The organism is Photorhabdus australis DSM 17609 (assembly GCF_000711895.1).
In the GTDB taxonomy this organism is placed as follows: domain Bacteria; phylum Pseudomonadota; class Gammaproteobacteria; order Enterobacterales; family Enterobacteriaceae; genus Photorhabdus; species Photorhabdus australis.
The window spans coordinates 1-46,956 of record NZ_JONO01000040.1; the positions used below are offsets into that span (position 1 = coordinate 1).

At 40.8% G+C, this 46,956-nt stretch carries 21 protein-coding genes; 14 read left to right on the forward strand and 7 right to left on the reverse strand.

The features are described 5' to 3' along the window. The first annotated feature begins 91 nt into the window (after positions 1 to 91). A complete protein-coding gene (locus BO26_RS12535) occupies positions 92 to 7,804 on the forward strand; it encodes a glycosyltransferase (RefSeq protein ID WP_236637448.1) in 7,713 nt (2,570 codons plus the stop codon). A 407-nt stretch (positions 7,805 to 8,211) separates the two neighbouring features. Here the strand turns inward: BO26_RS12535 and BO26_RS12540 are convergent, their stop codons facing one another. The 6 genes from BO26_RS12540 to BO26_RS12565 all read right to left on the reverse strand — a co-directional run bounded on the left by BO26_RS12540 (position 8,212) and on the right by BO26_RS12565 (position 15,188). Then, a complete protein-coding gene (locus BO26_RS12540) occupies positions 8,212 to 9,603 on the reverse strand; it encodes an MmgE/PrpD family protein (protein WP_036771823.1) in 1,392 nt (463 codons plus the stop codon). Between the two features lie 58 nt (positions 9,604 to 9,661). Continuing rightward, positions 9,662 to 10,264, reverse strand: coding sequence for an acyl-CoA carboxylase biotin carboxyl carrier protein subunit (locus BO26_RS21595; RefSeq protein ID WP_051690966.1), 603 nt, complete (start codon positions 10,262 to 10,264; stop codon positions 9,662 to 9,664). Next, entirely contained in the window at positions 10,261 to 11,739 is a 1,479-nt protein-coding gene (locus BO26_RS12550; RefSeq protein ID WP_036771825.1) for an acetyl-CoA carboxylase biotin carboxylase subunit, read from the reverse strand. The genes BO26_RS21595 and BO26_RS12550 overlap by 4 nt, the downstream gene beginning before the upstream one ends. Next, positions 11,736 to 12,971: a hydroxymethylglutaryl-CoA reductase gene (locus tag BO26_RS12555; protein ID WP_036771827.1), complete on the reverse strand. Its 1,236-nt coding sequence runs from the start codon at positions 12,969 to 12,971 to the stop codon at positions 11,736 to 11,738. The genes BO26_RS12550 and BO26_RS12555 overlap by 4 nt, the downstream gene beginning before the upstream one ends. A gap of 13 nt (positions 12,972 to 12,984) precedes the next feature. After that, positions 12,985 to 14,490: an acyl-CoA carboxylase subunit beta gene (locus BO26_RS12560; RefSeq protein ID WP_036771829.1), complete on the reverse strand. Its 1,506-nt coding sequence runs from the start codon at positions 14,488 to 14,490 to the stop codon at positions 12,985 to 12,987. A gap of 236 nt (positions 14,491 to 14,726) precedes the next feature. Further along, positions 14,727 to 15,188, reverse strand: a complete 462-nt coding sequence (locus tag BO26_RS12565) for a MarR family winged helix-turn-helix transcriptional regulator (protein ID WP_081861906.1) — start codon at positions 15,186 to 15,188, stop codon at positions 14,727 to 14,729. A gap of 499 nt (positions 15,189 to 15,687) precedes the next feature. On the opposite strand from BO26_RS12565, the gene BO26_RS22170 reads away from it, so the two are divergent. The 12 genes from BO26_RS22170 (at position 15,688) to ccrA (ending at position 43,156) form a co-directional block, all read left to right on the forward strand. Beyond that, the gene (locus BO26_RS22170) at positions 15,688 to 15,858 is read left to right on the forward strand and encodes a hypothetical protein (RefSeq protein WP_201771269.1); all 171 of its coding nucleotides are present in this window, start codon (positions 15,688 to 15,690) and stop codon (positions 15,856 to 15,858) included. Between the two features lie 347 nt (positions 15,859 to 16,205). Further along, positions 16,206 to 17,084, forward strand: coding sequence for a PhzF family phenazine biosynthesis protein (locus tag BO26_RS12570; protein ID WP_036771831.1), 879 nt, complete (start codon positions 16,206 to 16,208; stop codon positions 17,082 to 17,084). Positions 17,085 to 17,106: 22 nt separating this feature from the next. Next, positions 17,107 to 22,914, forward strand: a complete 5,808-nt coding sequence (locus BO26_RS12575) for a non-ribosomal peptide synthetase (protein WP_051690967.1) — start codon at positions 17,107 to 17,109, stop codon at positions 22,912 to 22,914. Between the two features lie 467 nt (positions 22,915 to 23,381). After that, positions 23,382 to 23,849: a type III toxin-antitoxin system TenpIN family toxin gene (tenpIN, locus tag BO26_RS12580; RefSeq protein ID WP_036771846.1), complete on the forward strand. Its 468-nt coding sequence runs from the start codon at positions 23,382 to 23,384 to the stop codon at positions 23,847 to 23,849. A 501-nt stretch (positions 23,850 to 24,350) separates the two neighbouring features. Next, positions 24,351 to 24,782, forward strand: coding sequence for a PaaI family thioesterase (locus BO26_RS12585; RefSeq protein ID WP_236637449.1), 432 nt, complete (start codon positions 24,351 to 24,353; stop codon positions 24,780 to 24,782). Positions 24,783 to 24,800: 18 nt separating this feature from the next. Continuing rightward, positions 24,801 to 25,340, forward strand: coding sequence for a GNAT family N-acetyltransferase (locus BO26_RS12590; RefSeq protein WP_081861907.1), 540 nt, complete (start codon positions 24,801 to 24,803; stop codon positions 25,338 to 25,340). A gap of 66 nt (positions 25,341 to 25,406) precedes the next feature. After that, positions 25,407 to 31,496, forward strand: coding sequence for an AMP-binding protein (locus tag BO26_RS12595; RefSeq protein ID WP_072023255.1), 6,090 nt, complete (start codon positions 25,407 to 25,409; stop codon positions 31,494 to 31,496). Beyond that, positions 31,486 to 35,748 (forward strand): beta-ketoacyl synthase N-terminal-like domain-containing protein, encoded by a 4,263-nt coding sequence (locus BO26_RS12600; RefSeq protein WP_036771835.1) that lies wholly within the window; start codon positions 31,486 to 31,488, stop codon positions 35,746 to 35,748. Before BO26_RS12595 ends, BO26_RS12600 begins: the two co-directional genes overlap by 11 nt. 43 nt (positions 35,749 to 35,791) lie before the next feature. After that, complete coding sequence (locus BO26_RS12605) at positions 35,792 to 39,643, forward strand: AMP-binding protein (protein WP_036771836.1); 3,852 nt, start codon at positions 35,792 to 35,794, stop codon at positions 39,641 to 39,643. A 1-nt stretch (position 39,644) separates the two neighbouring features. After that, positions 39,645 to 40,622: a class I SAM-dependent methyltransferase gene (locus BO26_RS12610; protein ID WP_236637450.1), complete on the forward strand. Its 978-nt coding sequence runs from the start codon at positions 39,645 to 39,647 to the stop codon at positions 40,620 to 40,622. Next, entirely contained in the window at positions 40,619 to 41,848 is a 1,230-nt protein-coding gene (locus BO26_RS12615; protein ID WP_036771837.1) for an MFS transporter, read from the forward strand. Before BO26_RS12610 ends, BO26_RS12615 begins: the two co-directional genes overlap by 4 nt. A gap of 96 nt (positions 41,849 to 41,944) precedes the next feature. Continuing rightward, a complete protein-coding gene (gene ccrA, locus BO26_RS12620) occupies positions 41,945 to 43,156 on the forward strand; it encodes a crotonyl-CoA carboxylase/reductase (protein ID WP_036771838.1) in 1,212 nt (403 codons plus the stop codon). 194 nt (positions 43,157 to 43,350) lie between these two features. On the opposite strand, the gene BO26_RS12625 is transcribed toward ccrA, so the two are convergent. After that, on the reverse strand, positions 43,351 to 44,901 hold the full coding sequence (locus tag BO26_RS12625; protein WP_051690968.1) for a pyridoxal-dependent decarboxylase: 1,551 nt from the start codon (positions 44,899 to 44,901) through the stop codon (positions 43,351 to 43,353). 389 nt (positions 44,902 to 45,290) lie between these two features. Between BO26_RS12625 and BO26_RS12630 the strand changes: the two genes are divergently transcribed. Continuing rightward, the coding region (locus BO26_RS12630; RefSeq protein WP_036771840.1) for a hypothetical protein at positions 45,291 to 46,956 on the forward strand (1,666 nt) is incomplete at its 3' end.

Here is a 46,956-nt window from a genome sequence, read left to right on the forward strand (position 1 = left end):
CCTACCCGACGAGGACGGGGGGGATGGATTATGGAAAGGCATCAAAAAAACCGGCCAGAAGATAAAAGAGACATCCGCTCACGTGACCTGGATGACGGGAAACAAAGCCAGTAAAACAGCCTCAAGGGCGAGACACAAACTTAAGGGGACATCCGATACTGAAAGTGTCAACGGAGCAGTCAAAGGTACGGCGCTGCTGTTTCTGGATGAAATTCAGCAGGCTGAGCGACGGATAAAACTATTACCGTCCTCTGCCTGGATGCTACAGGAGGCGGTGGAGCAGCACAGCCGTGTGACCCAACGTACAGCCTATCGTGATGAGTTGCCAGAGCTCAGTGAGCTACTTAATCAACAGCTAGAACAGGAAGCGGCGCGGTGGCAGGCAGTCGGGCAGCAATCCAGGGACAAGTTACAGGAATTGATAGCACCGATAACCCGGTTGGCACAGGAGAAATGGGCGCAGGATTTATATTTCCAGCTGGGTGAGGAATTAAGAAAGGAGCCGCAGGATAGATCGAAGGATATACCGCGTTTTGATGAAATAATGGCGGAGGCCGTCAGGCAGTTTGCAAACATTGCACGTGAACTCGATGGCGCAGCCGTGCGGCTGGCTGAGCATGGGCATAGCGGCGGCAAGGAGCTGCAAGAAAAAGTGACAAAATGGCTGCGGGACTTAAGCGAGCTTAAGGGCAAGGTCAAAGCCGGCGTTGTGGAAATTACGGGAACGTCGTTAGATAATTTCTCCCGTGATGGTATGCTGGCGCGCGGAATGAGCGAATGGGCGGAGGATTTAAAACAGAGTTATCTGCAAGAAAAACGCCCGGAGGACAGAGCAGTCGCAGCAGAATTATTTGAACATACTCTGATGGAGATTGTGGAGGAAAACAGAACCCATTTCGCCAAAGAATCAGATCCTGAAGCAAAAAGATTCCTGAAAAGGTTAGCACTGGCATTAAAACACGCGGCTGAGAATACCACCGTCTATCCGCCTACGCCGGAAGAGATTCTGGCGGGATCGCGCAGCCTGCCGGAGGATATTCGACACTGGGCAGAGAAAAAAGTAGTGAGCGGAGCCATCTCTGCGGTATTTAGAGGCGGCTTTAAACTGGTCTCGGGGACCTTTTCTTTACCTGTACGCGTTGTTATTCGAGGTGTGAAAACCGGCGGAACCCTGTACAGGGGAGTCCGGGCAATAAATCGGAGCGTGAGACTGGGGCAAGGCCCTGCCACACAGGTAAAAAGCAAATTTATCAATCAGGAGCTTTCCAAAACAGCCTTCAGACTGACCCTATCCCTTTCACCATTAGTAGCGTGGGGTATGGCCGCGTCGATAACCGCTGGGCGTTTATGTAATGAAAAGGATTACCATAAAAAGATTATAAAAAACATCGTCATCGACTTGCCGGAAGAACTACTTTGGATAGGCGGGTATGCAGGGATAAACGCGGCTATCAGGGCACATGCTGAGAAGGCGATTCAACAGGCTATCCAAGATGCACTAGACGAGCAGGCCGACAAACTGGCATTGCATATAAATAAAGAGATAGCAGGTAAAATCGCGGATGTTAATGTTGAGATTATTCCTCAAGAAACGAGTGTATCGCCAGCTGAAACAGCACAATCTACACCAGAACCTATCTCCGATTTTGCTAGTACTTCACAACTCACTATGCCTGAACTCACTGATATACAAGACAATAATTCAGCGCAGAAGCCTAAAATCAGGCGTAAGCGGGATGTATCAGTAGAAAGTGAAATAAGTATAGATAACCTAAATATAATTAATGCTAATACTAAAGAGGATAAAGTTAATAGTGAAATAAAAAGTGAATTAAGAAGTGAATTAAAACGATTCGAAAATAGTGATGCCAATAGCCCGATGAACGATGTCGAACGTGCTATATTTATCGATTTATTTTTATATAAAAATAAAGATGAGGTACGTGAAAGTCAACAGGATTATAAAAATACATGGCTAAAATTCAGACGAGAATTAGAGAGCCAGGAAAATAAAGAAATAAAAGAATATTTGCAATTTAGATCAATAATTGAAGCATATGAGATATATGATAAAAAGAGGCCATATGATGACACTATTCCTGAGGCTGGAACTATAAAAAAAGAGGTCATTGATTTTTTTCAGAAACTAAAAAAAGAAAATCCAATAATCTTCATGAAGTTAGCTGAAACTATGGTCAAGTTTCAATCTTATTATGATGAAGAAGATGAAAATGAAGATAGATACTTCAAAATGGCAGAGATATATTATTTCCTCAACAAAACAGAAAAGGAAGATAAATCAAAAACATTCCATTTAGATATTATCGATAAATATCCAAATGAAAATAATAGACTATTGGATGAGTTTTTCCCAAACGAAAATAATAACAATCCAGACCTGGATGAAATTATCTATAAACTGCAAAGTATGCAAAAAAAATATCGTGAATCATATGAGATGCTTAGCAAAGTTGAGAACATCCATCAAGTTCTTTCAGATGATAGTAAAAATGAAGAAAATATATTTTTAGATAATCGTATTATTGCTGCACAAATATTTGACGCTAGTATAAATGGTAGTATAAATGGTAGTATAAATATATCGCTACAAGATAGTAAAAAATGGCTTAATAGATATGATCAAATAAGAAATGAAGAAGGCAGTGATGGCTGGAAATTAATGCATATAGAATCAATCCTAATTGATCTTCGCCGAATAAATACAGAGAGTTATTTGACGGAGATGAAATCTAAATCTCGCCGAATAGATGCAGCGATTTCTTTGAAGGCGATGAAATATGAATCGGCTCTTTTATTGATCGATAAATTGTTGAATTTTCAGAAAAAAGCACGAGAACATATATTGCATATAAGCGAAACACCCCATGAAGATTTTACGTCTTATTCTCAGTTCAAGACCAGAAAAGAGTTGGGTAATGACGATAGTAAATATTATGCTCAATTTGATAATTATAAAGATAATCACGATGCAGAGAAGGAAGCCAGGGAAATTTTTTCACAAATTGTTGCACGAGCTAACCTTTCTTTCTCTGAGCTGTTCGATAAAGCCGAAAGTATTAAGTTATTTTCGTTTGTATATAAAAATAGAAATGGTGGAGCTCGTTTAGCTGCACCTGGCCGAACAGTTGTTATTAAATTTCCTGGAAAAGACACAGGTGGTTTGGTTATCTCTAATCTGTTCCTTAGAAATCATGTTAAAAGAATTAGCACAAAGGAAATGGAAGATTTAAAGCCTCTGACTGAGGGTATGCACATTCCAGCTACACAGTATAGAGGTCTTGGGTCGTATTATCACAGAGGCTCACAGAGTGAACATACAAATGCATTGGAAATTTTAAGTGGTATGAATAAAAAAGAGTTAGAGACTCATCTTAAAAAACAAAATATCTGGCTTGGAGATCCCTCGCTTTTTTCACATGAGTATTATGAAGAAAAAAATCCTGGTCATTTGGAAAATACAGATCATTTGGAAAATACGACTCTTAAAAACGCAATTATCGGGGTTTCGACCATTCAAAACAATGCCGCAGCAAACTATCTTCGCTCTGCAATGTATGAATCTACTGACTGGGAAAAATTGGGGGATAGATTTATTCCATTCCATGAAATAGGTCGCAGGAAACATTACGACCGGGAATATGAAATAAATTCTGAGCAATTGACTCTAGACATTATTACAAGTATTGCTATTGCCTATCCAGCGGCGAGAGGAATCGTGGGTACGATCCGCAGCTCAGCAATACCAAGCATTCTTAAATCAGGACTTAGAGGTTCCGCCCTATTTAAGTCATTGAGTCTCGAACTAGGAAAAATGGGATTCAAAGCTAGCAAAGTGCTCAGCGGTGCGGTGTATGAATTAATCGAACCTTATCCAATAAATAGTCATTTAAATAGGCGTAATGTTTTTAATAAGGTCAAAGATACTGGATTCAATTCTGACTGGAAGGTGGAAAAACCGGAACTTAACGAGATTAAGCCTAATGAGCAGGGTATATATAAAACTCGCCCTGAAAATCAGCAATCCATGCAAGATTATAATTACTATATCAAACATAACGATAATTTCTATCAAGTTAGATATGATGAAAGTAATAATACATTACGTTTGGTAAACCCTGCTGCATCGGATCGTTCGGGATATTTCCCGCCAATCAGATTAAATAAAAATAATGCATGGGAATTTCATACTGATGTTGGGTTAAAAGGCGGTGGATTAAAAGATCTCATCGATAGATTCACCAAAGAGCCAAAAGAAATAACCATCAGCGGCTATAAGTTCAAACGCATTAAATACAATCAAGAAAACTTCAATACTATGCAACGTATGGCGCCTAGCTATGCTTACAATCCGGACAGTAAAGGACCGGTAGCAAGAGCTCAACAAGCGTATAAGACAGGAAAAGACAATTATAATAATTCACAATACGATAACTTTAATAGTCTATCGCTTGATGAAAAAATAGAACGTTATATTTCGCCTGATACCGATGCGACAACAAAAGGTGTATTGGCGGGAAAAATGAATGAATCCATTAAAGACATTAATGCATTTCAAACAGCAAAAGATGCTCAGTCATGGAAAAAATCGGCAAATAAAGCCAATAAAGTTGTCCTCACTCCCCAGGGTCTTTATTTAAAAGGAAAACCCGGTGAATGCTTACCTGAATCAGTCTTAATGGGTTGGGCATTACAAAGTGGTCAGGATGCAAAACTGTCTAAAATGCTTATGGGGATTTATTCTTCTAATGATATTATGAGCAATTCTTTGTATAAGTCATTGAATGAATTACATTCAAATGGGAATGCATCAAAATTTAATGCATCTGCTGCATCTATTTCGGATGTAACTGTTTCTAATCTTACGACATCTGAAATAAAACTCTTTCCATCTGAAATAAGTTCAGTCCGGGTAGACGCTCCGGCACATACTATGTTGATATCAAAAATAAAAGATGGGGAAAATAAAACTAAATATGTTTTTTATGACCCAAATTATGGTATGGCTTATTTTGATAAACACAGCGATATGGCCACATTTTTTCAGAAAAAAATGCAAGAGTATGACTTCCCAGATAACTCAGTGAGTTTCCATCAATTAGATTATTCTAATGTCTCGGATATCAAAATAAGTGGTCGAAACTTAAATGAAATTATTGATGGTGAGATCCCATTACTTTATAAGCAAGAGGGTATTCAATTGGATGGCATTACACCTCGTGACGGGGTTTATCATGTAACGTCGGAAAATACACAAGGTGTACAAGAGACTAAACACTATATAAAAGTCAATAATGACATTTATATAGTCGAATGGGATCAAGCAAATAATACATGGCGAGTGTTTGACCCATCAAACACGAATCGTTCAAGACCAACAGTCCCGGTAAAACAGGATGCAAATGGTGAGTGGTTTAAGCACTCAGAAACAGGCCTGAAAGGAGGTGGACCTATTGACGAAATAAGAAAGTATATTGCAAGAAATAGAGCTATAAAGATAATCAATCAGTCAATTAATTATGAAGCCATAAAATGGCCGCCAGAACCGATTGATAAAAATATCCATATGATTTGGATTGGTACAAAAAATATATCCGAGAAAAATATTAAGCTATCAATCGATACGGCAAAAAAAAATCCGGATTATAATACCAGCATTATTTACGATAGTGGCATTAGTGGACATGAAAGTGCTAAGAATTTTATGTCAAAAAATTTTGAAGCCAGCAACGTTAATATCATCGATTTTCGTAAAAAAAGTTATTTCCCTCAATTAAAACAAGAGCCTTCATTCGTCTATTATGAACAAGCGATTGCAGAAAAGAAATATGCACAAGCGAGTGATATTTTAAGATTATTAGTCTTAAAATTTGAAGGAGGCATCTATAAAGATATTGATGATATACAGGTAAAAGGTTTTGGCTCATTAGCATTTCCAAAGGGAATTGGGGTGATGAGAGAATATGCTCCTGAAGCAGGTAAAGCGACAGCATTTCCAAATACGCCCATCGCCGTAACACAAAATAATCCCATTATTAACAAAACATTAGATCTTGCCGTGAGTAATTATCAACGCGGTGAAAAAAATGTATTAAAATTGGCAGGTCCAGATGTATTTACACAAGCCTTATATCAAGAAATTCCCGGGCTTAATTCTAAGGTTTTAAATGCACAATTAGATCAATTTGAATTAGCAAAACGGCAAGCGTTAGGGCTTCCATTAGAGAAGCCGAAAAGTTTTGCGGATGAAAAACTCACTCCTGCGGAAAAAGAAAAAATTAATCGGCCTTATCAATCAATGCGTGGGCTTTCAGGCTATGTTGAGAATGGCGCTGATCACTCTTGGGCTGTGGATACTAATATCCCCAGTACAAGTACTCAGACATCAACAGTAGTAGCGCCTCCTGCACCACCAATGCTATCACATAGTCAGGCACCCAAAATAGGAACACCACCGCCGCCACCAACGATGCAGCCACCGCTATCACTGAGCCAACCATTAATATTACCGACTAATAAAACGAAACCTATTAGATTTAATCCGAGAAAGAGTAGTGAGGATTTATTCTCTACTTTGGAAAAAAAAGCCAAAGATTTATATCAAGGTGAATACAAAGATTCAGCTGATACAATGAGTCACTTTGATAACAGATATTTATTCCGCACGATGGAAGACTCTGCCCCTGCTAATGTCTCACATCTCGTACAAGACAAGATGTATCATATTAAGATTGAAGCAAAGGGAGCTGAAAAACCGGCTTATGATATATATATATCTAAAGATGGTGAAAGTCTCATCACATCCTCCTCGTATAAAGTGGATGATATAACTACAGATCCTAAATTAGGAGCCCCATTATCTTATTCAGAGATCATGTTTAATTCACTTAAAAAGTCAGGTGTAGACCCGAAAAATTTAAAAAGATCTGTTCAGGCCAGTATTGAAAATAAAGTCACTCAAGACGTTATAAGCGCTATAGGAACCCCGATTCAACGAGGACAGGTTATACGCGTTTCTCCTACCGAGAATCCAAAGGCTTTTTATACGCTGCTGGGAACTGATAATTGCAAGGCTACCTTATTTATGTTGAAACAGCATGCTGAAGCATTTGGTCATAAGGTAGTAACGAGTATAGAGTTTAAAGGTAGTGGTCATCTGGTAATGAACATATCTGCGGAAAAAGAAAAAATTAATCGGCCTTATAAATCAATTAGTGGGCCTTCAGGCTATGTTGAGAATAGCGCAGATCACTCTCGGGCTGTGGATACTAATATCCCCAGTACAAGTACTCAGACATCAACAATAGTAGCGCCTCCGGCACCACCAATGCCATCGCATAGTCAAGCGCCAAAAACAGTAACACCACCGCCTCCGCCAATGCCTGGGACGTCACAACCAGCACAACAGCTGCAGAGGCGAGCGGAAGGACAATCAACTCCAATGCGACCAGTATTATCGAAGGATTCAGGAGCCGCTGGCAGGTTACCTAATGATATCAATGCAATACGCAGCCAGATTGAACGGGAGTTGGATGTTGCGAATGATATGTACTTACAGAAAGAAAAAGAGCTAAGTGATATGAGGGATAAATATGACGAACTTTTTCTAAAAAGAGCGAAACTACTCCGCGATGGAAACGGCTCGCGGCCTGCGCAGCTTGAACAGATTAATCAAAACCTTGTTGCATTAGAAAATAAAATATCTGATGTAATCTACCATATGAATTACTGGCGTGGTCAAATCGATGAGGCTAATCAGAGGCTGGCAGAGGCTGGCAGAGGCTGAATTTCATAAGTGAAATTCAAAGAAACAGTAACCCATTATAGTGTATTTTGATGGTGTAAATTGTATTAGTTGTGAGATTTCTGACTGCGACTAAGAGTTCATTTTTAAGCTCTCATTTTCTCAAACAAAGTCTCATAAGGCGTACTTCCTGTTCTTATTTCTTGTTCATCTATACCCGTCATCTTTCAAGTTGCTTCTTTGTTGGCTGCACTCACTCACCCCAGTCACATAGTTATCTATGCTCCTGGGGATTCGCTCCCTTGCCGTCGCGATGCATCTTGAAATCTATTGGGTATAGACCTCAACTAATATCTGTTAAAGATACATAAAACTGTCAGTTGAGGTCTAGAAATCCACACATTAATAATAAATTTATACGTCCATACCAGAATAGCGGTTAAATCCCTTTATCTTGGGAATAATACGTTAGCAAGCATTTGATAATCTGGATTATGATTTTTGCGATCTAAAATCCAATCTAATATTGCTGAAATATTTTTGTGAATATATGCATTTTGGGAATAAACCACGCATTTTTTAAACTTGTCTATCAACTCTTCAAGTGTCATTGGGTTTTTGGCATTACCTTTTGCATAAGAAACTTCGCCTTTAAGTTGGGTAGCATCCTTAAACTGAATAATAATTTTGATTTTTCCATGTGTGCCTAATTCAGGTATTTCACATTCAGCCACACTTCTGGGATAAATTTTTCTACTTAAGTCGATGATATCCTTGCGACGAATTGCGTTTTCCGTGAAGTCATCAATAAATAAGTCTCCTGTTGTGAGTACAGTCGCAATATTATAAGCGAGGCTGAAACGGGCTTCGACTACGGTTTGAGGAACTTGTTTTCGTTCTACTGGCGAGCCAACGAGATCAAATATTTGTTGGTTGGTAAGAACATCTATACGCTCTATTTCATTAATATCAATCTGTTGACCATTCAACATCTCTTTTATTAACGCCACGGCTGAGGTATTTGGGCGGCAAGTAGGATAGGGTTTAAATGCGATTAATTGATCGAGTACAAAGGTTGTACCTAATTCGTCAATAATTGAATCAAGATTTGAGCCAGGTTCAAAGGCACTATAATAGCCCCAGCGTCCACTGAGAAATTGTTTTGCCCCGGTAAAACCTTGTTCAGCGAATATTACCGCCTTCACTGCATGGGATGCGACCAAACCTTGTTGGTAAAAAACGGTTGAGGCGCCGTCTATCATACATTGTGTTTCACCCAATGCGGATGTATATGCGATCCCAAGTGCGTTATGCAGTCGATTTCCTGTCAGACCATATAACATTCCTGAGGCCGCTGTTGCTGCAATAATTTTACACAGGTCATACCGGCCACTCTCAAGTAATGTTTCCTTACGTGCTCTTGAAAGTCTAAGAGAAAGTTCGATACCTGCAATATAGGCAGTCATGAATTGTTCACGCGATATTGGTCGATCAATGGAATCGGCAATAGCAAGCAACGCGGGTAATATCGCGACACTGGGATGTGTTCCGAGTGAATCGCCAACATCATCGAAATCTAGTACTCTGGCAGCCGCACCGTTTAACATTGCTGTGGCTGGAGCAGGTAAAGCTAATATTCGCCCAAGTACTCGACTTTCTGGTTTTCCTCCCCATTTTTCGGTTATTTTAGTCAATAGTTCAACGCCGGGATCACGGGTGCCAGCTAATAAAACGCCAATAATATCAAGTAAGCAGTGGCTGCCGATTTCTCGGGTATTGTGATCAATTGAGGAATATTTAAGGCTATCACAATAACTAACGATTTTAGATTCTAAGTTCATGATAATTCCTGTTTATAAAAGTCTTATTCACGCTATAAGTCTTAAAACAATTAAATATTTATCTAACTGGATTGAAAGTGATTAGCACCTGATCGGTACTGACATTCTCTCCCACTGCTACATCTATTTTTTGAATTAAATATTTTCCTGGAGAGTAAAGCGTTATAACCATTTTCATGGCTTCTATACGTAATAACGGTTGTTTATCTTCTACAATACTGTTTTCAGAAACAAGAATCTCTAATACATTTGCTGGCATAGGGGATGACAATATATTGCCATCTTGATGCGGCTTAATGGATTTGTTTTTCCATGAATTTCCCGTATCTAAAACTATTGCTCGATGGCTTCCCGCATAATCGATAAGAAAGTCATTTGATGAGTTGCGTTTTAATAAAATAGTTTCTCGAATACCGTCAATCTTTATTCTTAATCGTATTGTATCGCTTGATATATGTTGCACATCTTCTAACTTGAGTTCACATGAAATGCCTTGAGTATCATTCCATTGCGCTTGGTAGAGATTAGAACCAAGGTTATTAATTGTTGTACTGACTTGGTTTAATTCACTTTCTACGACACCGTTTAGTAATGTTGATATTGTTGATGATACAGAGCTTGGATCTGTATTACGCATATGCAGCCCTCTTTGTTGACTCATTTCCAACTGCTATTTCGTTGAATCCATGGCGATGTTGGTCTATGTGTATCCGAATGTGTTTGCACATCAGGAATAAGATTTAAATACAGAGCCAAGGCGGTAATTGCATGTATTGCCAGAGCTTTTCGCTGGGGTAGGGAATGGGTATTTTCAATTGTCTTACCGATAGAAAGATCGTAATTGCCTTGGTTGAATGATTGATTGCCTATCAACCAACGATGTACTGCGAGATTAGTACTAAAACCCGCAATAACCAGTTCACCCAGCACCTGCCGCGACCGCTTTAAAGTTTGCTCACGAGTGGCACCGGAAACAATGAGCTTGAGGCATAAGCTATCAAATAGAGGTGACATCTTAGCGCCCAGATGTATCCCTGAATCGATACGTATACCCGGTCCTTCAGGGACACGATAATCCAAAACTTCTCCACCATTTGGTAGAAAATCCCCATGGGCATCTTCTGCACAAATACGAAATTCAATTGCATGACCTGAGAAATGAATGTCCTGCTGAGTCAGTGTCAAAGGCTGATTTGATGCTGAATAAATCATGTGTTCAACGATATCTATACCTGTTATCACTTCAGTGACAGGATGCTCAACCTGGATGCGGGCATTCATCTCAATGAAATAAAAATTGCCTTCTTTATCAAGCAAGAATTCGACCGTACCTGCACTGTCATATCCTACCTGATGAGCAACCGCCAACGCGGCAGTATGAAGTTTTTCATATTGAATCTCTGTCAGGCCGGGGGCGGGCGCTTCTTCAACAATTTTTTGCCGTCGGCGTTGCACGCTACACTCACGAGTTCCAAGATGTAAAATTTTTCCGTATCGGTCAGCTAATATCTGAACTTCTATATGACGGACATCTTCTCCCAGGAATTTCTCAAGATAGACTCGATTGTTGCCAAATGCCCAGAGAGACTCTTGCCTGACTTCCTCATAAGAGGTGATAAAGTCTTCCGGTTGATCTACCACTCGAATCCCACGTCCGCCGCCGCCATGGGCGGCCTTAATCAACAGTGGATAACCCAGATTATTTGCCAAAATCATCGCCGCATTGGCGTCGACATCAATTTGCATACCGGGAATAATGGGGATCTTAGCCTGTTCTGCCGCTGAGCGAGCAGCAATTTTGTCACCTGTCTGGCGGATAACTGAGCTATTAGGGCCGATAAAAATTAAGTTCGCCTTAACACAGGCGTCAGCGAAATCAGCGTTTTCTGCAAGAGGGCCATATCCCGGTGCTACGGCATCTACCTTGCAAGCTAGTGCGACGTTAATCACCGTCGTGATAAGCGTTTCAGGGATCCATGCGTCAACTCTTACCGCCTGATCAGCAACATGGACAAATTCTGCATTATCATCGTCTGCACTGTAAATCACGGTGGTACTAATATCCATTAGCTGACATGTACGTATGAAACGCAGGGCGATTTCTCCTCTGCAACAGATAAGTACATGGCGGATCATAACGATGTATCCTCTGATGATGATTCAGTTGGCTTTACCGGGTTTATGCCTCGCCCCAATACGGTATGGGCACGGGTGAATTCTCCCGCACTGACCGCTCCTGCAACGGAGATTTCACCAGCCAATGCGACTGCTGCTGTTATTTCAGCTAATTTACGAGCATCATGAGTGCACCCAATCATGCTGAGGCACTCTTGCTGGATGGGGAGTTTAGTACCACCGCCAACTACACCAACAATAAGGTTGGGGATGGTCAAACTGGCGTTGAGATCTCCGTTATCAAGCACTTCAAAATGTGTGCAGGCATTTTTAAAAGAGACGGTAACAAAGGCAGGATCTTGCCCGCAGGCGATAAACATTGCGGTTAACGCATTAGCAACATGGATGTTTGGTGCTGTGGCGCCGCGTTGTGCAAGTAATGTGTTACATGCTAATAGAAATTGTTGCATGCGTAATGGCGTTGTACGTAATCGTTCTTTTACCAAACTATGAGGTATTCGGACACTTGCGGTAACATATCGGCCTTTAGCCTGATCACTGACAAAACGTTTATCTCCCCCTAATGTATTGAAATAGTGTGAAATAAGTTCGGGACATTCTTCCTGAATATAACGACAAACGGCCTCATTCGCCTTAGTCGCCATATTTAATCCCATCGCGTCACCTGTCTGGTAGGTAAATGCCAATCCGATTAAATTACCCTGAAATAGAGGGGAAACTTCCAGTAGTCGAGCGTAACGACTGGTGTTGTTGGCAACTATTAAGATTTGCGACGTATGCTCTTGCAACCAGTTGGCAAATTTCAGCGCATCCTCCGCTCGGTGTAATACAACGGCAGATACTTTTGTCAAAGCGTTACCCAAAAAGCGATATGCTGGATTTGGTGTGTTTTGAACGGAATTCTCCTGACTCAGTATTTGGCAACCTCCGCTATCACTGATTAAATTCATTCCTCTGGAAAAAGAAGCAATCAAAGCGCCTTCTGTCGTCGCCAAAGGAATAGTAAACGTTCCTTTGGCTGATATGCCATTAATCAGAAACGGGCCAGCAATGCCCAAAGGAATTCCGACGTAACCAATCATATTTTCGCAGGTTCCTTTGGCTAACTCGGGTTCAATAGTTTTACCGGCAATATAGGGATAAGATTGCCCGGTTGTTTCGGAAAGCCAGGATAACCGTCGGCTTATCGATGCCTGACTATGGTCATCGTGTCGATCACGTGGAATGGCCATAATTTTCATTCCTTCATAGTTGTATATTTGAATGCCGTCTGGCCGGATGGCCACTTATTTTGTCTCTTAGTATTTTGAAACTTGAAATAAGACGGTTACGCAGATGAGAAGCAGGGATTAGCCCTTCGATGTAGGTTTTTTTTGCAGAATATGCAGCGCTAGCGTGGGCTTGACGATATTCTGTAATCAGAAATTCTCGCTGTTTTTCTGGCTCCTGGGCGGCTGCCACAATTTTACGAAATATGATATTCACTGCGCCTTCTGGCCCCATGACAGAAATTTCGGCATCAGGCAGGGCATAAATGAAATCCGTGGCTCCCCGATTAGCCAATGTTGGATATGCTCCTCCATATGCTTTGCGCAATATAACAGCAACCTTCGGGATCGACGCTTCACAATAGGCGTGCATCAGCTTAGAACCAGCACCTATTATGTTACCTTGTTCCTGCTGTTTTCCCGGTAAGTAGCCCGGTACATCGACTAATGTCAGTAAGGGGATACCAAACGCATCACATAAACGGACAAAACGAGCAGCCTTTTCTGAAGCATCAATATCTAAACAGCCCGCTAACCAATTAGGTTGATTGGCGACAATGCCGATGACATGTCCACCCAGACGAGCCAGACCAGTAATAATATTACGAGCATACAATTGCTGTATTTCAAGGAAAGTTTCTTTATCGACTATTTCTGCAATAACTTCCTTGACGTCGAAAGGAAGAGAGTTGTCATGAGGTACAATTTCCTCGATTCTGGGTGTTTCTCGTTGCCTTGCAGTAGAATCTGAAATAACGATAGGCGTTTCGGTATTATTCTGGGGAAGATAGGATAATAAATGTCGTGTTAAAGATATTGCCTCCAACGCTGAATCGACCAGAAAGTGAGCCAGCCCGGTCTGACTTGCATGCATTAATCCGCCGCCTATATCTTCTTTACTGACATTTTCTCCGGTCGCTTGTTTAATCACAGCCGGGCCGGTTAAAAATAAAGTAGATTGTTTGTCAATCATTATTATGAAATCAGTGAGTGCAGGTGTGTAAGCCGCTCCGCCTATACAGTCGCCGAGTATTAATGATATTTGGGGAACAACGCCGGAAGCTTGCACTGTTTTGTAAAATACGTAACTGAATTGGGAATTGGCATCAACCCCTTCATGTATGCGTAATCCAGATGATTGATTCAGTGCTATGATCGGCACGCCAGTGCGTAAAGCTAAATCTATGACTTTACATATTTTTACGGCATGAATTCGGCTGGAACTGCCTCCCATAAACTGATTGTCATGACCATAAACAACCACTGGACGGCCATTGATGAATCCATATCCGGTAGATATCCCGTCTCCGGGTATTTTCTTTTGATCTGCGTTAAAGAGAATACAATCATGTTCTGCAAGCGCATCCAATTCTGAAAAGCTACCTGGATCAAGTAGATTTTCAATCAGAGTATAATTTGGGTTTGCGGGAGAGACTTCTTTTTGTTGATTAATAATACCGGTAGTGTCAGATAATTCAGGCATGTAGTGACTCCGCTCGCATAACGAAACAAGATAACAAAATGAACCTTATCTGATTATGATAATAGATCTCATGCGAACTAATCGCAAGCTGTGTTATTAAGGATTTCGTTGATACAAATTTGTGCGCTGAATTTAGGTGTACGATGGACGCTCTCGCGGGTTAAATGAATTTTTTTCTCCATTTTGCTACATAAGGTATTTATTCGAGGCGTCCATTTCGTCAGATCCGTACTCGTTTATTCACTGTCCTCACTAGTCGCACTAGCTGCATTGATAATCTTGTCAAAAACGCGATCAACAATAGCCAGATTTTCGTTAGGTTCGCCATCAAGTAATCGTGCTCTGATATTTCTTACGACAATTTCGGCTTGCTCGGCTAAATTACGCCCTTCATCAGTGAGGTAAAGCGCCTTAGCCCGTCGATCGGTAGGATCGTCTTTCCTAATCAGCAATCCCGCACCTTCTAGCTGATCGAGTAGCCTGACTAATGATTGTCCTTCAAGTCCCATATGATCGGCTAAGGTGCGTTGACGCAGACCCTCTCCAAGTTTATTAATCAGCCAGAGCGGAGTTGTTGTCGCTTCGGATAAATTTAGTTTGCTCAGTTCCTCATCAGATACTTTACGCCACATCCTTGCGGCGCGTTGCAAACGTAGACAGAATGTATCGTCAGCCAGGGTTAGTAAACTTGTGTACATCTTATTGCCTTTTTGTTTGGTGCTTATGTCCTGATGAGATCAGCTAGCCTGAGATAAATTTGCTAGCTATATATCGGAGTAAGCAGGAGCTCGTGAATCTATGGCAAGTCATGCTCAGAAAATAGATATACCCGTCATCTTTCAAGTTGCTTCTTTGTTGGCTGCGTTCACTTGCCGCCGCACTGCATCTTGAAATCTATTGGGTATACTAACGAGCAATAAGCATGCTTCTAACTTCAAAGTTATATCAAATATACCAAAGCGAGGGAAGAATAACACCACTTGTCCGAAAAATTAGTTACTTAATAATTCTCTTTTTTATGTAATTTACTCTTCAATATTAATAACAGAATATAGGTTTATATATCAGATAAAAATCAACCTAAAACCATGTTGTTATTTTTAAATAATGTAATAGTCGGGAAATATCATTCAAACTGTAATTTACTTTGTTGAAAATAGAAACTCTATAAAATGATAACTAAGAAAAGGACTAATCATGAGAAAATTATTTATAACGCCTGATATTATGAGTGTCAGTATGTCTTTTATTACACAACAGGAGATTGCTAAACATGAAAAATCGTTTTACCGCCCGATCTCCTTGGTAGGTGGGATCTTGGCAAATGAGACAGATAAATTGTTTTCTGAACGCAAAAAGAAAAACTGAAGCATAGTATCCCGTATCGTAGCGAAATAAAAAAACGTTATTTCGCTATCTATGTTGTTGAATATCTGTTGTTGAATAAACCTGACATCATAAATACCTATCGATTGTAGATACACAGATTATTTCTTTTCTTTTGGCTTTTTAAGATCAGAAAATTGTATGTCACGTGATTTGTAAATGGGTACACTTATTATACAAACGGTGTATTTCAAAACTGTTTTGGTATTTTTGGCTCTGTATTTATATGTGGACTCAGAGTAGCATGAAACCATGTAAATATGAGACTGACTATTTGTCATTCTTTTTGGGAACAGAATTTAAATTAATTCAGAAAAACAGGAAATTCTATGCCTAGTGTACCTTTCAAACAAGTTGACGTTTTTACTTCAAAACGATTCAAAGGAAATCCCGTTGCGGTTGTTATGGATGCTTCGGATCTTTCGACGGAACAAATGCAAAGTATCGCCAGTTGGACCAATCTTTCTGAGACCACTTTTGTTCTTCCAACAGTAGATACGGCGGCTGATTATCGGGTTCGCATATTTACACCGGGAAGTGAGTTACCTTTTGCGGGTCATCCTACCATTGGTACCGCACATGCATTGCTTGAAGCTGGTGTTATCTCAGTAACAGATGGGCGTTTAATTCAGGAGTGCAGCGCAGGCTTGATCACGCTAAATGTCAGTGAAATGGAAAATGGTGAACGGTCAATCTCATTCGAGTTACCAGAGCCGAAAATCACGTTACTTAGCAGAGAACAAGTAAATCGCCTTGAAAATATTCTTGGTTGTTCGATCAATGATGAATTAACGCCAGCATTAGTCGATGTTGGCGCCAGATGGATAGTTGCCTGTACTTCTGATGCGGAAACAGTGCTCGCTACACAACCCGATTTCAGCCGCTTAAAAGATCACGACATTGAAATGAATTGCACTGGAATTTGTATCTATGGTTCATACCCGGAAGGCATGGAGGCGCACATTGAAGTTCGTTCTTTTGCGCCTGCTTGTGGTGTAAATGAAGATCCGGTTTGTGGTGGTGGAAATGGCAGCGTTGCGGCGTTTATGCGTCACCATCATGTTATGGCACCAGAAGGGGTGGATGTGATCTCTTCACAGGGCGTAAAACTGGGTCGTGATGGGTTGTTGTCGCTCGTTCAGCGTGGAGGCAAGATTTTCGTAGGCGGAAGTGCTGTTACCTGTATTGACGGCACAATTGCATTCTAAGTTATTGTCTAAGGATGAAATAATGGCAGTTAACAAATCGGCTCGTGAAGGCAGTGACCAGGATATCCTATCAAGCAAATGTAATGTGAATGATTTAAGATTTTGGTCTACGTTACTTTCCGGTCGAGATAATTTTTCTATCCCTGTTGACAGGTTAGTTCGTGATCCTGGTAAAAATCGGGTTTTAAGATCATCTTTTGATATTGATGAAAAACTTTCTTTGCAATTACGTAACCTGGCTACATGTGAAAGCAAGTCACTCAATACTGTACTCTTGAGTGCATTTTATGTCGCACTTTCAGCATTATCAGGGCAGCATGATATTGTTATAGGCAACTCTTTGAATGATGAGAATAACGGTAACAACAGCGCGTTGGACCTTGTTCCGTTAAGAGTGCAGGTTCAATCAGATATTTCCGTTGTTTCACTTATTCACCATATCGATAAACTCATAACAAACGTACAACAATATCGCTCATGTTCATTTGACCAATTAAATACATTTCTGGCATCAGTTGAAGGGCCATCACTCAATCCAATTTTTCAAATAAAATTTGCCGTAAAAAGCGTTGATTCATTAAAAAATGAGCAAGAAAAGCTTGATTTATCCCTCATCATTGATGACAGCCATAAACAACTAACCGGTCAATTTTATTGGGCAGAAGCGGTATTTGATGTTGCTACTCTGGATCAGCTGGTGGCGGTGTACCAGCAAGTGTTAGTAGCCATTGTCGATAATCAATATCAACCCATTGGAAAACTCCCGCTATTACCGGAAAAGGACAGGCAACGCCTGAACCACTGGAACGAGACTACAGCTTCTTTCCCTGACGAAAAAACGTTATCCCAGTTGTTTGAAGAGCAAGTGGCAAAAACCCCGACGAATACCGCGGTGATTTTTGCAGACGAAAAACTCAGCTACGCTGAACTGAACGCCAAAGCGAATGCACTTGCCCGGACAATACGCGCACGTTATCGCGCACTCACGCATAAAGAATTAGAACCGGATACATTAATCCCACTGTATCTGGAACGCAGTGCAGAAATGATTGTTTCTATTCTGGCTATATTAAAGGCAGGAGGCGCTTATGTGCCGGTATCGCCGGAATATCCGTCAGAACGAGTCAGGTTTATGCTGCGTGATACAAAGGCTCGTGTTGTTCTAACGCAATCTGGATTGCTTGAAAAGCTGAAAAAGGCAGAAATAGAAGAGGATGGGAATGAAATCACTTATCTGTCAGTCGATGATCCAACATTGACGCAGGGAGAAGAACAGACCAATTTGCCTCAGATAAGTGGCCCGAAAGATCTCGCCTATGTGATATATACCTCCGGGACAACCGGACAGCCTAAAGGTGCAATGCTAGAACACAGAGGTGTCGTAAACCGTATTTTTTGGATGCAACAAACTTACCCGCTCTGTGAATCGGATCGCGTGCTGCAAAAAACACCTTATGTTTTTGACGTATCGGTATGGGAACTATTATGGGCTAACTGGACTGGAGCATGCATTGTTGTTGCTTCGCCTGAAGTTCATAAAGACCCCCAGGCTTTGCGTGCACTTATTGCCAGAGAGAATATCACCCACCTCCATTTTGTTCCTTCCATGCTTGGCGCTTTCAATCAGCATTTGATCGAGACAAATCAGCGTATTCCTTCATGTGTAAAATGTGTCTTTGCCAGTGGAGAAGCACTGACGGAAGCTACCGTTATTCAGTTTAAAGACGTTTGCGCACAACAGACTGAATTACATAACCTGTATGGACCGACAGAAGCGTCTGTTGATGTCACGGCTTATGACTGTCGTTCCGCCTCGCTAAAAGTGATACCGATTGGTAAGCCAATCAACAACATAAAGTTATATGTCCTTAACGAGAGTATGAATCTGGTGCCGTTGGGCGCGCCGGGCGAGCTTTATCTTGGTGGTATTGGATTGGCTCGTGGATATCTCAATCGCGAGGAATTAAGTACTCAACGATTTGTAGCAAACCCCTTTGCTGATGAGCAAGACAGGGAAAAAGGGTATACACGGCTTTATAAAACAGGCGATCTGGTTCGCTGGAGAAATGACGGCGAATTGGAATATCTGGGACGGAATGATTTTCAGGTAAAAATTCGCGGTTTTCGGATCGAACCGGGAGAGATAGAAAATGCGCTGATGGGTATAGACGACGTACAGCAGGTGGCAGTCATTGCCCATGGCAAGGAAGCGAATAGCTATTTAGTCGCATATGTTGTACCAACACAGGGAAAAACGCTATCAGAGTCAGACCTGCGTGATGCGTTGTTGAAGGTTTTACCGGAGTATATGGTGCCGAGTGTGTTTATTACGCTGCAAAAGTTACCGTTGACGATAAACGGTAAACTGGACCGTAAAGGGCTGCCGACACCAGAAGAGGTAAGAAATCGTATTTACGAGGCACCAGGAACAGAAATAGAGCGGGAGCTGTGCCAGCTTTGGGAAGAAATACTGGGAGTCAGTCAGATAGGCATGACAGATAACTTTTTCCGCTTAGGGGGGAATTCTATTACCACGGTTAAATTATCTGCTGTCATTCAGAATCGGTATAAGAAAAACATACCGTTGTCACAACTTTTCAATATTCAGGATATTAAAACCTTATCGTCAATTTTGCATGATGCGCCGATTGAAACTCTGAATATTCCACCGTCTCCGCAACCCCAAATTTTATCATTTGCTCAAGAAAGGATGCTGTTCATTGAACGATCGTCAGGAGGAACATGCGCCTACCATATTCCCTTGTTAGTAAAGCTAAAGGGTGATGTGAAACTGGATGTTTTGACCGACTCGCTGTCTTATCTGCAAGAAAGGCATCAGATACTCAAAACAGTCTATCGAACAAACGATCAAGGCCATGATTATCAAACCCTTATAGATATACCGTTATCCATAAATTCTGTGGTGATTCATGATGATAATGAATGGTTGAAGAGAGTGAAAAAAGATGCCTCGCAACTGTTTGACCTGTCCAATGAACATCCAGTCAGATACCGCCATTATATTGTTGGTGATGAGCAATATTTGCTGATGGTGTGGCACCATATTGCCTTTGATGGATGGTCGACAGATATTTTTCTATCCGAACTTGCTCAGGTATACACCTCTTACTTGCATGCATCAGAGCCTGACTTGCCTGAACTCCCTATTCAGTATGTCGATTTTGCCTACTGGCAACGCGAATCTTTGGTCGATGAGGATGTACAACTTCATCTCTCTTATTGGCAAGAGGTGTTGTCAGGTTATGAAAATCTTGCTTTCCCGGCGGATAAACCGCGTCCGGCTCAGTTCGATGACAGCGGGAAGGAACACCATTTCTTGCTGAGCGGGATGTTATCAAACTCACTGCGAGAACTGGCAAAAAATGAAGCAACTACCTTGAATACGGTTATGTTGGGAGCGCTTTATGTCTCACTGGCGGTCATGTCAGGACACCATGATATTGTTATCGGCATTCCATCAGATGGCAGGCATTATATTCAGACGCAGCCATTGATTGGTTTCTTCGTTAATTCCTTACCGATAAGGATCAATGAAAATTTCTCGGTTTCTGTCCGTGAGCTGATTGCTTCCCTTCATACTCGTATTATTGCCGCCAAATCTCATCAGGATTTGCCGTTTGACCGATTGGTCAGCGAATTAAGCATTGAAAATGACCTGTCAAGGCACCCGGTATTTCAGGTAATGTTTGCGGTGCAAAGCTTTGGGCAATATCGTGCAGAAAATCTGCCTTTCATTCCGGTGACACTGTCACAGAATCAATCCTTAGCGCCGGCAGCAAAATTTGATATCAGTTTGATTATTGACGATAGCCATGAACAACTCCGTGGTCAATTTTGTTGGGCCGAGGCGGTATTTGATGATGTCACCATGACTCAACTGATCGCCGTGTATCAGCAAGTGCTGGTGGCTTTTGTCGGTAACAAACATCAACCCGTTGGAGAGCTTCCATTGTTACCGGAAGAGGACAAACAACGCTTGGACCGCTGGAATGATACGACAGCTTCTTTCCCGGCTGACAAGACGTTATCCCAGTTGTTTGAAGAGCAAGTGGTAAAAACCCCAGAAAACACTGCGGTGATTTTTGCAGACGAAAAACTCAGCTACGCTGAACTGAACGCCAAAGCGAATGCACTTGCCCGGACAATCCGTACACGTTATCGCGCGCTCACGAATAAGGAGTTGGAACCCGATACGTTGATTCCGCTGTATCTGGAACGCAGTGCAGAGATGATTATCTCTATCCTTGCCGTATTAAAAGCAGGGGCCGCTTATGTGCCGGTATCGCCGGAATATCCATCAGAACGGGTCAGGTTTATGCTGAGTGATACAAAGGCCCGCGTCGTTCTGACCCAATCTGGTCTGCTGGAAAAGATAAAGGCAGGAGAGAGTGGGAATGGAATCGTTTACCTGTCAGTCGATGATCCAACATTAACGCAGGATATAGAGCAGACCAATTTGCCTGCGATAAGTGGCCCGAAAAATCTCGCCTATGTGATATATACCTCCGGGACAACCGGGCAACCTAAAGGCGTCATGATAGAACAAAATGGGGTTGTTAATTTATTGCATTCCCAACGTCAAACAATGTGTTTTAGTGATGATGAAAAAGTTCTTGGATTGGCGCCTTATGTCTTTGATGCATCCATTGAACAGATATTCTTACCGGTATTATCAGGTGGATGCTTTATCATGGCCTCTGATGCGGATCTGAAAGATGTTGAAAAAATAAAGCATTTCGCTTTCAAATATCAGGTAACGCATATTCACGCAACGCCTGATTATCTGTTATCCCTTGGTAGCTTAAATGAACTGATGACTCTCCGGCGTGTCATCAGTGGGGGTGATCGGTGCCATGCTCAATTGAAATCACTCTTTGGTGAAAAATTGAATAATGAATATGGTCCGACTGAAACAACAGTCACTTCCCTCAATTTTATCAATTATCCTAACTGCCGCTATAACGGTGGCATAGGTAAACCCATTGCCAATACGAAATTATATGTTCTTTCTCCGCAGATGAAACGCCTACCGGTAGGTGCCTTAGGAGAGCTTTACATCTCAGGCGCTGGCGTTGCCCGTGGATATCTGAATCGTGATGAACTGAGCGCGCAACGATTTGTAGAAAACCCTTTTGCCGATGAACATGACAAGGAGAAAGGGTATACACGGCTTTATAAAACGGGCGACCTGGTTCGCTGGCGAGGTGATGGTGAACTGGAATATCTGGGAAGAAATGACTGTCAGCTAAAAATCCGCGGATTCCGCATCGAACCGGGAGAGATAGAGAATACGCTGATGGACATAGACGACGTACAACAAGTCGCAGTTATCGCCCATGGCAAGGAAACGAATAGCTATTTAGTCGCATATGTTGTACCGACACAGGGAAAAGCGCTATCAGAATCGAACCTGCGTGATGCGTTGGTGAAGGTTTTGCCGGAGTATATGGTTCCGAGTCTATTTATTACGCTGGAAAAGTTACCGTTGACGATAAACGGCAAATTGGACCGTAAAGGTTTGCCGGCACCCGGAGAAGTCAGAAATGGTGACTACGAGGCACCCGAGAGAGAAATAGAGCGTAAGCTGTGTCAAATCTGGCAAGAAGTACTGGGTGTCGGGCAGGTAGGTATCAATGATAATTTCTTTCACATCGGAGGTAACTCTTTATCCGCTGTCCGGTTGGTTGCAAAGATGAATACTCAGATGCCGGGGCAAATGAAAGTAAGAATTAGGGATATTTTCAGACATAAAACCATTGCCATATTGCTTAAATCGCTGGAAAAGACAACTGAAGTAACAATGGTGTAAGTCATCAATAACATATGAGGGAAAGCAAGGTACGAGAACACCGCTTTCCCTAAATTGTCTAATAAGCCTCTGTTTATTCTGATAGAACTGGCGGGGGCTTATTGAAGGCACTTAAGAATCGTTTTATTCAATAAGCTTATTATGTTCAAATTATCAGTAACAGTGATGAAATAAATAAACAGGAATTTAGGTTTTAAAGTTATTCGTTATTCTAATAAGTCAATAATATGCTTCTACATAAATACCACCTGGTTTAATAAATTGACAACTGCGTATATCAACAGTAGTATATAAAGGCAGTTTGTGGTGGTAGGAGGGTCCCCACGTAAAAAACAGAAATCTCCGAGCAGAAGTATGCTGGTGGCAGGAGGGTCCCCACGTAAAAAACAGAAACCTCCGAACAGAATTAACTGCCAGAAAAAACCCCTGACTTGGGGTTTTTTTTGATCTACGCAAAAGTGATCAGGATGAAATTAAAAAAATTGACTCAAGCCTTTTATGATGAGAATTCTCATCTCATACAAGCAGTTGATAATGAAGATGGAAAGTGGATACCAGGTAAAACCCGCGGACATGGTATTGTTGTAATAAACATCAACAAATTAACTTTCGCGATCCCACTTAGAACTTCAATTAAACATAATGCAGCATATATTACTCAAAGATCCGTTCAAAAAGGTATTAAAGGGAAAGGATTAGATTACTCGAAAGCATTATTAATCGTCAATTCGAGATATATTTCTGATGAAATATTTTTGATTCCGCACGAACAATATAAAAAGATTGAGGGAAAAGAGCATTTCATTACAATAAAATTTGAGAAGTATGTAGAGAAATATATCAAAGCGGTTAAACATAGTGATAAGTATATTATTAACAGCTTAGAATATCGTTTCACAACACTTCAGAATTATCATTACCAGTTAGGTCTATGAATAATACGATAATGTTTTCTCATTGATTGGTGCTCTATTTTAACGGAAATACTAACAGAGTATTTAACTCAAATAATTTATTTAAACTTATACCCGTTCGATTGATGAAATACCTACTTGAATCTCCATCATCAAATTAAGGTGCGTTTAATGCTGATAAAATATGTACAGAAAATGACAACTGTCTAAATAAAGATCATTCATTTATTCCCATGTGATATATAAAATATTTTTAAGATCGAAAAAATTATATTGGCTATGCACAGTAATGAACGGCATATTTTATCCATATGTTAATTTATGGGAAATTTATTATTAACATTAATTCTTAGTGTGACTAATATCACAAAAGAAGAAGAAAACAGGGGAAAAAGATCAAGCAAGATTTTATCTTGCATCACAATTTCAGTATGAAGCTAATTATTGCTAACTACTTAGTTTCATAAAGTAATTACATTATGAAATTGTTATTTATAGAAACTTTCAGGTGTTAATGGCGGAGTGAATTTGAACGAGTTAGAACATGTGACAGATGGAAGTATTGAAGCATTTAATCACTCTCCATTATTTAAAACACTTGGATTCACGATTGTCGAATGGGGTGTGGATTTTGTTGATCTGCGGATACAACATGGCAATCCATGCCATGCGGGTTCTTTCGGGAAAAATACAGCTGTAGGGATTAATGGTGCAATAGTAACAGCAGCGTTGGAATCAGCTCTTGGCATCTCTGGATTTATTGGATTCGGTTGCACACCATCTGGTGTCGTTGCTCTTGATATCAAAATGATGCAGATCATCCGTGGTCAGTTTAGTCATGTGAAAGCACGTATAGACAGAAAAACCCGGACAATGATTTTCGCGTCAGCACATCTCTATAGCGAGAGGGGCGGTTTATGTGCGACTGCAAGCGGTATTGTTGCCAAAGGATAATGAACGGGAGAGCTGACTATGCTGAAAAATGAAAGAATTATGCTGGTTGAACCTACAATCGACCTTGCTAACACAATGTATTCTGCAATTAAAGAAAATAGAGAGCACCTTTCTCGTTATATGCCTTGGGTAAAAGCCATCACGGATGAAGAAAGTTTTATTGAGAATATGAAGGAAGCGGTGGAAAATTTTAATAAATGTGAAGGTGAATTGCGATTTTCCATCATTCGGTTAGATGATAATCGGTTTCTTGGCGCGCTGGGGCTTATTGTCCGTGATAAATCAATCCCATTCTTCGAAATGGGATATTGGCTATGTCGTGATGCTGTAGGTTTTGGCTATGTCAGTGACGGTGTAAAACTCTTAGAAAAATATGCATTCGAAAATCTTAAAGCCAAACGAATCGAAATTCGTATGGCTGCCAGTAATATGGCAAGTAGGAAGGTCGCAGAAAGAAATAATTATCAATTAGAAGGCATTCTAAAATGCGAACGAAGGCTGCCATCTGGAGAGATAGATGATACTGCGATATATGGTAAATGTATGTATCAACGTTAATTAGCATAAAAAATAAAACCCTCTTTATTGAGGGTGGCACAACCCATTCTTAAACAAACTATGTGAATGCTTATGTACGATGCAACGCGTTATCCAGTTAATAGCTACCAACAAAATTTTCATTTGGCCTCTCAATTAGATGAGACCCACACGAAGTACTTAATTCCGGTCAGGGTATCGATACAATGTGTGTGTGATATAAGCAAGGTATTAAGTGCACTAAATCAGTGGATAGTACAGCATCCGAATATTTTTTCTAAATTGTCGTTTGATCAAGACGTGACGTTTTTTACTGCTGAAAATGCGACGATAGAACAATATGAATTTAATCAGGAAGAGGAGAGAAATCGTGCATTACTGGAATATCTCCAACAGCCTATCAAGGTAAATAACGATCCTTTATTTAGGATTGGGCTATTTTATCTGGAAAACGCTAGCATTGAACTTGCACTGCTTTTTCATCATATTCTCATTGACCAGCAAGGGCTTGAAGAATTGATGAAAGATCTCGACCTTATTTTTCAAGGGCGCGACAAATCACCTGCTGTCAGGTTAAACTCATCACCTAACAAAGAAATTGAACATTCACTTTTTGACTTTTGGTATCAGTCAATACATTCATATGAAGCCATCAGATTCAAAGCACCTGAATCTAAATATTCACCTTCATCAGACTGGCGCTACGATTTAACATTCACTCAGGAACTGTCAGATAAAATAACCCAATTCTGCAAGCAAGAAGGGGCTACCCCGGCAATTTTTCTCAACAGTTGCCTTGCGATTGTTATTTCATCACTACAACATTCAGATAAAATTCTCTTGGGAACGGTGACCAACGCCCGTCAGGAAGAAGATGAAGGTATCGGATGTTTTGCTAATACAACATTCCTGCCGCTTGATCTGTCGAAAGCGACAAGATTCGCTGATGTTATGGAAATGGTATTAGAGAAGACCATCGATATTCTTGAATATGGACATTATCCGTTTCAAGCATTGCGCAAAGGCATGCTGGAAAAAGGCTGGGGAGGAGAAAATCCATTTCACATTTTTACCAGCTTTGCCGAGAAATCGAAAAATAAATTAGCCACATTTGCATGGGAAGTAATGTCTGCTGGTGGATCTAAATTTCCGCTGAATGTACTGTTTTCAAAAGAGCATGAATGTTTTTCTGTATGTATAACATACGACACCACTATTTTTAACCGCGACTATGTGGCTGCTGTATGCCAAATGATTATTGCAGTGGCGCAGAAAGCTGTTGATACGAACGGCCATTTGGATATCACAAATCGAGAGCTTTATAGAAAGTTTGCACCGTTAACAACAGGAACATTTCAGCCAGACGGTACATTGCTGGGGCGATTTAGACAACATGTGACAGCCTGTGGAGATAGGCCGTTTTACGTAGATCATGAGCAAGTATTAACCTGGCGTGAGGTTGATACCATTTCAAACCGTGTCGCCTCATCACTACTACGTTTAGGTGTTAAACCTGGAGACAGGGTCGTTTTTGAGGCGCCAAGGGATTACCGGTTCATCTGCCTGATATTAGGTATCTGGAAAATCAGAGGGAGCTTTGTTTGCTTAGACGAGCAGGCAATTTTAAGCAGAAAGATCAGTGTCTTTGCTGAGGCGAAAGCGGCCCTTTTGCTGACTCTAACTGACAGCCATAAATTGCATGAGAAAAGCTATCCGATAGAAAAGATATTGCAACATAACGGTGAAGAACAACTTCTTACCAGTAATGAAATCGCTTTAGCCGGTGATGAAGCCTATATGGTATTTACTTCCGGTACCACGGGAACGCCAAAAGGTATCTCTATATCGCATAGTAATGTTATTCATTATGGCGAGAGCATTGCGATTGAATTGGAGCGACTGGCATTGACAAAGGATGAAGCACCTCTCGCTTTTGCAGTCGCATCTACACTGTCAGCCGATTTGGGTTATACCTCTGTCTTTGCTTCTCTTTACATGGGGGGAAGCCTGAGTATTGCGCCTTATCACATCAGCCTCGATCCTTTGTTATTCTCGCAATTCATCCGAGATAACCAGATTGATGTTCTAAAAATCACGCCATCCCATGTATGGGGCCTTTCACAGGGAGAGGGAATCGCCTCAACATTCCCCTTAAAATGTCTCATTCTGGGTGGAGAGAAACTCTCGGGCCAGCAACTCGATGTTGTTCAGCAAAGCGGTATCAAAGTACTTAACCATTATGGACCATCAGAAACAACGGTAGGTGCAGTACTCCACCATCCCAAATCAGCCGATGTCAGATTACCCAGCGTCCCTATTGGCAAACCTTTGGGCCTTAATCAGGTTCTGATAGTCGATCATAATAAAAGATTGCTGCCGGATGGGGTCATGGGTGAATTGGCTATTTCTGGCCCCGGCGTTTCCAGAGGATATCAGGGGTCTCACGAAAACACGGCAGGTTTTGAGCAAAGTCCATTGACGGGGCAGACGTACTACACGGGGGATTTTGCTTACTACAACAGCGATGGCGATCTGGTTTTTGAATGCCGAAAAGATAAGCAAATAAAAATCTTAGGACATCGAGTTGAATTACATGAGATTGAACACGCTGTAGCTATGCACATCAATCCCGCAGAATTCCGGGTGAGATTTATCGCTGGACGTATCACGCTTTTTTGTACCAGTTTGACGTTTGACCGTTGGCAGCAACTGTCGGTGCTCCTAAGAGATACCTTGACGGACTATATGATCCCAACTGAGTTCGTGAAACTTGAGCGCCTGCCGACAACCCTGAACGGAAAAATTGATGAAGAGGCATTAAAGCAGTTTGCACGCAATGTTTTTACACATAATGCTTTTACACAAATAAAACAACACCCGCTTTCTCTATCACAGATCGATCAACGGATTCTGAATATATGGGAGAAACATATTGGGCTTGCTAAATCGCTGGAAGATTCTATTTATGCATCAGGGGCGAGTTCCATATCTGCGGTAAGGTTGATTGCTGAAATTAATGAGCAATTTAGTTTGAGCCTGAAAGTATCAGATTTCCTTAAGCAGCCAAGAATTGTTTTTTTCCAGAATATTCAATTAGGGCAACCTATTCAGTCAAAAGAGGCAGAAAGAAATCAACAGGGTGAGAGAAGTTATTCATTAAGTTCACTGCAACAGACAATGTGGAATATCAACCAGCTTGATGAAACAGACACCTCTTATCATGTGCCAATTTTAGTGCGCTTAAAAAATGACAAAAGTAAAAACGATATTGAAACCTGCCTGAACGATATTGCCGGTAAATTTGAAATATTTCGGACCCGGCTTTTTGATGATGGTGAAAATGTTTCCGCTATCGTTATGCCTGAAATAAAAATATCAATCCAACAAGCACGCTTTAAAGGAGATTTGAGCGAAATAACCCGGCTATGTCGTGTTAATATTAATCTAAGCAAACAACTCCCTTATATTTTCTTTAAGGACGATGATTATCTGCTGATTGTTATTCATCATATTATAACGGATGCTTGGTCAAATGAACTGTTGTTAAATGCAATTAATACTGCACTTGCAGGGAATTTGGATGAAATTGATATTCTGCCAGAGTGTTTTGTTGGTGATAAAAACTCAACCGATAACCAAATACAATATTGGCTAGACAGATTAAAAAACAAGGGATTGGACTTTAATTTAGTTGAACAATCCCATGTAATAAAAAGCGGCGTGGTCTCGGAAGCTGATATTTATATTGAACAACCTCTGGCTGAATTGATCGGTGAATTCTTCAAAAAAATGGAGATATCTCACTATGCTGGATTTTTGTCTATATATAATCTCATGATGTGTCACCATTTCAATAGAGATGAAATATTGCACTACATACCAATATCCAAGCGAAAAACTAAAATAAACTTCTGTCAATTTGGTATGGCAGTGGATACCTTACCGGTATTGGGACAAGTTTCACCTGAGTTACCGGTATTAGATTATCTTAAACTCTTCAATGGTGATTTCTTAAAGTCCATAGAAAACTCGGACGTTGATTTCAAGCGGATTGTTGATGAATGTCATTTAGTAAGAAAGGATGGCAGGCTTAAATCAAATCATATGTTCATTTATGAACAAGAGTCGACAAAAAATTTCGAACATATTGAGCGCTTGAGCCTTGATAGTATAGAGACAAAATTTGAATTAACTTTCTCAGTGATGCTAATGCAGGACGGCAGACTAAAAATAAATGCTACATCCAACACCGTTCAGGCTGATTTATTGAAAGTACTTTTGGCAAAATATAACAGAATTTCGGCTGTTATTACTGAATCTGGCAACATTAAGCTTCGAAATCTGTTATTACACGTGGAAGGAAAAATTCTGGCTGGAAATAATGTGCCGGAGAATAGGCTTGGTTTGCCAAACAATATTGGCAAATCTTTGCAGCATTCATTTGAAGAACATAAGTTACGCATTGGTGTTATTGATGGTGAACATCATTATACCTACCAGGAACTTTATGCGGCTTCAGCCAAAATTGCTGATTTTATAATAAAAAAACACCTTATTAACCAGCCTGTTATGGTCCATATGGACAGGTCATTTTATGCGATAGCGGCAATAATCGGCGTAATATTGTCGGGAAATATTTTTGTTCCAGTCGATGGTTCATCTCCCCTAGACAGAGTATCGGGCATACAGTCTGTAATAGGTGAGAATATATTAATCCTGAATAAAGAGACGCTCAAAGATGTTATAAGTCAGAACAATCGAGATATTCTAAGTTTTAGGGAATCTTTAGCAGAAGACATTCTGTACATGATTTTTACCTCCGGTTCTACCGGGGTACCTAAAGGCGTACCTATTAGCCACAAATCATTGATTAATTATCTGGCATGGGCGAAAAATAAATATAAAATTACTTTTTCCAGTACAGTACCACTATTCACGTCATTAAGTTACGATCTGACATTGACCAGCATCTTCTTGCCGCTTATTTCAGGTGGGAAAATACATATCATTGAGGGGGATAACGGCCTTTCAATAATAAAAAATTTGGTTGAAAGCAAAACCTATTATGACATGATAAAACTGACTCCTACTCATTTAACCATGATGAGCCACCTGCTTGACGGTAATAAAATTAAAGCGGGCTGTGTGGTGGTTGGTGGCGAGCAATTGTACTATGAAATGCTTAATTGCATTGAAAGTAATACACCCGTTTATAATGAATATGGACCGACAGAAGCCACCGTTGGGTGTTGTGTGCATAAGGTCTTTCCTGAAAAAGATAAATATGGTGTTGTGCCGATTGGATTGCCAATCTGGAATACACGTCTGGCGATTATAGGCACCATGAATCAAGTATTATCTGCCGAGGTGGTTGGTGAATTGGTAATTTCAGGGGTACAGTTATTTTCAGGTTATTTCGCTTCATCATCAGATAAATTGCACCAAATGACATTAGGCGATTGCCATGACACCTGGTACCGCAGTGGAGATTCCTGCTATATAAAAGAGGGTGTTATACATTATGTAGGGCGCGAGGATCGGCAATATAAAATAGATGGCAATCGAGTTGATCTTGGCGATATTGAATCGGCCATCATGCGAGTTAATGGCATCCATTCAGCACAAGTTTATTATTTAAATAATAATGAACCCTGCTTGATAGCAGTTATTTCCGCAGAAATTGGCATTGAGAGAAATCATATAGTCAGCGAATTAAAACGTTATTTGCCGGGTGCAATGATACCGCAAAAAGTGATATTCGATACAGAAATCACTTTTACTGATAGTGGCAAAATCGACTTTAATGCTGTGCTTTCAACACAACAAAATCATTCTCCGGTTAAAGAAACTCGTAAAAATGTTTCGTTAGTCAGAGAGATATGGGAAACGTTATTAGGATATACAGGCATTGATGGAAACATGAATTTCTTTGAGGCCGGTGGCAGTTCAAGAAAATTATTACAACTTTCACAGCGCCTGTCCGAAGCATTAAACAGAGAACTTAGACCGGTAGATCTATTGACATATACCACCATTTATCAGCAAGAGGATTTCTTGTCAGGTAAACAACATAGCACTGAGATTTTTGTTACAAACCGGGCGAAGAGTCGCGGTGTAAATCAGGCTAACACCATACTGAATAAAAGAAAGAAAAGGGGCCGTGTCCTTGAGTCATAAAATAGCAGTTGTTGGCATGTCAGGGATTTTTCCCGGTGCGAGTTCCATAAAAGAATATTGGGAAATGCTCATTGAGGGTAATACCGGTATTCGCGAGATACCTGATGAGCTTCTGACTACAGAATCGAAAAGAAATAAAGCGCGTTATGGTGAGAATTATATTACTCGAAAAGGCATCCTTGACCGTGAGTTTGAATTCGACTACCGCTTTTTCAACATGTCTAAGCAAGAAGCTTGTTTACTTGATCCTCAACAGAGGAAATTCTTGCAAGTATGCTGGAATGCACTAGAGGATGCCGGCTATTCGCCAAAAACCATGCAAAACCGTAATGTTGGGGTTTATGCGAGTTGCAGCCCTTCAACCTATGCAGAACAAGTTTCTAAAGACATGGATCTGTCAGACTGGCAGCAATCTTTAATGCTGTTCAGCAATAATTTGAGAGACCTTGTTGCTTGCCGAGTGTCATCTTTGCTGGATTTGCATGGACCCAGCCTCAATGTACAAACAGCCTGTTCATCTTCCATGTCCGCCTTGCATGAAGCCTACCGGGGGCTTTTGTTTGGCGATTGTGATGTTGCCGTCGCCGGCGGGGTTGCAATCAGATTGCCTCAGGAAGTTGGCTATGTGTATCACGAACGAGGGGTGTATTCACATGATGGCGCATGTCGTCCATTTGATCATCACAGTAGTGGCACCGTTTCAGGTAATGGGGCTGCTGCGGTCATCTTGAAGCGGCTGGAAGATGCTGAGAGAGACGGCAACCGAATTTACGCTGTGATTGATTGCGTGATGGCGAATAATGACGGCAATCGAAAAGTTGGCTTTACCGCGCCCAGTGTTGTAGGGCAACGCACCCTTTTTCAGGACGCCCTTGAATTTTCGGACATTGATATCGCAGACTTAAGTTATATCGAAGCCCATGGCACAGCAACGCCGCTGGGCGATCCTATTGAGTTTGAAGCCATGAGTCAGGCTATTGCTGCGATCACGCCTAAATCACACTTTTGTTATTTGGGGAGTGTAAAGGCGAATATTGGTCATCTTGATTCAGCGGCTGGGATCTCTGGATTTATCAAGGCTTGCCTCATTCTTTGGCACCGCAAAGTACCGCCTCATCCAACCTTTGATGCCCCTAATCCGCAACTCAAGTTTGAGGGCAGCCCGTTCCTTATCAATAAGCAGGTAATAGCATTGCCTTCTACCGGCATTTTGTCCGCGGGCGTTAATGCGGTTGGGATTGGCGGCACAAATGTTGTTGCCATACTTTCCTCAACGGAACAGGCGACATGCAGTATTGAGAATTCTGGTCGTTACTATTTCCCGTTATCTGTTAATGATAAAGAGCTGGTTTCGCTCAATCAGCAAGCCGCAGCGTCGCATATTGCCTGCGTGATGGATGATGCAGCCACGATTTCATCATGTATGGCTGAGCAAAATACCGGATTTCCAGTTAAAACAGGAATATGGCTGGACTGGAAAGCGGGGCAGCTCAAGCAGAGCCTTCCTGCGGCTACCTGCACAACTTCCCTGAATAAGTTGATCTTTGTACTTCCGGGCGGTGGCAGTTTTTTCAAAGGTGCTTTATCGGCAGTTGCACAAGAATTTCCCTATATTATTGATGAAATTGGCGATCACTTAGATTTAGTCGGGGATATATCCTTAAAAAGAAAAATCTTGTCTTATCTGACTGATAAGGATGGCGTTTCTAATCATGACGGTTTTGGGGAAACATTAACCGAAAACCTGCTGACGACATTTTTCTTAAATCATGCATTACTGCGGGTTCTCCGCCAATTAAGCATTCGTCCTGACATGCTGATTGGACACAGTTTAGGTGAATATAATTGTGCGGTTGCTGCTGGCGCTATGACTGTTGAGATGGCGGTAAAAATTATCATGGAGAGGGCGCGGATTGTTGAGTTGGCACCCAAGAAATTTTTGCTCAATGTCTTCTGTAAAGCAGAATCTCTGCAAGATTTTGATCAGTATCATGATATTGAAATTATTTCTTATAACGCTGATTCAAATCATACGATTCTGGTCGAGCCAGATATTTATTCTGAAACAACGGCTTTTTTACGCAAAAATCGGATTGGTTTTAAAAAGATCAATGTGGTTGCTGCCGCGCACTCTCAGTTGCTAGAGCCATATATGGAAAACTTTGACACCTTTTTAACCGAGTTTTCATTTATGCCGTTGCAGGTTCCGATGATCAGTAATTTAAATGGCAGTTTGCTGCAAAAGGGAACGCTTCTTGATAAGGATTATTGGGTACAACATCTTAGACAGCCTGTCAGATTTGCCGGTGGGATGAAAATAGCGGTAGAAAATGGCGCGAATACTTTTGTTCAAGTTGGTGTCGGTGAAGGATTAGCAAGACAAGTAAACAGTGAAAAACCTATCAATATATTTTCTCTGGTTGGCAATAGTATTCAACAAACTCACGATGCTTTATTGGGCGCAATAGGGATATTTTATCATTTGGGCCTAACGCCGGTTTTTGCCGGTCTGCCAACCGCAAAAACACCAGTTCGCCATTTACCTCTGCCTCCTTATCAATTTAAAAGCACTGTATGCAAAATGGCACCAGGCAAAACAAATCAAGTGAGCCTGATTAATAATGGTTCGCCAGATTTATATCATGAGGGATTAGTTTTTGATGCTGAGATTGAAGACATAGCGATCACTCAGTTGCCTAATATCATTCCTGTAAACAAATTGATAAGAAAATTCTTATGTGAGGAAGACTTACGAGAATATTGGCTTGCTAACCATGAAATTCCGACACTATTTGTTGATATTACTGGCTTTAACTGGCATGAAGCCGGTGACATTTATTTGCTTAAAGAACGGATACGTCTGGTTGCCAATCAAAATGAGCGATCAAGGATTTTTCTGACAATACAAACGAAAAGGTTGCCAGATTTGTCTTCCTTATTGGCACCACGTAATTTTTGTGTCTGTATTAATCAAGAATTACCTGCGCTTAAAATGACATTACTTGTTTCAGATAACTTCGAAACAAAACATTATTGCGCTTTTCTTAATAAGAAAAATGTGCTGAATGATGCCTATTTCATCTCTGATAGCCACATTTATATACCTTCTTATTCTATGCTGGAAAAGGAAGATTTCTATTCAGACGAACAACCCGCAGGTGATGAAAAGACCATTATCATGTTCGGCGGAGCCGGTAAGATTGGTTTAAATTTACTGTATCATCTGATGTTATCGACCTCATATCATTTTATTTTGGTCGGACGGAAACAACTCAATCATGGCCTTCATCAATTCTTATCAGACAAAGGGCATGAATATCATATTGATGAGAAAATCATCTCTGAAATATATTCTCAGCACCATCGTGTTCATTATATTGGCTGTGACCTTACACAAGAAAACGCGCGCCAGCAGGTTATTTCTCGTTTGCATGAACAAGGGATCAGAAATATCGACGCTTTTATGCTGATGACGGCGGATTCCTATTCAGCTTCAATTAGAAAACAACTGATTGATGTCACCGCAGACGACATACACCAGCAACTAATGTCAAAAGCCCATGTACTTAATGAAATAGCAGAGCTTGAGGAAAGCTTAACACCAAAGGTCAATATTGTTTTTAGCTCTAATGCCAGTCGGTTAGGGGGGATAGGTATGTTCTCCTACAGTATTGCTAACGGTATTTTAGACAGTTGGACGCAGCAAAAAACCAGGAATACACGCAGAATCTCGATTAACTTTGATGCGTTTCGCTTTGCCCCTGATCCGAATCCTCCGGCAAACTTTATCAATGAGGAAACTTTAACCCAATTGATGATAGGGCTACTCAATAAAGATATTTCTGGAACGCTTATTCTTTCTAATGAACGTTTTCCGACCCGAATTAAGCAATGGGTACATCTTGCTGGCGAACAATTTACGCGTTTAGCTCAGGAAGAATCTATTGATGAAACCGGTGATATAACAACTTTTGTGAAAAAACAGTGGGAAAAATTACTTGGTGAAGAAGATTTAACCGCTGAAAGTCACTTCTTTAATTTAGGTGGACACTCATTGATGGCTTTTCAGATATTTTCCGCATTAAGGCAATTTTGGAAAATAGACGTTGTACTGATTGATCTGGCAAAAAATCCTACGCTAGGTTCATTTACCTTATTAGTTCAAGAACGGATGAAAAATGCCGTTTATAAAGATGAAACTATCGAACGGATATCTCCACCTACGATAGATGCACTAATGTCAAATATTTAAGGAAACATTGTGTTAAGGATAATGGTGTTAAGGAAAAATTTGCATGAATAATGCGATTGAAAGAGTACTTTCTCAATTAAACCTATTGGCTGAGAATAAGCTTAACGAGGTTCTGAATGCTTATCCTGTGCTGTCAAGCAATCAGCTGGGATTATGGCATGATAGCCTGCTTAATCAGGACAATAATGCCTATAACTTGGGTATCGTTTGGGAAGTTGATGAATCTGAAATATCAGAATCAGACATTAAAAACACGCTATTAGAATTGGTTTATGAAAACCGCACGTTCCGAAGTGTTTTTTATGAGCATCACGGTCAGGTCCATTTGATTCCATTTTCTGAACAGGCGTTCAGAATAGAATCTAATCGGTTTGACTCTGAGGATTTATTCCTGGATTTCTTAAAAACAGAATACGCAAAGCCATTTTATTTAAAAAATGAGTTCCCGGCACGTTTTTATTTGTCAAGATATAATAAGAAATTACATATTTGTTGTTTCTTCAATCATATTATTATGGATGGTTTTTCAATTGCACTTGTTAAGCAACGCATTGCGTCAAGGCAAGGAGAAAAAAATCAGAAAATAGATTTCTTCGATTATCTCTATCATCTGCCTAAGAAAGTGGATGATGAATCATTTGATAAATGGCGGGATTACTATAAGAATTTTGCAAGCAAGGAATTGACCTGGGGCGCAACTTCCTGGGAAATAGGCAGTCAGGCGAAAATTTTTGATTTTCCATTAATGGGTTTTCAGGATGTCATCGATTTTACCAAAGCGAAAAACATTCAATTATTCACGGTTTTCCATTATGCATTGGCGAAAGCGGTAGAAGAGATAACAGGTCAGAATAGTTTTTTCCTTGGCTGTACCGATCAGAATAGAGCAAGACCGGGTACCCAATCATTAATTGGGTATTTTGCCCGGACAATTAAACTGGTGTCGGTCCTTGATCCTGCTCAAGACGTTATTGATCAGCTTAAAAGATTGGATGAAAAGAATTTACAGGCGTTTTCATTGCCCGCGCTGTCAATACACGAAGTCGTTAACCATGTTACTGGGCATGACATTGAAAGGCCGTATCAAGTGGTGCTGGAATTACAACGTCTAACGTCGAATTCTTCCTCACTTTTACGTGAAAGTGAATTGGGTTCAAGGATTTTCTCGCGCAATGCCAAAAATGACCTGTCTGTGTTTGTTTTCGTCACGGATAACCAACAAGCCAAAGTTAGCATTGAATATGACTCTTCCGTGGTGACATATCCGACTTTAATGAAGTTAGTAACAGCATTTAATCAACACCTGTTGAATGTCTGCGGTAGCGAGGCGAGAAATCAGAGAGAATCCGGTCTGGCTTTTCTCCAGGGCAGTCGAACAATTAACGATTTTTCTATTTGTAACGCAATACAAACATTATGCCAAAAGCAAACGCTGGCTTTTTTAAATAGAGAGCCGATCTCTTTTGCACAGATGAGTGTTCGAGTTAATCAATGTGCAAGTTATATTTGCCAGCACTATGCTGTTGGACAGTATGTCGGTATTTATGCTCCGAGAACACCAGAGACAATTATCGCTTTATTAGGATGTTGGCTGGCTGGTCGGGTTGGTGTCTTAATTCCGCCGGGTTTGCCGGATGAAAGAGGGCGACATTTCTTTAATATATTGAAACTGGATAAGCTTATCAGCTTAGACACCGCACCAGATTATTGCTATGGACATAAGATAGAAAACATCGGGCAAGATAGACTGTCTTATGAGTTTTCCGCGGAACAGTCACATTCGGCTGGCTACGTTATTTTCAGCTCAGGCACAACAGGCAAACCCAAAGGTGTTGTTATTGGTCAAAATGCCATAGCGAATTTAGGGCAGTTTTTATCATCTATCTCGATGCCTGTACAGCGTTTTGCCTTGAACGCAGAATTTTCATTCGATGCATCTTATCAACAGATATTGCAAGTTTGTTTAGGTAAAAGCGTTTATATCCTGAATCAAGAAGAGAGACTTAATCTTGAACAGATGGCCGCAACGCTGAATCAGCATAAAATAGAAGGAATGGATTGCACGCCATCACAATTACAACTTTTCTTCGAAGAAGGTTTATTCGAAAAGGTTCCTTCTTTGCAATGGATATTAGTGGGTGGAGAAAAAATAAATGCGGATTTATTGCACAAAATAAAAAAATGCTCCCAGGTACAATTTATTAACGTATACGGTCCCTGTGAGTGTGCGGTAGATACCATTTTTGAAATTATTGATAAAGATACACCTAATGATGCTATTGGTTATCCAATCTGTCATACCAGCGTAGGTATTTATTCTGATACTCATGATTTATTGAATACCGGGGAAATAGGGGAAATTGCATTATTTGGTCCCTCTGTCGGTGAGGGATATGTCAATGATCAAGAGTTGACATTAAAGCGATTTATTGAGCTGGATACACCAACAGGCAAAAATAAAGGCTATATGACCGGCGATTTGGGATACATTGCGCCGGATAACCGCGTCTATATCATCGGAAGAAAAGATTCTCAGATTAAGATCCATGGTGTCCGGGTTGAATTAGAAGAAATTAATATTCGAGTCAGACATATTCATGGTGTTCAAGATGCCTATAGTGTATTTCACAAAGATGCAGGGTGCATCAGTGTGTACTATATATCATCTGAATTGAACTCTGATGATGATATAAAAAGCCGTATTGCTGATGAATTGAGCCGTCATCTTCCTGCTTATATGTTGCCGACGAACTATTATCAGGTCAGGGAATTTCCACTCAACACGTCGGGTAAAATAGATGTTAAAGCGCTGGTTAATTATGCCTCTGTTTCTGGTGATAATACCGTGAATATGAGTCAGGCTTCTGTTGCTGAAAACGCTTTAATAGAACTTCTGGCAGCAAAGACTAACATTACTATCAGTGATCCAACCCAGAGTATTTTCAATTTTGGTGCCAATTCATTGTTCCTGTTTAAAGTGCTTAAAGCCATTAATGCTACATACAAGGTACGAGTGACAATCGGGCAAATCATGGAAAACCCGACTATCCGGCATATTAATCAACACATTGAACGAGCTATAGAGAAAACAACCGTTAAAAGAACTATTTTAAATCAGTTAAAACCGTCGGAAAATAGTGACGCATGCATAGTCCTGTTTCACCCTGTCGGTGGTGAGCTGAATGGTTATTACACCTTGGTTAATCATCTTGATGCAGGAATTCCGGTTTATGGCATTGAAAGCCCAGCTGATCTGCGTTTAAAGAGCAATGTTAGCTTTGATGATCTTTGCCAGTTATATGCCAGAGAATTAATCGAGCATTGTGGTAACAGGAAAATACACCTTATAGGGTGGTCCTATGGTGGTGTAGTTGCCTTTGAAGTTGCCAGAAAACTCGTCTCCAAAAAAACCTGCCATAGCTACGGTGTTAAAACCGTCACATTGATTGATTGCGCTTATTCCGGGCATTTTAATATGGCAGACGAAGTAAATAACGCAATTACCTCAGTATTAAATGGATTAACTAAAGGACAATTCTCTTCAGAGAAAGATCTAAATGCATGGCAAGACAACATGCCAGGACTTTGTAACGAATTAAAACATCAACATGGGGTAGAAATAACGCCTGAGTCATTATCTGAAATGATAAAAACCGTGTTATGGCATCGTGACATTTTACGCACCCATGATTTTGACAGAACATCAAAAATCCCGTGTGACATCAATATAGTCTGGGCGACAAAAACATTATCCCATTTATCGGTTAATCAGGTTCATTGGGAACATTTATCAGAAAACACCGTTCGGGCTTTTCAGGTTGATGGCGATCATTATTCAATAATGCAAAATGTCGATCTGCCTGTTTTGGTTAATAACGTTTTTAAGGAAATATAAAATGAGCATATCAGATGTTAAATCTATGTATACACAATATCCTTATCCCAGCGCTTCCATTGGCGATAATCTGATTTATGATTTAGCGGGAATTTTTGGGTTAATTTTCAATGATGACTTATTAAACGGCAAGAAAGTTGTCGATTTTGGCTGTGGTACTGGACATAGATTAATTGGCCTTGCGAGTTTTTACCCTGAGACACAATTTGTCGGTGTTGACATGACAGAAAACTCTCTGGATGTGGCAAAAAAACTTATCGCACATCATAACCTGCAAAACGTGAAATTGGTCAATAGCACGATAGAAGGATTTAGTGAAAAAGGGCAGTATGATATTGCTATATCTACCGGGGTTTTTCATCATATGGAAAATCCATTAAATGGATTTCAGGCCGCTTATCATTCCCTTAACGAAAATGGCGTGGCTTTAATCTGGCTTTATCATGCAATTGGTGAATATAACAGGTTAAAAGAACGCGAAATCCTCCAGATTTTCGCACGCAGTATTTCGAAAGAAAAATACTTTTTAAATGTGGAGCTGATGAATCAACTCTGTAATCAATTGAGCCGAAATCAATATGGCAGTGATACAGCCAGTCATAGTGATGAAAGCGTTGATCAAATTGCGGTTGATGTTGATGCTTTTCTTAATCCAATCGTGAATGCCTATCATTATCATGAAATTGCAGATTTTTTCAGACTTGCTGGATTTCAAAGTGTCAGATGCTGTGGGCTAAATCGGGAGAAACAGAGTAAGCTTCTGGCAAACCAATTAAGTACAGTAAATGACAATTTATTCCTCCAGTTCACTGACTTGAATATTTCTGATGAACTCAAGGCGGTGTTCTGTTCAATGAGTTATTCTCAACAGATCCGAGTGATAGAACTTTTGTGGAAACCTAATGGAATTTCCTCGATTGGTTTTAAATCTGTGCAAGCCTTATCACTGGTTAATGACTGGGTCAGGGGCGAAGCATGACAACCTCTGTGCGTGCGACATTTTTTTTGGCGATTGCTTTTTTATCGACATTAGGTGACACATTATTGGTTATTTGCCTGCCTTTAGGGTTAGGCAAAGAGACTGGAAATATTAGTTTTGCCTTGTTAGCGTGGTTAATTCCTTCGATTGCTATATTTCTGTCTAGTTTTTTAGGTAAAGTGGTGAGCAAACGTAGTCATACAGAGAGGCGAGACTATGCATTAATATTGATAGCTATTGCGATCATAGAGATTATATTTGGCATTATCATTTTCACCGTTACCAGCCAATCGGCCATGTTAATCGTCATATCTTTATTTGTATTTTTTTATGCCATCGCAAAAGAGGGAATTACGCGACTGATATACAACGTGTCCATTTATAAATTTTTCTGTGAGAGCCGTACATATTTACGTATCTCGGGTAAAAAGGCGGCACTTGACATTGTTGCCGGTGTTGTTGGTCTGATCATTGCCTCCCAAATTATTTCTGCGGGAGAGTGGCGTTATGCTTTAATTCTGGATGCTATCACTTTTTTGATTTTTGGCGGCGGAGTGCTTCTTATTGGTAAAGATTATAGACACAATGAGACCTCCTCAAACACAGCATATATTAATGAAAAGAGTGTGGATAATAAGCTAATATCGCCCATTTTATGGATATTATTTGGTATGCCATTACTGCATGGAGTGAATGCACTATATGCTTATTTTCAGCCATTAATTATCGATAAAATGCAAATCATGTCTGTTTCAACCAGTATTTTGTTCTTATCCTTGATAAGACTCCCTGGCCTGATAGCAGGATATCATTTTGATAAATTGACACACTTTATCTCTTTACGTGCTGTTGTGTTTTTATTTCCGCTTACTTATGTGCTTGCGTCTGCGCTATTTATTTTATTCCCAAATGTATACACGATAACATTCACTATGTTCATGGGTGGGATAAGTATTGGCATATATAATCCGAGTTGTATTAACTTGATTAATGAACTCACTCGAGAGAAAGCGGTTACAGTTAATGCATTTATGCTGAGATGTATTGGTTTCTTCCAAACGACTGGCTGTGTTTTATCCATGATATTTTATGGTGGAGACGAATTGCCGCGATATCAAATAATCATTGCATTTCTGATATTCATGATAATCGGATTTGTTGTTGCAAAATGGGGGGCCAATAAGCTCTTCTTTACGTGGAAAACAGAAAAGCAAAACATTATTTAATTTTGTCATCATAAAGCATGCTGAATTTATCTTAATGGATTAAATCCTTAAGAACCGTATTTGTTTAATAAAAAAAAGAATATGCGTGGAATATCAATGAAATTGCAACCAGTAATTCCTTCAACCATGAATGCCTTTGTTATTCGGTCAGAAAGATATGGCGAGCCTATAAAAGCGATTAAACATGAAATCGTCGATGTGCCTGATGTGGGGGATACTCAGGTACTGTTGTACGTTATGGCAGCGGGACTTAATTACAATAACGTATGGGCATCTACTGGCAAACCTGTTGATGTCATTGCGACCAGACGCAAAAAAGACCGTTCAGCGGCGCCTTTTCATATTGGCGGATCTGAGGCTGCTGGCATTGTCTATGCGGTAGGTAAACGTGTGCAAAACGTGAAAATTGGGGATCACGTTGTTGTCTCGTGTTCAGTCTATGATGCGACCAGTATGGATGCCCGATTATCTCAAGATCCTATGTTTAACCGGGGGCAGGAAATTTACGGTTATGAGAAAAATTTCGGTTCCTTTGCTGAATACACACTGGTTGAGGATTATCAGTGTTATCCAAAACCGGCTCATCTCACATGGGAAGAGAGTGCTTCATTAATGCTTAATGGGCCAACGGCTTATAAACAATTAACACATTGGGTACCTAACATTGTTAAACCGGGCGATCCGATTTTAATCTGGGGAGCAGCCGGTGGGTTAGGCTCGTTATCCGTCCAACTGGCGCGTGCTTTGGGAGGATTGCCGGTGGCGGTCGTTTCTTCTGAAAACAAAGGTAAATATGTATGCGAGCTTGGGGCAATTGGATATCTATTAAGAGGGCAATATGCTCATTTTGGCAGATTACCGCCAATCCAGACGCCGGAACATGACGTATGGGGGCGCGAGTTTGCCAGATTCAGGCGAGATTATTTTAAGGTCTTGGGTAAAAAAGAACTTCCCAAACTGGTCATTGAACACTCTGGGGAAGACACATTCCCGACATCGCTCCAAATCTGCGATCATTCAGGCATGGTGGTGACTGTAGGGGGAACATCGGGCTACAACTGTGATTTTGATGTCAGACATTTGTGGATGCATCAAAAACGTATTCAAGGCTCTCATTACGCCAATATCAAAGAATGCAGAGAATTTCTTAATTTAGTGAATCAGAAGAAAGTGATTCCCACGCTCAATCGTGTTTTCGATTTTGAGCAACTCCCGGATGCACATCAGGAGTTGTACCAGGGGCAGATTTTCGGCAATGCGGCAATTTTGGTTAACGCTAAAACAGAGGGATTAGGTCGTCAGATATAAGATGTATTAGTCGCGACTTGATCTGACAATTCAACAGGTTAAATAGCGCCCTTTTTCTTGTAATTATAAGCTGTGGGTTATATCCTTTACAAACTCAGTCCGATTCGTGAAATTGAGTTGCACATTCGGACTGAGTTTCCTTTGTGAAAATTTGCTACTTAGAGTGAGTAATTACGTTTGAACCTCATATGAAATTATCGGAATCCAGTTCCTGGATTGATGAGTTGTGACAACTTATTTAGGGCTGCTGTTCTATCAAAGGCGCTATCCTGACGTAACGCATCGATAAGCTTGTTGAGCATCTCATCCGTCACATGTTCCATAATGAAAAGATGTGCATACTCAATACCATTTTTTGTCTCAGTAGAAAGAGAAAACTCTTCAACAATGTCGTCGTTAGGGCAAAGGAACAGAATGCTAAGGGAAAGCGGCGAGCGATGAACGTGAAGATCACGACCAAGTTCACGACTCAATGCCTGTAGTTTCTGATGAGCGTTCTCACTCATCTTGAGCTGATTGACGATTTTTTCAATCTGTTTTTCATGGGAGTGTTTAGCCAGATAGTGCCAAAGAATCAGGGCCGAAAAACCATTTCGTGAGCCAGCCAATGTGGAGTCCTGAGCACCTATATAATCCACATTTAGGAAGTTCAGTAGATATTTTTGTTTTGTCAGATAAATGCCTGTAGGCCACGGAACACCCATTTCCTTGTGTCCACTGGTCACGATAGAATGAACCGGGTTTCTAAAGTCAAATGAGGGCAGATGTCCCTCGCCAATATCAATTCCTTTTTGTTTCGCTTTCTCTAAAAACGGACCATACGCGGCTCCCAAAGCACCGTCAATGTGGAACCAATAGCCATTTCGCTTGCTTTGAACAACTTTGCCATTTTCCAGGGTAATTTCAAGAGTTCGCTCTTTGAGGCCGTACTGCTCAAGTATTGGTAGCAGCAGATCGATTGCCCCGCTTACATCATCAAGTGCACCTTTAAAAGAGGTTCCATAATTGAAGTTTACCGCTATAGGGAAGCCACGTGATGCAAAAAACTCTACCAATACACCAAGCTTATCGAGATCAATAGATCCTGTAGGGAGAGACGGGACCTTTGCTGGCCATTTTCCATCACTCGTCTTGATGGGACATTGTCCCGGATAAAGAGACTCACCGACTTTAGAGAAAGTGGAGAATACTAAAATATCTTTTGCTTTATCAATTGAGTAGTGTGCATCTTCGGAATAAAAAAGTATGGGTTTAAGCGAATTCTCGTTACCTTCCTCGAACTCCCCTTGTTGAAGGGAACTGTTTAAACTCGAATCAACCCAGAGAATCTTTCCGGCCAGATAGTCACGCGCGTTGCGCAGTGCATATAAATTCCCTTCAGTACTCCCCATTGACAACACATAGCCCCAATAGCCTTCGCCCGGAGCTGTGTTATATCTGTCAGGTATGTTCCAAAGTTTTGCAAAATAATCCAGCACGGCACGCTCAACAAACTTTGAATTGAGCCTGAAATTGCCTGCCATAAAAGGGTCGCCAACATTATTTAAATGAACATCTAAATACTTGCCAATTTCTGATGAATAATCGAGTTCCTGGTTGGCTTGATAGCCGAGGAATTTTTCTCGCGTTTTCTGTACATACGAATCCAGCTCTGTCAGGGCTTTCTTTCGCTCATCATCTGTTAATCCATTTTCAGATAGTTTAAACAGAGATTCATCAATCGGCACATAAGGTTCGTTGTTCATCTTTGACTCCATGTAATTCCATTTTCAGATTTAAATAGAAATTCATTAATTGCCACGTAAATTTTATTGTTCATATTTAGCTCAAATATAATGACTTACCATAAAAAATGTATTTTTAATCATGTTGTTATATTTTTATGGCGCCTCCTTAATGGCGTAATTTGTGTAAAATAATTTATATAACTTCTTTCGCATTTCAATCTTTTTTATTCGATTAGTTCTGGCAGGGCGGTGTATGTATTCAGATTGAGGTAAATATTGGAAATGATCGACTTAAGGTCAGAGTAATGTATTATTCAGCTTTTCTCAGAATAAATCACCACTTTTCATAGATATAATCCCCAAAATATTACATAAATATCTCCTTTTACAAACAAGGGGATAACATAATGCCAGTGAACCCGTCTCAACATAGAGCCGTAGTGGGAAATTATCAGAACCTGCTTCACGAAGAAAACGTACCTAACGATATTTCACAGCTTGCATCCCGGGTTATGAGTGTAAGAAATTCAGCAAAACCGCTGCAAATTTCAGGCGCCAAACAGGGAAACGTCAGTGAGAGTATTCCATTCCCGGTGATAGAGAGGAATATCTCCTCATTAGGCACCGTTTCTGTCCCGCCGGAAGTCAGTGGATCATCCTCCAGGGGAGGAGATGATTACCATAATCTGAAGAAAATGATTAATGACACTTTTAAAGAAAAACTGCCACAACTGATGGAATATCGCCGTAAGGGTTATAACGTCATTGGGCTTGATGAGGAGGGCATAAAACAACTGGAGGGTATGCTGAAGGCAATACCACCGGAGACACAACAACCCGCGATAAAAGACCTGTATTCTGCCACACAGAACTTGCTGAACACACTGAAACAAAATCCTCTCCTGCCGGAAAATCAGGACATGATACAGCAGTCAAATTCGGTTATCAGAAACCTGAGCGATGCGCTGGAAGCCCTGGATGCTGCCGGGAAGGTAAGCCAGGTGACATGGGAACAGGAGGTTGAAAAGATAGCCCGGGAGCAGAAGGAAAGACTGATTGCGGTAACAATGGACAGACTCAGTGAAACCGGGGATAAATACCTGCCTGGCAGCGATAATGGTTTCTTTCAGCTCAGTAAGGAGCAGAGAAGACAACGGGCTGAAGGATTATTATTTTCCGAGGCAAATCGGTTTACGGCAGAGCACTTCAAATTTGAACGACTGAGGAAATCGCTGCTTGCGGAGAGCCGGATCACACGACAAAGGCTTACGGGATATCTGGAGACAACATCTGCCGGAATATTAGCGGGTGCCAGAGATGCCCGGGAATATGCGATGAAGACCCTGTTGCCACAAGCGGATGTTAATCCGGCAAGTTTGGGGAATGCAGAACAACTCAGGCACTGGACCCGGAATTATAATCAGTATTCCAGACATATCCGTGTGGTTGACGGTGAGATAAATCGTAATATTTTGCAGGGAAATCCTCTGATTGGTGCTCGCATAAAAGAAATGAGTGATGAGCCTGCCCATATCAAAATAGCCCGTGCCATCCTTCCCGTTTCTGAAGCGCTGGGTGCAGTTTTTGTCGCACTCGAGCGGGAGAAGAAGAGAGTTCAGCCTTCAGAGGAAGAATTCAACCTACCCAACGAGGACGGGGGGGATGGATTATGGAAAGGCATCAAAAAAACCGGCCAGAAGATAAAAGAGACATCCGCTCACGTGACCTGGATGACGGGAAACAAAGCCAGTAAAACAGCCTCAAGGGCGAGACACAAACTTAAGGGGACATCCGATACTGAAAGTGTCAACGGAGCAGTCAAAGGTACGGCGCTGCTGTTTCTGGATGAAATTCAGCAGGCTGAGCGACGGATAAAACTATTACCGTCCTCTGCCTGGATGCTACAGGAGGCGGTGGAGCAGCACAGCCGTGTGACCCAACGTACAGCCTATCGTGATGAGTTGCCAGAGCTCAGTGAGCTACTTAATCAACAGCTAGAACAGGAAGCGGCGCGGTGGCAGGCAGTCGGGCAGCAATCCAGGGACAAGTTACAGGAATTGATAGCACCGGTAA

What these genes read in the sequence shown, in the direction of transcription:
- BO26_RS12535 (WP_236637448.1), top strand. Translation starts at nt 92, where the DNA reads ATGACGGGAAACAAAGCCAGTAAAACAGCCTCAAGGGCGAGACACAAA.
- BO26_RS12540 (WP_036771823.1), bottom strand. Translation starts at nt 9,603, where the DNA reads ATGAACTTAGAATCTAAAATCGTTAGTTATTGTGATAGCCTTAAATAT.
- BO26_RS21595 (WP_051690966.1), bottom strand. Translation starts at nt 10,264, where the DNA reads ATGAGTCAACAAAGAGGGCTGCATATGCGTAATACAGATCCAAGCTCT.
- BO26_RS12550 (WP_036771825.1), bottom strand. Translation starts at nt 11,739, where the DNA reads ATGATCCGCCATGTACTTATCTGTTGCAGAGGAGAAATCGCCCTGCGT.
- BO26_RS12555 (WP_036771827.1), bottom strand. Translation starts at nt 12,971, where the DNA reads ATGGCCATTCCACGTGATCGACACGATGACCATAGTCAGGCATCGATA.
- BO26_RS12560 (WP_036771829.1), bottom strand. Translation starts at nt 14,490, where the DNA reads ATGCCTGAATTATCTGACACTACCGGTATTATTAATCAACAAAAAGAA.
- BO26_RS12565 (WP_081861906.1), bottom strand. Translation starts at nt 15,188, where the DNA reads ATGTACACAAGTTTACTAACCCTGGCTGACGATACATTCTGTCTACGT.
- BO26_RS22170 (WP_201771269.1), top strand. Translation starts at nt 15,688, where the DNA reads ATGAGAAAATTATTTATAACGCCTGATATTATGAGTGTCAGTATGTCT.
- BO26_RS12570 (WP_036771831.1), top strand. Translation starts at nt 16,206, where the DNA reads ATGCCTAGTGTACCTTTCAAACAAGTTGACGTTTTTACTTCAAAACGA.
- BO26_RS12575 (WP_051690967.1), top strand. Translation starts at nt 17,107, where the DNA reads ATGGCAGTTAACAAATCGGCTCGTGAAGGCAGTGACCAGGATATCCTA.
- tenpIN (WP_036771846.1), top strand. Translation starts at nt 23,382, where the DNA reads ATGAAATTAAAAAAATTGACTCAAGCCTTTTATGATGAGAATTCTCAT.
- BO26_RS12590 (WP_081861907.1), top strand. Translation starts at nt 24,801, where the DNA reads ATGCTGAAAAATGAAAGAATTATGCTGGTTGAACCTACAATCGACCTT.
- BO26_RS12595 (WP_072023255.1), top strand. Translation starts at nt 25,407, where the DNA reads ATGCTTATGTACGATGCAACGCGTTATCCAGTTAATAGCTACCAACAA.
- BO26_RS12605 (WP_036771836.1), top strand. Translation starts at nt 35,792, where the DNA reads ATGAATAATGCGATTGAAAGAGTACTTTCTCAATTAAACCTATTGGCT.
- BO26_RS12610 (WP_236637450.1), top strand. Translation starts at nt 39,645, where the DNA reads ATGAGCATATCAGATGTTAAATCTATGTATACACAATATCCTTATCCC.
- BO26_RS12615 (WP_036771837.1), top strand. Translation starts at nt 40,619, where the DNA reads ATGACAACCTCTGTGCGTGCGACATTTTTTTTGGCGATTGCTTTTTTA.
- ccrA (WP_036771838.1), top strand. Translation starts at nt 41,945, where the DNA reads ATGAAATTGCAACCAGTAATTCCTTCAACCATGAATGCCTTTGTTATT.
- BO26_RS12625 (WP_051690968.1), bottom strand. Translation starts at nt 44,901, where the DNA reads ATGAACAACGAACCTTATGTGCCGATTGATGAATCTCTGTTTAAACTA.